Annotated in this window: 53 protein-coding genes (2 of these 53 only partly in view); 28 read left to right on the forward strand and 25 right to left on the reverse strand. The window is 58.0% G+C overall.

What is annotated here, in order from left to right:
• From PH5382_RS11330 to PH5382_RS11340, 3 genes are all read right to left on the reverse strand, one after another.
• Nucleotides 1-959, reverse strand: the 5' portion of a protein-coding gene (locus PH5382_RS11330) for a carboxypeptidase M32 (RefSeq protein WP_058334496.1). The gene continues 511 nt to the left of window position 1, outside the view; 959 of the gene's 1,470 nt are visible here — the first part of the coding sequence; the start codon lies at nt 957-959; the stop codon falls past the left edge of the window.
• 3 nt (nt 960-962) lie between these two features.
• Nucleotides 963-2,111 carry a heme A synthase gene (gene ctaA / locus PH5382_RS11335; RefSeq protein WP_058334497.1) on the reverse strand — a complete coding sequence of 383 codons (1,149 nt, stop codon included), beginning with the start codon at nt 2,109-2,111 and terminating at the stop codon, nt 963-965.
• A gap of 110 nt (nt 2,112-2,221) precedes the next feature.
• A complete protein-coding gene (locus tag PH5382_RS11340; protein ID WP_058334498.1) occupies nt 2,222-3,004 on the reverse strand; it encodes an RNA methyltransferase in 783 nt (260 codons plus the stop codon).
• A gap of 188 nt (nt 3,005-3,192) precedes the next feature.
• On the opposite strand from PH5382_RS11340, the gene PH5382_RS11345 reads away from it, so the two are divergent.
• On the forward strand, nt 3,193-3,825 hold the full coding sequence (locus PH5382_RS11345) for a thiamine phosphate synthase (protein ID WP_058334499.1): 633 nt from the start codon (nt 3,193-3,195) through the stop codon (nt 3,823-3,825).
• 158 nt (nt 3,826-3,983) lie between these two features.
• On the opposite strand, the gene PH5382_RS11350 is transcribed toward PH5382_RS11345, so the two are convergent.
• On the reverse strand, nt 3,984-5,090 hold the full coding sequence (locus tag PH5382_RS11350; protein WP_082645642.1) for a HupE/UreJ family protein: 1,107 nt from the start codon (nt 5,088-5,090) through the stop codon (nt 3,984-3,986).
• A 91-nt stretch (nt 5,091-5,181) separates the two neighbouring features.
• On the opposite strand from PH5382_RS11350, the gene PH5382_RS11355 reads away from it, so the two are divergent.
• The 4 genes from PH5382_RS11355 to PH5382_RS11370 all read left to right on the forward strand — a co-directional run bounded on the left by PH5382_RS11355 (nt 5,182) and on the right by PH5382_RS11370 (nt 8,740).
• Entirely contained in the window at nt 5,182-5,997 is an 816-nt protein-coding gene (locus PH5382_RS11355) for a DUF4198 domain-containing protein (RefSeq protein WP_058334501.1), read from the forward strand.
• A 74-nt stretch (nt 5,998-6,071) separates the two neighbouring features.
• On the forward strand, nt 6,072-6,995 hold the full coding sequence (locus PH5382_RS11360; protein WP_058334502.1) for a PfkB family carbohydrate kinase: 924 nt from the start codon (nt 6,072-6,074) through the stop codon (nt 6,993-6,995).
• The gene (locus PH5382_RS11365) at nt 6,992-7,906 is read left to right on the forward strand and encodes a pseudouridine-5'-phosphate glycosidase (RefSeq protein WP_058334503.1); all 915 of its coding nucleotides are present in this window, start codon (nt 6,992-6,994) and stop codon (nt 7,904-7,906) included. Before PH5382_RS11360 ends, PH5382_RS11365 begins: the two co-directional genes overlap by 4 nt.
• A gap of 132 nt (nt 7,907-8,038) precedes the next feature.
• Nucleotides 8,039-8,740, forward strand: coding sequence for a DUF502 domain-containing protein (locus PH5382_RS11370; protein WP_058334504.1), 702 nt, complete (start codon nt 8,039-8,041; stop codon nt 8,738-8,740).
• Nucleotides 8,741-8,859: 119 nt separating this feature from the next.
• Here the strand turns inward: PH5382_RS11370 and PH5382_RS11375 are convergent, their stop codons facing one another.
• Nucleotides 8,860-9,633: a 3-hydroxybutyrate dehydrogenase gene (locus PH5382_RS11375; RefSeq protein WP_058334505.1), complete on the reverse strand. Its 774-nt coding sequence runs from the start codon at nt 9,631-9,633 to the stop codon at nt 8,860-8,862.
• Nucleotides 9,634-10,013: 380 nt separating this feature from the next.
• On the opposite strand from PH5382_RS11375, the gene PH5382_RS11380 reads away from it, so the two are divergent.
• From PH5382_RS11380 to PH5382_RS11400, 5 genes are all read left to right on the forward strand, one after another.
• Complete coding sequence (locus PH5382_RS11380; RefSeq protein ID WP_058334506.1) at nt 10,014-11,837, forward strand: extracellular solute-binding protein; 1,824 nt, start codon at nt 10,014-10,016, stop codon at nt 11,835-11,837.
• Nucleotides 11,838-11,914: 77 nt separating this feature from the next.
• On the forward strand, nt 11,915-12,748 hold the full coding sequence (locus PH5382_RS11385) for an arsenate reductase/protein-tyrosine-phosphatase family protein (RefSeq protein WP_058334507.1): 834 nt from the start codon (nt 11,915-11,917) through the stop codon (nt 12,746-12,748).
• A gap of 107 nt (nt 12,749-12,855) precedes the next feature.
• Nucleotides 12,856-13,329, forward strand: coding sequence for an arsenate reductase ArsC (locus PH5382_RS11390; RefSeq protein ID WP_058334508.1), 474 nt, complete (start codon nt 12,856-12,858; stop codon nt 13,327-13,329).
• Nucleotides 13,326-13,982 carry an aquaporin gene (locus PH5382_RS11395; RefSeq protein WP_058334509.1) on the forward strand — a complete coding sequence of 219 codons (657 nt, stop codon included), beginning with the start codon at nt 13,326-13,328 and terminating at the stop codon, nt 13,980-13,982. The genes PH5382_RS11390 and PH5382_RS11395 overlap by 4 nt, the downstream gene beginning before the upstream one ends.
• A gap of 189 nt (nt 13,983-14,171) precedes the next feature.
• Nucleotides 14,172-14,441, forward strand: coding sequence for a hypothetical protein (locus PH5382_RS11400; RefSeq protein WP_306341246.1), 270 nt, complete (start codon nt 14,172-14,174; stop codon nt 14,439-14,441).
• A gap of 139 nt (nt 14,442-14,580) precedes the next feature.
• Here the strand turns inward: PH5382_RS11400 and PH5382_RS11405 are convergent, their stop codons facing one another.
• Entirely contained in the window at nt 14,581-15,204 is a 624-nt protein-coding gene (locus tag PH5382_RS11405; protein ID WP_058334510.1) for a helix-turn-helix domain-containing protein, read from the reverse strand.
• A gap of 64 nt (nt 15,205-15,268) precedes the next feature.
• Here PH5382_RS11405 and PH5382_RS11410 point away from each other — a divergent pair, with 64 nt between their 5' ends.
• From PH5382_RS11410 to PH5382_RS11430, 5 genes are all read left to right on the forward strand, one after another.
• Nucleotides 15,269-16,777 (forward strand): class I adenylate-forming enzyme family protein, encoded by a 1,509-nt coding sequence (locus PH5382_RS11410; protein WP_058334511.1) that lies wholly within the window; start codon nt 15,269-15,271, stop codon nt 16,775-16,777.
• 4 nt (nt 16,778-16,781) lie between these two features.
• Nucleotides 16,782-17,483 (forward strand): DsbA family oxidoreductase, encoded by a 702-nt coding sequence (locus PH5382_RS11415; RefSeq protein WP_058334512.1) that lies wholly within the window; start codon nt 16,782-16,784, stop codon nt 17,481-17,483.
• Nucleotides 17,480-17,854 carry a potassium channel family protein gene (locus tag PH5382_RS11420; protein WP_058334513.1) on the forward strand — a complete coding sequence of 125 codons (375 nt, stop codon included), beginning with the start codon at nt 17,480-17,482 and terminating at the stop codon, nt 17,852-17,854. Before PH5382_RS11415 ends, PH5382_RS11420 begins: the two co-directional genes overlap by 4 nt.
• A 214-nt stretch (nt 17,855-18,068) precedes the next feature.
• On the forward strand, nt 18,069-19,316 hold the full coding sequence (locus PH5382_RS11425; protein ID WP_231751857.1) for a multidrug effflux MFS transporter: 1,248 nt from the start codon (nt 18,069-18,071) through the stop codon (nt 19,314-19,316).
• A 73-nt stretch (nt 19,317-19,389) separates the two neighbouring features.
• The gene (locus PH5382_RS11430) at nt 19,390-21,087 is read left to right on the forward strand and encodes a tetratricopeptide repeat protein (RefSeq protein WP_058334514.1); all 1,698 of its coding nucleotides are present in this window, start codon (nt 19,390-19,392) and stop codon (nt 21,085-21,087) included.
• 22 nt (nt 21,088-21,109) lie between these two features.
• On the opposite strand, the gene mfd is transcribed toward PH5382_RS11430, so the two are convergent.
• Both mfd and PH5382_RS11440 read right to left on the reverse strand, forming a co-directional pair.
• Nucleotides 21,110-24,571 carry a transcription-repair coupling factor gene (gene mfd, locus PH5382_RS11435; RefSeq protein WP_058334515.1) on the reverse strand — a complete coding sequence of 1,154 codons (3,462 nt, stop codon included), beginning with the start codon at nt 24,569-24,571 and terminating at the stop codon, nt 21,110-21,112.
• A 108-nt stretch (nt 24,572-24,679) separates the two neighbouring features.
• Complete coding sequence (locus PH5382_RS11440) at nt 24,680-25,204, reverse strand: hypothetical protein (protein WP_058334516.1); 525 nt, start codon at nt 25,202-25,204, stop codon at nt 24,680-24,682.
• A gap of 224 nt (nt 25,205-25,428) precedes the next feature.
• On the opposite strand from PH5382_RS11440, the gene hemB reads away from it, so the two are divergent.
• Both hemB and PH5382_RS11450 read left to right on the forward strand, forming a co-directional pair.
• Entirely contained in the window at nt 25,429-26,427 is a 999-nt protein-coding gene (hemB, locus tag PH5382_RS11445; protein ID WP_058334595.1) for a porphobilinogen synthase, read from the forward strand.
• Nucleotides 26,428-26,737: 310 nt separating this feature from the next.
• On the forward strand, nt 26,738-27,313 hold the full coding sequence (locus PH5382_RS11450) for a lipid-binding SYLF domain-containing protein (protein ID WP_058334517.1): 576 nt from the start codon (nt 26,738-26,740) through the stop codon (nt 27,311-27,313).
• A gap of 176 nt (nt 27,314-27,489) precedes the next feature.
• On the opposite strand, the gene PH5382_RS11455 is transcribed toward PH5382_RS11450, so the two are convergent.
• Nucleotides 27,490-28,362: an NAD(P)-dependent oxidoreductase gene (locus tag PH5382_RS11455; protein ID WP_058334518.1), complete on the reverse strand. Its 873-nt coding sequence runs from the start codon at nt 28,360-28,362 to the stop codon at nt 27,490-27,492.
• A 123-nt stretch (nt 28,363-28,485) separates the two neighbouring features.
• Here PH5382_RS11455 and PH5382_RS11460 point away from each other — a divergent pair, with 123 nt between their 5' ends.
• Nucleotides 28,486-30,960: a penicillin acylase family protein gene (locus PH5382_RS11460; protein WP_058334519.1), complete on the forward strand. Its 2,475-nt coding sequence runs from the start codon at nt 28,486-28,488 to the stop codon at nt 30,958-30,960.
• Entirely contained in the window at nt 30,960-32,198 is a 1,239-nt protein-coding gene (locus PH5382_RS11465) for a cation:proton antiporter (RefSeq protein ID WP_058334520.1), read from the forward strand. The genes PH5382_RS11460 and PH5382_RS11465 overlap by 1 nt, the downstream gene beginning before the upstream one ends.
• 69 nt (nt 32,199-32,267) lie before the next feature.
• Here the strand turns inward: PH5382_RS11465 and hflX are convergent, their stop codons facing one another.
• The 4 genes from hflX to trkA all read right to left on the reverse strand — a co-directional run bounded on the left by hflX (nt 32,268) and on the right by trkA (nt 36,825).
• Nucleotides 32,268-33,539, reverse strand: a complete 1,272-nt coding sequence (gene hflX, locus PH5382_RS11470) for a GTPase HflX (RefSeq protein ID WP_058334521.1) — start codon at nt 33,537-33,539, stop codon at nt 32,268-32,270.
• Nucleotides 33,539-33,778 (reverse strand): RNA chaperone Hfq, encoded by a 240-nt coding sequence (gene hfq, locus PH5382_RS11475; protein ID WP_058334522.1) that lies wholly within the window; start codon nt 33,776-33,778, stop codon nt 33,539-33,541. The genes hflX and hfq overlap by 1 nt, the downstream gene beginning before the upstream one ends.
• A 133-nt stretch (nt 33,779-33,911) precedes the next feature.
• A complete protein-coding gene (locus tag PH5382_RS11480; RefSeq protein WP_058334523.1) occupies nt 33,912-35,447 on the reverse strand; it encodes a TrkH family potassium uptake protein in 1,536 nt (511 codons plus the stop codon).
• Nucleotide 35,448: 1 nt separating this feature from the next.
• Complete coding sequence (gene trkA, locus PH5382_RS11485; RefSeq protein WP_058334524.1) at nt 35,449-36,825, reverse strand: Trk system potassium transporter TrkA; 1,377 nt, start codon at nt 36,823-36,825, stop codon at nt 35,449-35,451.
• Between the two features lie 139 nt (nt 36,826-36,964).
• Here trkA and PH5382_RS11490 point away from each other — a divergent pair, with 139 nt between their 5' ends.
• Complete coding sequence (locus PH5382_RS11490; RefSeq protein ID WP_231751858.1) at nt 36,965-37,504, forward strand: hypothetical protein; 540 nt, start codon at nt 36,965-36,967, stop codon at nt 37,502-37,504.
• 254 nt (nt 37,505-37,758) lie between these two features.
• On the opposite strand, the gene PH5382_RS11495 is transcribed toward PH5382_RS11490, so the two are convergent.
• The 5 genes from PH5382_RS11495 to dusB form a co-directional block, all read right to left on the reverse strand.
• A complete protein-coding gene (locus PH5382_RS11495; protein WP_058334525.1) occupies nt 37,759-39,168 on the reverse strand; it encodes a nitrogen assimilation response regulator NtrX in 1,410 nt (469 codons plus the stop codon).
• Nucleotides 39,165-41,447 (reverse strand): sensor histidine kinase NtrY-like, encoded by a 2,283-nt coding sequence (locus PH5382_RS11500; RefSeq protein WP_058334526.1) that lies wholly within the window; start codon nt 41,445-41,447, stop codon nt 39,165-39,167. Before PH5382_RS11500 ends, PH5382_RS11495 begins: the two co-directional genes overlap by 4 nt.
• 99 nt (nt 41,448-41,546) lie before the next feature.
• Nucleotides 41,547-42,914, reverse strand: a complete 1,368-nt coding sequence (locus tag PH5382_RS11505; RefSeq protein ID WP_058334527.1) for a response regulator — start codon at nt 42,912-42,914, stop codon at nt 41,547-41,549.
• A 3-nt stretch (nt 42,915-42,917) separates the two neighbouring features.
• On the reverse strand, nt 42,918-43,997 hold the full coding sequence (locus tag PH5382_RS11510) for a two-component system sensor histidine kinase NtrB (protein WP_058334528.1): 1,080 nt from the start codon (nt 43,995-43,997) through the stop codon (nt 42,918-42,920).
• On the reverse strand, nt 43,994-44,998 hold the full coding sequence (dusB, locus tag PH5382_RS11515) for a tRNA dihydrouridine synthase DusB (protein WP_058334529.1): 1,005 nt from the start codon (nt 44,996-44,998) through the stop codon (nt 43,994-43,996). The genes PH5382_RS11510 and dusB overlap by 4 nt, the downstream gene beginning before the upstream one ends.
• A 178-nt stretch (nt 44,999-45,176) precedes the next feature.
• Here dusB and PH5382_RS11520 point away from each other — a divergent pair, with 178 nt between their 5' ends.
• From PH5382_RS11520 to PH5382_RS11535, 4 genes are all read left to right on the forward strand, one after another.
• Nucleotides 45,177-46,319, forward strand: a complete 1,143-nt coding sequence (locus PH5382_RS11520) for a bifunctional 2-C-methyl-D-erythritol 4-phosphate cytidylyltransferase/2-C-methyl-D-erythritol 2,4-cyclodiphosphate synthase (RefSeq protein WP_058334530.1) — start codon at nt 45,177-45,179, stop codon at nt 46,317-46,319.
• Nucleotides 46,316-46,813, forward strand: a complete 498-nt coding sequence (locus PH5382_RS11525; RefSeq protein WP_058334531.1) for a phosphatidylglycerophosphatase A family protein — start codon at nt 46,316-46,318, stop codon at nt 46,811-46,813. The genes PH5382_RS11520 and PH5382_RS11525 overlap by 4 nt, the downstream gene beginning before the upstream one ends.
• Complete coding sequence (locus tag PH5382_RS11530) at nt 46,810-47,316, forward strand: CinA family protein (RefSeq protein ID WP_058334532.1); 507 nt, start codon at nt 46,810-46,812, stop codon at nt 47,314-47,316. The genes PH5382_RS11525 and PH5382_RS11530 overlap by 4 nt, the downstream gene beginning before the upstream one ends.
• Before the next feature lie 139 nt (nt 47,317-47,455).
• Entirely contained in the window at nt 47,456-48,637 is a 1,182-nt protein-coding gene (locus PH5382_RS11535) for an ammonium transporter (RefSeq protein WP_058334533.1), read from the forward strand.
• A gap of 157 nt (nt 48,638-48,794) precedes the next feature.
• On the opposite strand, the gene PH5382_RS11540 is transcribed toward PH5382_RS11535, so the two are convergent.
• Nucleotides 48,795-50,129, reverse strand: a complete 1,335-nt coding sequence (locus tag PH5382_RS11540) for an MmgE/PrpD family protein (RefSeq protein WP_058334534.1) — start codon at nt 50,127-50,129, stop codon at nt 48,795-48,797.
• Nucleotides 50,130-50,155: 26 nt separating this feature from the next.
• Entirely contained in the window at nt 50,156-50,602 is a 447-nt protein-coding gene (locus PH5382_RS11545) for a type II toxin-antitoxin system RatA family toxin (RefSeq protein ID WP_058334597.1), read from the reverse strand.
• A gap of 76 nt (nt 50,603-50,678) precedes the next feature.
• Here PH5382_RS11545 and hpt point away from each other — a divergent pair, with 76 nt between their 5' ends.
• Together hpt and PH5382_RS11555 are read left to right on the forward strand one after the other, a co-directional pair.
• Nucleotides 50,679-51,224, forward strand: a complete 546-nt coding sequence (gene hpt / locus PH5382_RS11550) for a hypoxanthine phosphoribosyltransferase (protein WP_058334535.1) — start codon at nt 50,679-50,681, stop codon at nt 51,222-51,224.
• 59 nt (nt 51,225-51,283) lie between these two features.
• A complete protein-coding gene (locus tag PH5382_RS11555; RefSeq protein ID WP_082645643.1) occupies nt 51,284-51,751 on the forward strand; it encodes a GFA family protein in 468 nt (155 codons plus the stop codon).
• A 38-nt stretch (nt 51,752-51,789) separates the two neighbouring features.
• Here the strand turns inward: PH5382_RS11555 and PH5382_RS11560 are convergent, their stop codons facing one another.
• Nucleotides 51,790-52,965 carry an amidohydrolase gene (locus PH5382_RS11560; RefSeq protein ID WP_058334536.1) on the reverse strand — a complete coding sequence of 392 codons (1,176 nt, stop codon included), beginning with the start codon at nt 52,963-52,965 and terminating at the stop codon, nt 51,790-51,792.
• Nucleotides 52,962-53,936, reverse strand: a complete 975-nt coding sequence (gene lipA / locus PH5382_RS11565; protein WP_348290271.1) for a lipoyl synthase — start codon at nt 53,934-53,936, stop codon at nt 52,962-52,964. Before lipA ends, PH5382_RS11560 begins: the two co-directional genes overlap by 4 nt.
• A gap of 269 nt (nt 53,937-54,205) precedes the next feature.
• Here lipA and PH5382_RS11570 point away from each other — a divergent pair, with 269 nt between their 5' ends.
• Nucleotides 54,206-54,754 carry a peroxiredoxin gene (locus PH5382_RS11570; protein WP_058334538.1) on the forward strand — a complete coding sequence of 183 codons (549 nt, stop codon included), beginning with the start codon at nt 54,206-54,208 and terminating at the stop codon, nt 54,752-54,754.
• 16 nt (nt 54,755-54,770) lie between these two features.
• Here the strand turns inward: PH5382_RS11570 and PH5382_RS11575 are convergent, their stop codons facing one another.
• Nucleotides 54,771-55,733 carry a hydrogen peroxide-inducible genes activator gene (locus PH5382_RS11575; protein WP_058334539.1) on the reverse strand — a complete coding sequence of 321 codons (963 nt, stop codon included), beginning with the start codon at nt 55,731-55,733 and terminating at the stop codon, nt 54,771-54,773.
• 141 nt (nt 55,734-55,874) lie between these two features.
• A complete protein-coding gene (locus tag PH5382_RS11580) occupies nt 55,875-56,957 on the reverse strand; it encodes a DUF6456 domain-containing protein (RefSeq protein ID WP_058334540.1) in 1,083 nt (360 codons plus the stop codon).
• A 239-nt stretch (nt 56,958-57,196) separates the two neighbouring features.
• Here PH5382_RS11580 and PH5382_RS11585 point away from each other — a divergent pair, with 239 nt between their 5' ends.
• A complete protein-coding gene (locus PH5382_RS11585) occupies nt 57,197-57,559 on the forward strand; it encodes a DUF6477 family protein (protein WP_231751859.1) in 363 nt (120 codons plus the stop codon).
• A 36-nt stretch (nt 57,560-57,595) separates the two neighbouring features.
• On the opposite strand, the gene PH5382_RS11590 is transcribed toward PH5382_RS11585, so the two are convergent.
• Nucleotides 57,596-57,671, reverse strand: the 3' end of a protein-coding gene (locus tag PH5382_RS11590) for a trimethylamine methyltransferase family protein (RefSeq protein WP_058334598.1). Its footprint extends 1,469 nt past the window's final position; the window shows 76 of its 1,545 coding nt (coding positions 1,470-1,545); its start codon lies beyond the right edge, outside the window — the gene reads right to left on this strand; it ends in the stop codon at nt 57,596-57,598.

Consider the following 57,671-nt stretch of genomic DNA (forward strand, 5'->3'; position numbering starts at 1 on the left):
GCATCGGCGATGCCAAAATCACCAAAGGCATCGCGCATCTCAGCAAACAGCCAGCTGGTAAAGGCGGCCCCGCGACCGATCTGGTTTTCATAGATCCGGCTTTGGCTTTCATGCACGCCCATCGACACACCGCGTCCCAGCGGTGTCAGCAGATAGTCGCGATTGATTCCCTGCTCATAGGCGGCGTGGCCAACCTCGTGAATGGTCGAATAAAAGCAATTGAACGGATCATGCTCGCTGGTGCGGGTAGTGATACGCACATCCAAGCCGCTGCCAGAGCTGAAGGGATGCACCGCTTTATCAACACGGCCATGGCTCATGTCATAGCCGAATGCCTTGGCCAGCTTGCGCGTCAGCTTCATTTGCGCGCCTTCGTCAAAGCTGCCTGACAGCCCTTGCGGCGCAGCCTTGTCCAAAACACGGGCCCGCAAGTCTACCAAACCGGGACGCATGGCATCAAAAATCGCGGCGATTTCGGCGGCAGTGGTGCCATGTTCGTAGTCCTCGACCATGGCGTCATAGAGATCACCACCGGCGGCAAGCGCCTGACCTTCTTCGCGCTTCAGCGCCACCACTTCCTGAAGGACGGGGAGAAAAGCGGCGACATCTTCGTCGGCGCGCGCCACGGCCCATTTTCCCTGCGCTTGCGACGTCACCTTGGCAATCTGTTTTGCCAGATCCGCAGGCACTTTGACGGTGCGATCATAGCTGCGCTTGATCTCGCGCAATTGTGCTTGGCCCGCAGCATCCGGTGCCTCTGCCTCTGCCAGCCATTCAACCAGACGCGGGTCGATACGACGCGCGTGCAACACAGCTTCGATCGCTGCCATTTCCTCGGCACGTTGAGGCGCAGCCTCTCGTGGCATCATGGTTTCCTGGTCCCAACCAAGGCGACCTGCGACCTGCCCCAGCGCCTGTGTGTCGCGCTCAAAGGCCATCAAAGTATCAAATAGGCTCATGGATCAGTGGTCCTTAATCGAAGTTGAAATGGGATAGGCGGCCAGAAAGCGGGCTCGCAAAATCAAAACCCACAGGGCAACAGCAACCAGTTGGTGCAAGATGGCTGCCTGCCACGGGGCAGCATAGAGAACTGTCATCACACCCAGCAGGATCTGCAGCGACAAAACCGCAAAAACAGCATTAAAGGCGGAGCGCGTAGCCGCATGGGCAGAAGCCCGGCCCCGAAGCCAGGTAACAACCCCGAAGGCAAACAAAAGATAGCCACAGACCCGGTGAATGAACTGAACAAGGCCCGGGTTTTCAAAGAAATTTTTCCACAACGGCTCAATCATCAATGGGTTTGGCGGCAAGATCTGACCGCCCATCAGCGGCCAATCCGTATAAGAGCGCCCGGCGTCAATGCCGGCAACAAGCGCACCCAGCAGGATCTGCAAAAACGCAAAATGCAAAAGCCCGGTGGAAAGGCCAAAAATCTTGGCTTCTTTGGCGCGCCGCGCCTGCATAAGATCCCGCTCTGAGCGGCCCAGTTGCAGAACGTACCAAGCGATAAAGCCAAGGATTACAAAAGCCAGACCTAGGTGGGTTGCCAGGCGATAAGAGGCCACGGCCGTCATGCCCTCGCCCTGGGTGACGCCCGACGAGACCATCCACCAGCCAATTCCACCCTGAACCCCACCTAGAATACCGGGTAGCGCCAGTCGCGCGGTCCAGCCAGTCGGGATATTTCGGGTAATGAGAAATCCAAAGAACCCCAGTGCCCAGATCAGGCCCATGACCCGGCCCAGCTGGCGGTGGCCCCATTCCCACCAGTAAATCGATTTGAAATCGGCGAGTTCCATCCACTGGTTCTCGATGCGCCACTGGTCGATCTGTTTGTATTTATCGAATTCCGCCGTCCAATCGGCCTCGGACAGTGGCGGCATGGCCCCCGTCACGGGGCGCCATTCGGTGATCGACAACCCAGAATCGGTAAGCCGCGTCAGCCCGCCAACCACGATCATTGCCACCACCAGCGCAAAAAGAACCATCAGCCAGGCGCGAATGGCACCACGTGCCCCACGTCGGCCGCGATCAATCATACCGGGGTTCACAACCGGGGCTTCAGACTTGCTGCCCTCGACCTCTTCGAAAATGCTGCGCTTGCTGCTCATGCTTGCCTCTGTTTGATCTGGGTTTGATCTGGCGCCAAGCTAGGCGTGACCGTTCGAAACGTCCAGTGTGACCCAAAGGATGGCGCTCAAAGAAATCGCCTTTCTGCGCTTCAATCCTGCGGTCTGTCTGCTGCCTGTTGGGCTGACGCATCAGGACTGTTCTTCCAACGCACCATCTGCCGCATCACACCATGCAGCATCTGCACATCGGCCCGGGTCAATCGCATGCGGCTAAACATATTGCGAAAGACCACTTTCATGCCTGCAGATTTGGCCTGCGGAAAGAAATAGCCCGCCTCTTCGAGCCGGTCTTCATAATGCGTGACCAGCGCTTCGACATCCTTGCCGGTGGCCCAGTCGGTTTTGCCCAGTTCCGTCACCTCATCCGCGACCTCCGAAACCTGACGTTGCCATTCATAGGCGGTCAAAAGCACGCATTGGCCGAGGTTCAGCGAGGCAAATTCCGGGTTCACAGGCACCGAGATTATGGCATTGGCCCGGGCAATATCATCGTTTTCCAACCCGGCACGTTCGGGGCCAAAGAGGACCGCAACCTTCTCACCCTGAAGGATTTTCTGGCGTGCGAGCTTCATTGCCGCCTCGGGGCTATAGACCGGTTTGATTAGCTCTCGAGGGCGGGCGGTGGTGGCAAACACAAAGGAACAGTCTTGCAGGGCGTCCGGCAGGTCCGGCGACAGTTGCGCCTCATCCAGCAAGCGGCCCGCACCAGAGGCCATGGCCACAGATTTGGGGTTCGGCCAGCCATCACGAGGCGCAACGATGCGCATCCGATCCAGACCAAAATTCCACATGGCGCGTGCCGCGGCACCGATGTTTTCGCCCATCTGCGGGCGGACCAGGACAAAAGCAGGCTGTTGCGTGTCGCTCGGCATCTCTCTCTCCGCAAAAATACCGCCCTGCTGTAATCGCCGCATCGACAATGAGCAAGACCGGCAAGAGGATTGTCGCCATATAAGGCCGGATTTCAGGTCGAATTCACCAGGGTGGTGCTGTGCAAAACCTTGCGTTCGGCCACAAAACCGCTAAATACCGTTCTTCAAAGAGAACAGGAGTGACCTGCATGGACAGCGCCGCTGAAGCCCCCGAAGCCCCCCAGATCTACCTGATCTCCCCGCCGAGTTTTGAGCTTGGCCGGTTCCCTGACATTTTGGCTCAGGTGCTCGACAGCACTGAAATTTCCTGCCTGCGCCTGAATATGGCCAGTCGCGATGAAGACACGCTGAGCCGGGCGGGTGACGCCCTGCGCGAGGTCTGCCACGCCCGCGAGGTCGCCATTGTGATTTCTGATCATCAGATCCTTGCAGAACGGCTGGGTCTGGATGGGGTGCATCTGAATGATGCGTCAAAATCCGTGCGTACCGCTCGCAAGGCGCTGGGGCCTGACGCGATTGTCGGAAGCTTTTGCGGTGCATCCCGACATGATGGGATCAGCGCGGCTGAAGCTGGTGCCGACTATGTCAGCTTTGGCCCCGTCGGCACCTCCGGTCTGGGGGATGGAGCCGTCGCCGAAACTCAACTCTTTGAGTGGTGGTCTCAGATGATCGAGGTGCCTGTGGTAGCCGAAGGCGGTTTGACCGAAGACCTGATCCGAACCGTCGCCCCTTTAACCGATTTCTTTGGTCTTGGCGAAGAAATCTGGAGCACCGAAGACCCGGCCGCGGCCCTCAAACGGTTCATGGCGGCAATGCGCTGAGCTAGAACGAGAGTTCACCCTCCACTAGATCAAGGCACCGGAGTATTTTCGGTGCCTTTCTTCATCGTGCCACGGCCAATAGATTGTCGTGGCACATCCCGTGAACTGTTTCGGTCTGGTCAAGTTCACACTGGCCAAGGTCACACGGGCCAACACCACTAAAGAAAAACCCGTTCTACCACCCAGTACGACCCTATCAGGGCGATGGTCAATGATGCAGGAATGGCCACCCGCCCGCGATATTTTGGATGCTTGCCAAACCAATAGCCCAGCGCACCATAGGCCAGGGCAATCACCGTCAGTTGACCGAGCTCCACACCGACATTGAACCCCAGAAGAGCGGGCACCATTTGGTCTTGCGGCAGGCCAAATTCCCCCAGAACCGTGGCAAAACCCAGCCCATGCAACAGACCAAAGCCGAAAATCAGCGCCATACGCCAGCTGTGCAGGCGGCGAGCAAAGATGTTTTCCACCGCGACAAACACGATCGAGGCTGCAATGAGCGGCTCAACAATTGCGGGATCTATCTGCACCAGCCCAAATGCGCCCAGCGCCAGGGTGATGCTATGCGCAACGGTAAAGCAGGTGATCTGCCACAGAAGCGGCCGCATCCGAACGCTCAGAAAATAGAGCCCCAGCACAAATAAGATGTGGTCCAGCCCCTTTGGCAAAATATGGTCAAAGCCTACCGGCACATAATCCGTAAACACCTCCAGCGGGGTTTGTACCGCGCCCCCCTGCAAGGGAATTGCCGGAGAGACGCCGCCGCCGAGGATATAGCCCGTATAGGGATCTTCGACGCCGTTCTGGCGCAGAACAACAGCCCCAGAACGCAAAGGCCAGTGCAGCTGCAAAAAGGCTGCCCCCTCGTTCAGCTCCCCTGAGAGCGTCAGAGAGGACAGGCGCGGCAAGGTCGGATCGCCAATCTCAGGGATTTGCACCTTTGTCAGACGCAGAAGAACCCCTCCGTTTGCGTCCAAACTCAAAGCTTGCAGCCAGTCCTCAACAAAGAGCGTCACCATCGGTGTCAGCTCATCACCACTCATGCCGCGCAACAGATCGTAGTCAGTCGACTGGTCACTGGTGTCAGTATCTACCTGCCCATCCAGGTCAATCCCGGCCAGAAAGGCTTCGACGTTCATCGCCAGTGTCAGAGTGATGTCACCCTCGGCGACCGAAAAATCGGCAATTGTGGGCGTAACCTCATGCGCCTGTGTCCGTTTGGGCAAACTCAGCAACGGGCTTGACAGTAACACGAGGATCATCACCCTAACGAAGACCTGATGCAAAGATTTCAAAATGCCCGTCCTTCTGTTTCGCCCCATAAAAACTCTACGCCCTTTCCGACTTTCTCTGATGATCTGTTACAGTGCAATCTACTGTGCCATCTTTGGTCTCGCCATCTGTTTCAGCGGGCCAGCGCATTCTCATGAGTTTTGGATCGAGCCGGAAAAATATCAAGTCTTTTCCGACACCTCATTGATAGCGGATCTGCGGAACGGACAAATGTTCACTGGGGCTCGCCTGCCCTATCTGGATCACAACATTGCGCGTTTTGACATTGTTCAACACGACAAGATTACTCCCTATGCGGGGCGCATGGGAGATTTGCCTGCCCTGCGTCTGCCAAATATTCAATCCGGCCTTCTGATAGCCCTGCATGAAACCACACCTGATGATATCACGTATGACAGTTTCGAAGAGTTCGAAGCCTTTGCCCGCGACAAAGGACTGGGTGAGCTACGCGACCCGCACTTGGCACGCGGCCTGCCGCTTGCTGGGTTCGTCGAGCACTACAGCAGACACACAAAGCTGCTTGTGGCGGTTGGGGATGGTGCGGGCACTGACAGGGCCTTTGGGCTGGAGGGCGAGTTTGTGGTGCAGGCAAATCCCTATACCAGCACCCTTTCCTCTCTTCCTGTCCGCCTACTGTACCAAAACAAACCCAGACAAGAGGTTCAGGTAGAGGTTTTTGAAAAGCACTCAGATGGCACGGTGAACAAATTTCTGGCTCTGACAGACAAAGACGGTCTGGTCGAAGTTCCTGTCATCAAAGGCTGTCGCTATCTGTTGAATGCCGTAGTCCTGCGCCCAAGCCCTGCCGAAACCGGAGCAGTCTGGCAGACCATCTGGGCCTCTTTGGTTTTTGCGATACCCGGCGCTGCGCAATAAGCAGCCTTTCCCTTGGTCACCGCTGGGCTTCTTGCCGCTTGCGAGGCGCGACAAAAGGTTGCAATAGGGATGCCATGACACAGGTTTCCTCTTCCACGCTAGCGCCCAGACCACAGGTTCTTTGTATTGGTTCCGTGCTTTGGGATGTTATTGGCCGCAGCCCTGCAGAAATGCGGCGCGGCTCCGACATGCCCGGGCGCATCAGCCGCCTGCCCGGTGGTGTGGCGATGAACATCGCCATGACTCTGGCGCGCTTTGGTCTTTCCCCTTCACTGCTCAGCGCGGTCGGCCGCGACGCCGAAGGCGATGAGCTTATTGCCGCCTGCGCCCATCTTGGCTGTCTGACAGATCATGTCTACCGCTCTGAGGATCTGCCAACAGATCGCTATATGGCAGTTGAGGGGGGCAATGGCCTGATTGCCGCCATTGCCGATGCGCATTCGCTGGAGGCCGCAGGCGACAAGATCCTGCGCCCACTTACCGACGGGACGCTGGGCTCTGCCGTGGCACCGTATGAAGGCCCGATCGCACTGGATGGCAATCTGACCCTTTCTTTGCTGGGCCAAATCGCCGCAGACCCGGCCTTTGCAAAGGCCGATCTGCGCGTTGCCCCGGCCTCTCCTGGCAAGGCCGAACGGCTGCGCCCCTTTCTGACCCAAACCCATGGCACGCTCTATGTGAACCTCGAAGAGGCCGGCATCCTGTGCCAGGAAGCGTTTACCGATAGCGAAACCGCCGCGCTAGCCCTGCTGGACCGCGGTGCCGCCCGGGTTCTGGTGACCGATGGCGGCTCCTCTGCCAGCGAAGCCAGTATCCAAACCCGCGATGCCATCACGCTTGTGCCGCCGCGCGTCACTGTTGCCCGGGTCACCGGAGCCGGAGACACCTTCATGGCAGCCCATATTGTTGCCGAGACCCGTGGCGATGACCGCAAGAGCGCTTTGGCCGCCGCTCTGCAGGCCGCCGCTACCTATGTTTCAGGAGAACCCCCACTGTGATCGAGATCCAGTATTCCGCCGAAGTCGCCGCAGCCCGCGCTGCAGGCACCGCAATTGTTGCTCTGGAGAGCACCATCATCACTCATGGCATGCCCTTCCCACAAAATGTTGAAGTGGCCGCGCAGGTGGAGCAGGATATCCGTGACACCGGAGCCATCCCTGCCACCATGGCCGTCATCAAGGGGGTTTTGCACGTCGGTCTTGAAACAGATCAATTGCAAGCGCTGGGACAGGCGCAGGGCGTCGCCAAGGTGTCGCGCGCCGATATGCCTGTCTGCCTGGCCATGGGCAAAACCGGGGCGACAACTGTCGCCGCAACCATGATTGCTGCCCGCCTTGCCGGTATTGATGTCTTTGCAACCGGCGGTATTGGCGGCGTTCACAAAGGCGCCGAGCATAGCTTTGACATCTCAGCTGACCTGATGGAGCTGGCGCAGACCCCGATGACCGTGGTTGCAGCCGGCGCCAAGGCTATTTTGGACATTCCCAAAACACTGGAAGTCCTTGAAACCCAAGGGGTTCCGGTGATCGCCTACGGTCAGGACAGCATTCCGGCCTTCTGGTCGTCGCAGTCCGACCTGAACGCCCCTTTGCGGATGGATACCGCCCGCGATATCGCTCGCAGCCACGCCATGCGGCAAGCCATGGCACTGCCGGGGGGACAGTTGATTGCCAATCCGATCCCAGCGGATGCGGAAATTGCCGCCGAGGTTCTGGCACCTGTGATTGCGCAGGCACAGGCCGAAGCCGATGCGCAGGGCGTCACAGGCAAGGCGGTCACGCCGTTTCTGCTGCAACGGATCTTTGAGCTCACAGAGGGACGGTCGCTCACGGCCAATATCGCCCTCGTGCGCAACAATGCCCGCCTGGCCGCCGAAATTGCCAAAGAACTGGTCAAGCTGAAGGCATAATCCCCTTTCCTGCGCCATTGCCATTGCTCTGGCGCAGATCAGTACCTAGGTTCTGCCAGAAGAAACTCGTTCCATGATGTCAGCCTGTGACGCCAGTCTGTCTCCACCATTTTGTTCCAATGATTGCGCCTGATGACCACACCCTTTGACAACGACCCCATCCGCCATCGCCCCGGTCTGTTTGCCCGGCTGCGCTCGTCGTTTTTTACCGGCATCGTGGTTATTGCCCCCGTTGGGCTGACCATCTGGCTGCTCTGGACCGTGATGGGCTGGATCGACGGTGTTATTCTGCCTCTGGTGCCGCATACAATCCTGCCTGAGCAATATATCGGCATCAATCTGCGTGGCATCGGGCTGATTATCTTTTTGTTCTTCACCATCGTGGTTGGCTGGATCGCAAAGGGGATCATCGGTCGCTCATTGATTGGCTTTGCCGAGAACCTCGTCAACCGCATGCCAGTGGTGCGCACGATCTATTCCGGCATCAAGCAGATATCAGAGACAGTCTTTGCGCAGTCCGAGCGCAGTTTTGAAAAGGCCTGCCTGATCCAATACCCCCGCCGCGGCATCTGGGCCATTGGGTTCATCTCTACCACCGCCAAGGGCGAGGTCTCTGAGCGTGCGGAAACCGGTGGAGAGATGATGAGCATCTTTGTTCCGACCACGCCCAACCCCACTTCTGGGTTTTTGCTGTTCTTTCCAAAAGAGGACGTGATCGAGCTGGATATGAGCGTCGAAGACGCTGCGAAACTGGTGATCTCTGCCGGTCTGGTCTACCCCAACCCCAAGGATCCCAGCCAGCCGCAGCCGGTAGAGCCTCCAAAACCCAGCTAAGCAGAACGAAACACTCGGGACCAATGGGACGGACCCAATTGGACTGATCTGAGAAATAGAAAAGGAGGGCGTAGGGCCCTCCTTTTTGGTTTTATAACAATTGGTAAGACGATTGAGACCTAGAGCGCCGTCCAGCCGCCATCCACGCTCAGAGTGGTGCCGGTGATCTGGGCGGCCGCATCAGAGCAGAAAAAGACCGTTGATCCTCCCAGCTGCTCCACCGTGGCAAATTCGCGCGATGGCTGACGTTCAAGCATCACCTTCTTGATCACATCCTCGCGTGACATGTTGTATTTCGCCATAGTGTCAGGGATCTGTGCCTCTACCAGGGGGGTCAGAACATAGCCTGGGCAGATGGCATTGCAAGTGATCGCCTCTTCTGCCGTTTCCAGCGCGACGGTCTTTGTCAGGCCCACCACGCCATGTTTTGCCGCCACATAGGCGGATTTGAACGGCGAGGCCGTCAGGCCGTGTGCTGAGGCAATATTGACAATCCGCCCCCATCCGGCCGCGCGCATCATCGGCAAGGCCGCCGCTGTGGTATGAAAGGCAGAGCTGAGATTGATGGCAATAATTGCGTTCCAGCTGTCCACCGGGAATTCATCCACCGGGGCAACATGCTGAATCCCTGCATTATTGACCAGGACATCGCAGGCTCCGGCCTGGGCAATCAATCCGCGACAGGCGTCGCCATCAGACATGTCCGCCGCAATATAGCGCGCAGCGACATCAAACTCAGCCGCGATTTGCGCTGCCAGCGCGTGATCTTCTGCCCGGTCGGTAAAGGAGTTCAACACAACATCCGCCCCGGCGCGCGCTAGTTCCCGTGCAATGCCCAGCCCAATACCTGAGTTGGATCCTGTAATAACCGCAGTTTTTCCCTTGAGCGTCATCGTCCTTGCCCTTCCTGTAAACACTATCCTCGCATGTCGCGCATCCTGCCATGCTGCAGGCGCAAAAGAAACGCGTAGGACTACTTAGAAATGGCTGCTAAAGCAGCTCGGAGAGTAAAAGCTGCCGCCGCCAGTTCGGCATCGACAAGAAACACCAGAAGAATGCTCAAGAGAAAGCTACAGTCGCCCAAAAAAAACGCCCGCACGAAGCGGGCGTGAAGTTATTGAGGCAGGTTTCATACAGGCAAGAAACCTATCGAGCAGTGACCCCTTTATAAGCAATTTCGCGCTTCCCTCCAAGCTAAAAGTTTGAAATGACAAAGATGCAGCCAATAGATGTAGAGCCAAGCAAATAAGGGCAGAGCGGGATTGTTGCCAAAGTGAAGCCAGTTTTTTTCCAAATCCTGAAAGTCGTGACGGCGGGAATCGCGCTGTTTGGCGGGGTCCATTTTGCACAGGCAGAATCATCCCATGGCATAGCTATGTATGGAGAGCCCGCCCTACCACCGGATTTTGTGTCTTTACCCTATGCAAACCCCGATGCCCCAAAGGGTGGCAAAGTCGTCTTTGGCAACACGGGCGGCTTTGACACGCTGAACCCATTTGCGCAAAAAGGCACGCCTCCCTGGCAGCTCAGATTTTGGGGATACGAAAGTCTGATGGGCCGCTCCTGGGACGAAGCTTTCACTCTTTACGGGCTGTTGGCCGAATCAGTTGAAGTGCCCGAGGACCGATCTTGGGTCGAATTCACCCTCCGCCCGGAGGCGAAATTCTCCGATGGCAGCCCGGTCACCGTCGCAGATGTGATCTGGTCCTACGAGACTTTGGGCACCCAGGGCCATCTTCGTTATCGCGGTTTCTGGAACAAGATAGCCGAGATCAAGCAGACTGGTCCCGCCAGCCTGCGCATTACCTTCAACACCCCTGATCGAGAGCTCGCCTTGATTGCTGGGCTACGCCCGATTTTGAAAAAGGCACAGTGGCAGGGCAAGGATTTCTCGGCGTCCGGACTGAGCGAGGCCCCGATCGGAACCGGTGCCTATGTGGTGTCGGATTTTGAGGCAGGGCGCTATGTCTCTTTGCGTCGTAACCCCGACTATTGGGGGCAGAACCTGGGCTTTCGCGCTGGCACTCAGAACTTTGATGAAATGCGTATCGATTTCTTCGGTGACCAGACAGTGCTGTTCGAGGCCTTCAAGGCCGGAGAGCTGACCACCTACCGGGAGTTCAACGCAGATAAATGGGCCTCTGCTTATAGCTTTCCAGCAGTGACCAAAGGCGATATCGTAAAGAGTGAGATCCCACATGCCCGGCCCACCGGCATGACCGGGCTGGCCTTCAATACCCGCCGCGCGCCACTGGATGATTGGCGCGTTCGCGAAGCACTTTTGCTTGCCTTCAACTTTGAATACATCAACGACACGGCAACCGGGGGTGCTCAACCGCGGATCACCTCCTATTTTTCCAATTCCGATCTTGGGTTTCTCCCTGGCCCTGCCGCTGGCCAGGTTAACGCCTATCTAAGTCCTTTTGCAGAAGATCTTCCTCCCGACACGCTTGAAGGCTACAGCCTTCCCGAAAGTGACGGCACCAAACGCAATCGTCGAAACCTGCGCCGGGCAGCACAGCTGCTATCTCAGGCCGGATTACAGGTCGAGGACGGCCAGTTGCGCCGCCCCGACGGAAGCCCGCTTGTTTTGAATGTTTTGCTGCGCCAGGGCGACGCCGAGATGAAGAGCATCATCGAAATCTACGCCCGTGCATTGGAGCGTCTGGGCATTACTCTTACCTCGGATCTCGTTGACAACGCACAATATGTTGGCCGCCAAAGCGAATTCGACTTTGATCTGACCCGGGTCAGACGGGAACTTTCCCTGAGCCCGGGAAACGAGCAAAGGCTGTATTGGGGCTCTGACGGCGCCAATCAACCTGGCAGCCGCAATCTGATGGGCGTCCGCTCCGCAGCTGTGGATGCGATGATTACGCGGATGCTGACAGTCGAGGCCCCCGAAGATTTCACCGCCGCCACCCGGGCCTTGGACCGGCTTTTGATGGCAGGTCGCTATGTGATCCCGATATGGTCCTTTGACAAAGGCCGCATAGCCCATGTGAAAGAACTGGCTTTCCCGAAATACCTTCCACTTTATGGGGATCGCACCGGGTTTTTGCCTGATGTCTGGTGGTATCAACAATCTCCTGACTGAGATCCTGGTGAGACCCCCACTGCGGAGTCTGCGCAAATGAATTGACAGTTCTAATTTATTTCCATATTTCGTGAACTATGGAAAAAGAACTCGTCACTCAACTCAATGCTCTGGCACATGCCAATCGGCTCGATCTCTTTCGTCTCCTAGTGCGGCGCTATCCGGCAGGTGTGCCTGCCGGCGAAATCGCCACAGCATTGGACTTCAAACCGAATACTGCCTCTGCCTATCTGGCAACGCTGAAACAGGCCGATCTGATCCGTCAGGAACGCCAGGGCACCTCGCTGATCTATTCCGCCAATCTTGATGGGGTGCGCGGGTTGTTTGGCGGACTGTTGACCGGATGCTGCCAGAACCGTCCTGACATCTGCCACAGCCTTGCATCTGCACCCATTGCGCAACCAACACCGGAACGCCCCCTCAAGGTTCTGTTTCTATGCACCGGAAACTCCGCCCGCTCCATTCTGGCCGAAGCACTGCTTAGACGTGAAGGCGCTGGCAAATTTCAGGTTTTTTCCGCCGGAACACGTCCTGCCAGCAAGCCAAGCCCGGCGGTCCTTCAGCTTTTACAAAGCAAGGGCTACGACACCTCCGAGCTTAACTCCAAACAGCGCGAGGTTTATGCCGGACCTGAGGCGCCGAAGATGGATTTCATTTTCACCGTTTGCGACCATGCCGCCAATGAAGAATGTCCCACCTGGCCGGGACAGCCGATGAGCGCGCATTGGGGGCTACCCGATCCGCTCAAGGCCCAAGGCAGCGAGGCGGAGCGCCATCTCGCCCTGCTTGAAGCCTATGCCACCCTGAAAACCCGGATCAAAAGTTTTGCGGCCCTACCGTTTGAAACACTCGACCGGATTTCCCTGCAACACCAAACCGACGCCATAGGCGGTCAAATCGCCACAAACTGACCTGTACTGACTGACCCGCACCGAACACAGGCCACAGGTTGACGAACGAGTTGATCGACCGTGGCGCCCCTCTCTTGATTAACCACATGCTCAGAAAGCGATTTTTGATGAATATTCTGGTCCTTTGCACCGGTAACTCGGCCCGCTCAATCCTGTTGGAGTCTCTCCTCAACCGGTTGGGTGACGGGCGCATCCATGCCTTTTCCGCCGGGTCAAACCCAACCGGCAAGGTTCATCCGCAATCGCTGACCTTGCTGCGCAAAAAAGGCTACCAGGTTGATCAGGCCCGCTCCAAAAGCTGGGATGAGTTTGCCGCGCCGGACGCACCAAAGATGGATCTGGTTATCACCGTTTGCGCGTCTGCCGCCGGCGAGACCTGCCCGATCTGGCCGGGTGCCCCAGTACGGGCGCATTGGGGTGTCGAAGACCCGGCAGCGGCAGCGGAGGCTGATTGGGAAAGTGCCTTTCTCGCCGCCTACGTGGCGCTGGAACGCAGGGCAAAGGCCTATCTCGACTTGCCTCAGGATTTGGACAAAGACGCGCTTCAGATAGAACTCAAACGCATCGGAGAGATGTCATGATCGCCAAGAAACTCGTCGCCGAAGGCATCGGAACCGGGCTTTTGCTGATTGGCGTGGTTGGGTCCGGCATCATGGCCGAGAGCCTGTCTGGAGGCAATACAGCCTTGGCGCTTTTGGCAAATGCCATCGCTACTGGCTGCATGCTCTATGCGATCATCAACACGCTGGGCCCCCTGTCCGGTGCCCATTTCAACCCGGCTGTCACCCTCGCCTTTGCTCTGCGCGGCGAACATCCATGGGCGCAAGTTCCCCCCTATGTCGCGTTTCAGGTCCTCGGAGGCATTCTTGGCGTCTGGGCCAGCCATCTGATGTTTGATCTGCCGATCCTGCAAACCTCAACCACGATGCATCGAACCGGGCTGGCTCAGTGGTCTTCTGAAATCATTGCCACGTTCGGATTGCTCTTTGTGATTTTTGGCGGGCTGCGGTCGCGGCCCGACACAGTACCGGCCCTCGTGGGCTTGTATATCACCGGAGCCTATTGGTTCACCTCTTCCACCAGCTTTGCCAATCCAGCCGTGACGATTGCCCGCGGTTTCAGCGATACGTTTGCAGGGATCTATCCTGGCCATATCCTCAGTTTCATTCTCGCACAGTTGCTGGCCGTGATGCTTGGGCATTTCACCCTGCGCTGGCTGTTTTCCAAAGACTGAAACACAGCGAAATCGCCCAAGGTCCCGCCGCCCTCTGTCTCTTTTGATTTACGGAACCAGAGGTGCGGCAGGCCTGGCCGCTACAGATCTGCCAATGGTCTGCACAGCATCAAAACAGGGCCAAATCAGCGCCGCTAAAAGCCGTCATTCCATTATTTCCGTTTTTTGCTATAATGCCCTTCGGAGAGAATGATCGTTTCGATAGGGGCAACACTGATGATGACTGCTCAGACATCGCTGGACTGGGTAGCCATCTACCCTCGGGCCAAGCAACGGTTTCCACACCTGCGACGGGCGCAAGCGCCAAATCCAGGATGTGATCGCGAGGCATTTGTCGCCTATCTGGCGCTGACCCATCACCTCACGCTGCGCGAAGCACGAGAGGAGATCGACGACTTCCTGTTCACCGAAAGCCTGCATGCAGAGTTGAACGCCGAATTGGACAAAGAGTTAACCTGAGACGCCCTGCTGTACCGCCATGCAACCGCTCTGGGATCACGTTTGTCATAGATCGCGGCCTGTGCGCTCCCGCGCAGCACACTTCGGGCACAATTTATGTCCATATTAATAATTCAAATCAATACGCTACAGGCCAAAACTAGGCCAATGAGGTGACCCACAGAATGGTCGCATCTTCGGGGCTAGTTGAGATCACGTTGTGCCCCATAGCCGCATCATAATAGGCGCTGTCGCCGCGCCTCATTTCAACAGGTTCGTAAAATTCCGTGTAGAGCTTGATCACACCGGTCAGCACATACAGAAATTCTTCGCCATCATGGCGCACCCAGCCGTCGAATTCATCCATCGTCCGTGCCCGAACGCGGGCACGGTACGGCAGCATCTGTTTGCGCCGCAGACCCTCTGCCAGCAACTCATGCTCATAGGTTGCAGTCGCTTGTTCTGAGCCTTCGTTCATCTTGGTAACGGTCATACGGCCGTTGACCTGATCACGCTGTGGCGGCGTGAATAGCTGCGGCACAGAAATCTGCAAACCCACCGCCAATTTCTTCAACGCCTCGTAGGTCGGCGACATTTGGCCGTTCTCGATTTTCGACAAGGTAGAGCGCGCCAAACCAGCCTGGTTGGCCGCATGTTCCAGGGTCCAGTCACGGGCTTTGCGCAGCTCTCGCACGCGCGCGCCCAGGTCCAGGGGTTCGGCCTCGCTCTCGCCGCCATTGGCGCGGGCGATGGTAATCAGGGATTTTGGATCGCTTCCGGTCATGAAGGTTCTATATGACGCCCTGTGCCTGCTTGCAACGCAGCACTTGCCGGGCTAGCCAAAGGATATGTTGTCCCTCTTTGATCAAGGTGCCTTTGCACCCTGCCCCGCGCCCTTCAACCTGGCGGCCCATGTGCTGCGCCAAGCCAAGGATCTGTCTCAGAAACCTGCTTTGGAGGTGATTGGCGGATCCCAAGCAGAAATCTGGACCTATGCCGAGCTTGAACAGGCGGTGCGCGGCACAGGAACCGGTCTGCTGCAGGCCGGGCTGCAACCGGGGCAGATCCTGTTGATGCGGCTTGGCAATACGGTGGATTTTCCCATTGCCTATCTGGGCGCCATCGCCGCCGGGATGGTGCCGGTGCCAACCTCGTCGCAGCTGACCGAAGCCGAAACCGCAAAAATGATCGCCGATCTGCAACCCGCCGCCATCCTGCGCGACCCGGAAGTGGCCTGCGCCGCCCATCCCGAACAGATCCTGCTATCGGACCTGCAGGCCATGCGGCAACTGCCTGCCTGCGCCTACGCCTTGGGGGCGCCGGATCGACTGGCCTATGCTGTCTATACCTCCGGGACCAGCGGCAATGCCCGTGCCGTCGCCCATGCGCATCGCGCCATCTGGGCGCGGCAGATGATGGTCAAAGGCTGGTATGACCTGAAGCCTGATGACCGCCTGCTGCATGCAGGTGCCTTCAACTGGACGTTTACGCTAGGCACCGGTTTGATGGATCCCTGGGCCATCGGCGCCACTGCCCTGATCCCGGCACCCGGCACGGATCCGATGGCGCTCCCGGCCCTTTTAAAAGAACATAACGCGAGCATTTTCGCAGCCGCACCAGGCGTTTACAGAAAGCTCCTCAAGACTGGTGCGCGCCTGGACTTGCCGGGGCTGCGCCATGGTCTTTGTGCGGGTGAAAAACTATCGAGCCACCTGCACCGGGCCTGGGAGAGCGCCACCGGATCCGAGCTCTATGAAGCCTATGGCATGTCTGAGTGCTCGACCTTCATATCCTCCAGCCCGGCTCATCCGGCACGCGGTGAAGCTCTTGGCCAGCCGCAACCGGGACGCCGGATTGCGATCCTTGGCCCAGACGGGCCGGTGCCGCAGGGCGAGGAAGGCACCATTGCCATCGCCGCTGATGATCCTGGCCTAATGCTTGGCTATCTGAACGCACCGCAAGAGACCGCTGCGCGGATGCAGGACGGCTGGTTTCTGACGGGAGATCAGGGCGCGATGGCTGTCGACGGCCAGATCAGCTATTTGGGACGGGCTGACGACATGATGAACGCCGGCGGCTTTCGCGTCTCCCCGATCGAGGTGGAGACCGCGCTTTCGGCGCATCCGGACATCTTGCAGGTCGGTGTCGCCACGGTCGAGGTCAAGACCGACAGCCATATCATCGTCGCTTTCTACACGGCTCACCAAGAGGTGAACCAAGCTGATCTGGAGGCTTTTGCCTCCGAGCGGTTGGCCCGCTACAAGCAGCCCCGCGCCTATGTCCATCTTGATGCCCTGCCAAGTGGTGCCAACGGAAAACTGCTTCGTCGCGCCCTGCCCGCCTATTTCAAAGGATAAACTGATGTCATTTTCTCAGCCCGCCGCTTCAAACTCTGCCGATCTGCCAACTGTCAAACTCGACATCCTGTCTGATCCGATCTGCCCCTGGTGCTTTATCGGCAAGACCCACCTGGACAAAGCCCTGGCCGAGATCCCGAACCACCCCTTTGTCATCGAATGGCATCCTTTCCAGCTGAACCCGGATATGCCCCGCGAAGGCATGGGGCGGCGTGAATACCTTGAAGCAAAGTTTGGCGGCAAAGACGGCGCGGTTCGCGCCTATGCTCCTGTGGTTGAAAACGCCGAAAAAGCTGGCCTCAGCATTGATTTCGAAGGCATGCAGCGTACCCCCAATACGCTGGACGCGCACCGGCTGATCCACTGGGCCGGCATTGAGGGCAAACAGACGGCGGCAGTAGACGCGCTTTTTGACGCTTATTTTACCAAAGCACGCGACATTGGCGATATCGAAGTTCTGGTTGAGATTGCTGGCGAAATTGGCATGGAGGCCGATGTGGTCCGCAAGCTGCTGAGCGGGGAAAGCGACGTCGAGGATATCCGCAACCGTGATGCGCATTCGCGCAAAATGGGTGTCAGCTCTGTACCGACCTTCATCATCGCCAATCAGCACGCAGTGCCCGGCGCGCAACAACCAGACATGTGGAAACAGGTGATCGAAGATATCATGCAGCAGTTGCAACAGCCTGAACAGGACGAGACTTGAGACAGCTCAGACGCTCTACCATCTTTATCAGTCTCATCGGCATTCTGGCGATGAGCACCGTCTTCTTCCACTACGTCGAAGGCTGGGGCTGGCTTGATTCCTATTTCTTTACCGTCATTACAATTTCCACCGTTGGCTATGGCAAACTTGTACCCGTGACTGCCGCAGGCAAGATCGCGACCACCTTTTTGATCTTTGGTGGGCTAGGCGTTTTTGCCCTGGCGATACGGGAGTTTGCCCAGTACCACATGCAAAAACGCGAAGAACACACAGAATGGCTGGTCGCACATCTTGGCAAACGCCCCAATGAAGAAGACGAAGAGATCGCCAATGAAGACGATCCTCCGCATGAGACGAGCCAACAGCACTGACGGGATTTGAAATGCTCTGGTTTCGTCGCATCTAAGCCTGGGCAACGCGCTTGAAATGGCGATGTGTGAAATACTTCACATAGCAAGCAATAATGCACAGAACTCTGTGCATTTCGCGCCATGGCCTCACACTGACATTCATGATATCGCGGGTTTCAGCAGGCCCGGGAAGGATCCAATTACAGGACCCCCGCAGTCTCGAAAGAGGATCCCAATGACACCGACCCCACAGCATGCCCCGGCGCATGCGCCCTCGCATGGCATGTCAAAACCAGAATTCGTTGCTTTGGTCGCAATGATGTTTGCCACCATTGCCTTTTCAATCGACGCCATGTTGCCGGCCTTGCCGGAAATCGGCGCGCAGCTCAGCCCCGATGATATCAACCGGGCGCAATTGATCCTTACATCCTTTGTGCTCGGGATGGGCGTTGGCACCTTTTTCACCGGACCACTGTCGGATGCCTTTGGCCGCAAACCGGTTATTGTCGCCGGAGCCGCGCTCTATATTGCCTCGGCTGCCGTGGCTTGGGCCTCGTCTTCGCTGGAGCTGGTGCTGATCGCGCGCATCACCATGGGGTTGGGGGCTGCCGGACCCCGTGTGGTGGCACTGGCGATTGTGCGTGACCTGTATTCAGGGCGTGAAATGGCTCGGATGATGTCCATTGCCATGATGATCTTTACCCTGGTGCCCGCCATTGCGCCAATGCTGGGGGCCGGCATCATTGCCATCACCGGCTGGCGCGGAATCTTTGCCGCCTTTGCACTGTTTGCCATCATCGTAGTGGTCTGGATGGGGGTACGCCTGCCGGAACCACTGGCTGTTGAAAACCGTCGCCCCTTTCGCCTGCCACTGCTGATGGGTGCGGTAAAAGAGATGACGCAGCACCCGACAGTACGCCTGTCGATCCTGGTGCAAACCCTGTGCATGGGCATGCTCTTCACCATGCTGACCATGGTGCAGCCGATCTATGATATCATCTTTGGTCGTGGTGAAAGCTTTCCATTCTGGTTTGGCTTTGTCGCTCTGATGTCGGGCAGCGCCAGCCTGCTGAATGCGGCCCTGGTGGTGCGCGTTGGCATGCGCCGCATGGTCACCTGGTCGCTGGCGGCGCAGATCCTCTTCTCGGCTGCGATGTTGGGCATGGAGATGGTCAGCATTTCAAATGCAGCGGGTTTTGGATTGTTTGTCGCATGGCAGACCAGCGTGTTCTTCATGGCCGGGACCACCATGGGCAATCTTAACGCCATAGCTATGGAGCCGATGGGCCATATTGCCGGCATGGCGGCCTCTGTCATCGGGGCGATTGCGACGGTTCTGGCTGCTGCCATTGCCGCCCCGATCGGGCTTTTGTTCGATGGCTCTTTGCTGCCCGTCACTCTTGGTATTTTGATCATGGCCTGTCTCAGCTTTGCCTTGATGCTGCACATGGGGCGCGTTGAGGCGCGCAATGCATCAGAATAGACCACAGCCATAGACCGCTTGCTGGCGCTGTTTGAAACTTCTAACCTCTCCAGATATTTGGAGAGGTTTTTTCATGGATTACCCCTATGATCTAGGCAGCTATTCCTGCCCTATCACCACCGCATCCGCCGTGGCTCAGCGCTGGTTCGATCGGGGTCTGATCTGGACCTATGGCTACAATCATCAAGAAGCCATCGCCTGTTTCAAAACCGCTCTGACCCACGACCCGGCCTGTGCCATGGCCCATTGGGGTCTCTCCTATGCGGCCGGTCCAAACTACAACATGCCTTGGGAGCTGCATGATCAAGCCGGCCGCGCCGAGGCGCTGGCACAGGCCTATGATGCCGCCCAGGCCGCGCTGGACCATTGTGCGGGCTGCACCGAAGTCGAAACACAGCTGATCAAGGCGCTGCAGTCACGTTATCCGCAGCGCGGCCTCAGTGACGACATGCAGGCCTGGGACCACGGGTTTGCCGATGCCATGCGCGCGGCATATGCTGCCTGCCCGGACCATCTGGATCTGCGAACGATCTATGCTGAAAGCCTGCTGAACCTTACACCCTGGAAAATGTGGGATTTGAAAACCGGCCAACCCGCAAAGGGCGCGGCCACCCATGAGGCGCAGACACTACTAGAAGATGCGATGAACCACGCCCCCGGCGCGATGGCGCATCCCGGCCTGCTGCATCTTTATGTGCATCTGATGGAGATGTCGCCTACCCCGGAAAAGGCCCTGAAGGCGGCGGATGTGTTGCGCAGGTTGGTGCCCGATGCCGGCCATCTGGTGCATATGCCCACTCATATTGATGTGCTCTGTGGCAATTACCACGATGTGGTGCTGTGGAACCAAGAAGCAATCACCGCGGATCTGAAGTATTACCAGCGCGAAGGCGCCTTTAACATCTACACGGGCTATCGCCAGCATGACTATCACTTCGTCATCTATGGCGCCCTTTTCCTTGGACAAATTGAACCTGCCCTGCGGGCCAATCAGGGCCTGTGGGACACAACCCCCGAAGAGATGCTCAGGATCGAAAGCCCGCCGATGGCGGACTACTTTGAATCCTATATGGCGATGCACCCGCATATCCTGATCCGCTTTGGCCGCTGGGAGGAGTGTATCGCACTGGAGCTACCAGAAGATCAGGGTCTCTATTGTACGCTCACTGCTACCACCCATTATGCCCGTGCCATAGGCCATGCGGCGACAGGCGCTGTAGAAACCGCTGAAGACGAAGAAAAACTGTTCCTTGCCGCACTGGAACGGGTGCCCGAAAGCCGCCTGATGCACAATAATCGCGTGGTGGATCTGCTTGAAATCGCGCGTGAAATGCTGCGCGGTGAGATCGAGTACCGCGCAGGAAATTATGAGCTAGCCTTTGTGCATCTGCGCCGCTCAGTGATGCTGGACGACAACCTGCCCTATGACGAGCCATGGGGCTGGATGCAGCCGACACGCCATGCGCTCGGGGCGCTACTGTTCGAACAGGGGTACATCGCAGAGGCCGAGGCCTGCTATCGCGCTGATCTTGGTCTTGACGACACCCTGTCACGGGCCTCTGTCCATCCTGATAATGTCTGGAGCCTTAAGGGCTTATACGACTGTCTTGCTGTACGCGGCGAAACCGTCGAGATCCATCACATCAAGCAAAAACTCGATCTGGCACAGGCTCGGTCCGATGGTGTTTTTGCCTCCTGCGGCTGTGCCCAGATGGCAATGAATCAGGCAGCCATGGCCAAAGACACACCGCCAAAGAGCTGTTGCAGCTGAACAGCCCAAAGGGAAGGCCAGGCTATTTTGCCTTGGCCTTCGCCTTCTTCCTTTCGGCAATCAGCCGCTCCGCCAGATCACGTGCGATGGCAAAGGCGCCTTTGATCTTGTCGCTGTCTTTCTTCCAGTCGCGCCTTACAACGATCTTGTTGTCCTTGACCTTGGCCAGACCATTCTGCCCCTGAATGAATTCAACAAGGCCCTGCGGTGACGCGAACTTGTCGTTGTGAAACTGAATTGTCGCGCCCTTTGGCCCAGCGTCGAGCTTGGCAATTCCGGCCCGCTTGCACATCGCCTTGATCCGAACAACCAGCATCAAGGTATTGACCTCTTTGGGCAATTTCCCAAATCGGTCGATCAGCTCGGCAGCAAAGCCTTCGAGTTCCACCTTGGTGGTCAGGGACGAAAGGCGGCGGTAAAGCCCCAGACGCACGTCCAGATCCGGCACATAGGCCTCTGGGATCAGGACCGGCACGCCCAGATTGATCTGCGGTGCCCATTGTTCGTCGGCGTCGCTCAACCCTTCCAGCTCACCAGAGCGGATCTTGGCAATCGCCTCTTCCAGCATGGATTGGTAGAGCTCATAGCCGACATCGCGCATCTGGCCGGACTGTTCTTCGCCCAGCAGGTTGCCGGCACCACGAATGTCCAGATCCTGGCTGGCAAGGGTAAACCCGGCCCCCAGCGTGTCGAGCGAGCCAAGTACCCGTAGACGTTTTTCGGCCGTGGCCGTCAGGCGCTGACGGGGTTTGGTAGTGAGATAGGCATAGGCGCGAGTTTTGGAGCGTCCGACCCGACCCCGGATCTGATAGAGCTGCGACAGGCCAAACATATCGGCGCGGTGCACCACCATTGTATTGGCAGTAGGAATATCCAGACCACTTTCCACAATCGTTGTGGCAAGCAGAACATCATATTTGCCATCGTAAAAGGCATTCATCCGATCATCCAGCTCTCCGGCGGCCATCTGACCATGGGCGACCACATAGGTGAGCTCGGGCAGTTGCGCTTTCAGGAACTCTTCGATTTCCGGCAGATCAGAGATGCGCGGCACCACGTAAAAGCTTTGCCCGCCGCGATAATGTTCGCGCAGTAGCGCTTCGCGGATGGTTACGGCGTCAAACTCGCTGACATAGGTCCGAATGGCCAGGCGATCCACTGGCGGTGTGCCAATGATCGACAGGTCCCGCACCCCGGTCAGGCTTAGTTGCAGCGTGCGCGGAATAGGCGTTGCCGTGAGGGTCAGCACATGGATGTCAGAGCGCATCTGTTTCAGGCGTTCCTTGTGCCCGACGCCAAAGTGCTGTTCTTCGTCGATGATCAACAGGCCAAGGTTGTTGAAGCGGATATTCTTTGCCAGCAAGGCATGGGTGCCAATCACAATATCAACGGTGCCCTTGGCCATGCCTTCACGTGTTTTGGTCGCGTCTTTTGCCGTAACAAAGCGCGACAACTGCCTGACTTCCAACGGAAACCCACGAAACCGTTCAGCAAAGGAGGCCGCGTGTTGGCGCGCCAGCAACGTCGTCGGTGCCACAACAGCAACCTGTACGCCCGACATGGCGGCCACAAAGGCCGCGCGCATAGCCACCTCGGTTTTGCCAAAGCCCACATCGCCGCAGATCAGCCGGTCCATCGGCTGGCCCGAAGTCATGTCTGCCATGACATCTTCGATGGCGCGCAGCTGGTCGTCCGTTTCCTGATAGGGGAACCGGGCTGAAAATTCTTCCCAGGCATGCGGCGGCGGGTCCATTACGGGCGCCTTGCGCAGGGCGCGTTCGGCGGCAATCCGGATGAGCTTATCCGCCATCTCGCGAATACGCTCTTTGAGTTTGGCCTTTTTGGCCTGCCAGGCGCCGCCGCCAAGCCGGTCCAACAGCCCTTCGTCGTGGCCGTATTTCGACAGCAGCTCGATGTTTTCGACCGGCAGATACAGCTTTGATTGTTCGGCGTACTCCAACAACAGGCACTCGTGCGCAGCGCCAGCAGCCGTGACCACCTCCATCCCCTGATAGCGGCCAATACCGTGGTCTACATGCACGACAAGGGCTCCGGGGCTGAGCGACTGCGTTTCGGTCAGGAAATTCTCGGCCTTGCGCCGTTTCTTGGGTGCGCGGATCAACCGGTCCCCCAGAACATCCTGCTCGGAGATGACCGTCATCTGCGGTGTTTGAAACCCATGTTCCAGCGCCCAAACCGCCAGATGTAGCCCGGATTTTCCGATCCGGGTGCCATCCATCACCGGAATCACCTCCGCCAGGCCTTCGTCTTCGATCAAGCCAGTCAAACGCTCACGCGCGCCTTCGGAATATGAGGCAACCACCACCGGCCCCTCGTGTAGGCGGGTCTTGATATGCGCGGCCAGTGCGCCAAACAGGCTGACGCTTTCCTGCTGCCTTTCGGGGGCAAAATTGCGGCCAATACGGCCACCCGCATCCACCACACCCGGCCCAGATGCCTGCGCAAGCGGGTGAAACTGGATCATGCGATGACCGCCAAGCGCGGCCTCCCAAGCGGCATCGTCAAGATAAAGCAGCCCCGGAGGCGTGGGTTTATAGACCGTGTCCAGCCGCCCCTTCTGGCTCATGGCGATCTTGCGGGTCTCGTATTGATCTTCGATGCTGTCCCACCGCGCCAGACGGGCCGGTATTACCTGATCATCCAGCGTCACCGTCGCTTGCGGCAGATAGTCGAACAGGGTTTCAAGCCTGTCATGGAAAAACGGCAGCCAATGTTCGATGCCCTGGTGTTTGCGCCCCGCCGTCACAGCCTCATAGAGCGGATCATCGGTGCCCGCAGCGCCAAATTCGATCCGGTAGTTCTGGCGGAACCGGGTAATGGCGGCCTCGTCCAGGATCACTTCGGAAACAGGCGCGAGCTCAATCAGGTCCAGCTTTTCGGTGGTGCGTTGGGTGGCCGGATCAAAGCGGCGCGCGCCGTCCAGCACATCGCCAAAGAAATCCAGCCGCACTGGCCCGCTTTCACCGGGGGGGAAGATGTCGATGATACCGCCGCGAATGGCATAGTCGCCGGGCTCCATCACCGTGGGACTTTGGATAAACCCCATACGCACAAGGAAATTGCGCAGCGCCTTTTCATCGACCCGTTGATCAACCCGCGCGGTAAAGGCTGCCTCGCGCAGGACAGCGCGTGATGGCACCCGCTGGCTGGCAGCATTCAGCGTGGTGAGAAGAATGTACTGCTTTGGCATTTCATGCACCAAAGCCGCAAGACAGGCCATGCGCGCCGCTGAGACATCCGCATTTGGAGAAACCCGATCATAAGGCAGGCAGTCCCAGCCCGGAAAGATGACAACCGGCATGTCTGGCGCAAAAAACCGCAGCGCCGCCCGGGTGGCCTCCAGCCTTTTGTCGTCACGTGCGATATGCAGAACGGGTTGCCCGGATTTGGCCAACTCATCCAAGATCAGTCGCGCATCATAGCCTTCGGGTGCCCCGCCCATAGTGATTGCTGATTGCACCATTTTGCGTCTCTCTCTTGAACTTTTGGGACAGGGACCAACACTGTCACTACACTTGACGCGCGCACGCCCCGTTTCACCGGTCTTATATTAGATTAGATCAGATTTTGTTTAGCCAAGTGGACCAATATTCAGGTTCTGATACATGCCCCACATCGCCGTGGCGAAGATAAAGACCATTCCGAGCAGTTGAATACAGATGCGACAGGCAGTCATGGCTTTGTAGAGCTCTTCCCCTGTGGGTTCATTCGCTGCAATGTTCTGTGCAAAGTACAGGTTTACCAAACTGACCAGAGCCAGAGGGAACATCAACAAAAACACCGATTGGGCAATCTCAACCTGCAGAACAAAACCCAGTGTCGCGAGCACGGACAATATAAAACAGGTAAACCCCAGCAACCAGACCCCGGCAGAGTGCACGACAAACAAAAGCCGGTTGATGTTGATACGAACCAGATCCGCCAGATCCCGGGCAGATTGCCCCCCATGCTTTCGGGCACGGTGAACCATGTCAAAGGGCACCCCCAAAACACGATGACTCAAAGTGGACCACAAAACGGCCAATGCGATCCAATACCAAAGGTTGGAAAAAGACCGCATATCAATCATTTCGCTAAGAGTTTGGAACACGGTCAAATTCTGGCTGCCTTTTACTCACACGCAATACTTCTATTTCCGCTCCTGCAAAAACCGTCTCTACGGGGACAAAATCCTGCCCGGAACCGACCCTATATCAACTGACTGCTCTTTCCGCACAAGCCCCATAGCCAAGGCATAAAAAAGCGCGGCGATTGTGCCACTTGCCAGCACCCAATATTTCATGCGATTCAAACCGCAAGACAATAATGAATGAGTTTTCCATGAAGCCCACCGTCGCTCCTTTTCCTGCCGCCCGCCTGCGTCGCACCCGGGTCAGCCCGGCAATTCGTGGACTGGTGCGTGAAAACACCCTAACCACCGACGATCTGATCTGGCCGGTTTTTGTCCGCGATGGTGAAGGTATCGAAGAGCCTGTCGCCTCGATGCCGGGTGTTGTGCGCAGGTCAGTGGACAAGATAGCAGAAGCCGCGTTTGAGGCTCAGGCTCTGGGCATCCCGGCAATCTGCCTGTTTCCCTACACCGATGCTTCCCTCAAGACCGAAGACTGTGCCGAAGCCTGGAACCCCGACAACCTGTGCAATCGCGCGATCCGCGCAATCAAGGCCGTAGCGCCGGATATCGCCGTGATGACGGATGTGGCGCTGGATCCCTATAACATCAACGGTCATGACGGCTATGTCGTTGACGGTGAAATCCTCAATGACGAAACCGTCGAGGCCCTGGTCAAGATGACGCTGGCACAGGCCGAAGCAGGCGCGGATATCATCGGCCCTTCGGACATGATGGATGGACGTATCGGAGCAATGCGCACAGCGCTGGAGGCCAAGGGTCATCGCAATGTGTCGATCCTGTCCTATTCGGCCAAATATGCCTCTGGCTACTATGGCCCGTTCCGTGATGCCGTTGGGGCCTCCGGGGCGCTGCAGGGGGACAAGAAGACCTACCAGATGGATCCCGGAAATTCCGATGAGGCCATGCGACTGATCGAGCGCGACCTGCAAGAAGGTGCCGATATGGTCATGATCAAACCGGGTATTGCCTATCTCGATATCTGCTACCGGGTGAAATCCACCTTTGGCGCGCCGACCTTTGCCTATCAGGTTTCCGGGGAATACGCGATGATCCAGGCCGCTGCGCAAAATGGCTGGATCGACGGCGAAAAAGTGATGCTCGAAAGCCTGATGGCGTTCAAACGGGCCGGCTGTGACGGCATCCTGACCTACTTCGCGCCTGAAACTGCCCGCATCCTCAATGGGTAACAGATCTGTCCCTGTTCGCCGATGCTGCCGCTGACCATAGACCTGCATGATGAGCCAGCTTTGCGTTAAGTCAGCGCCTTCGGTTGGGGCTGATTACGAATAATTGAAATGAAGTAAGGCGAGATGCCGCCCATTGCCCCGGCCAATTTCTGCTCAGAGTGATGACAGCGAGAGCTATTGCCCCTATAAATACAGGCAGAGCCGGAAAACCGGCCTTTTCAACGTCACCCGTCTCAAGGCTAGTCAATCGTATTGCAGTATTGCGAAAACGCATTTTTGGCCCCGGACACCAGGACAGGCAACTGGATATATGAGCAGCAGATCTTTTGAGCGCATGTCGCGCCGTGGTTTCACCCTTAGTCTTTTGGCCGGCGCGGGCGTGACCGCCGCCTGCGGTAATGGCGTTGGCAACTCCAACAGCGCGACCATTGACGCGCGCGTTGATGCAACGCTGAACCAGATGTACAGCCAATACCCCAACACCATCACACTGGCCGAAAAATCCACAGGCATGCTGATCATGCCGCTGGTCACAGAAGCAGGCTTTCTTGTTGGTGGCGCCTATGGGCGCGGCGCGCTGCGTATCAACGGCGCGACCGTCGACTATTATTCGACCGTAAAAGGCAATGCCGGTCTGCAGATCGGCGCGCAGCAATATGCCCATGTGTTGTTCTTCATGACACAGGACGCGCTCAGCAGCTTCCGCCGGTCGTCTGGCTGGGCCGCTGGTGCGGATCTTGAATATGTCGTGCGCAACGACGGCAACAACGTGACAGCCGATACCAACACCCTGACATCACCGGTTCTGGCGGCTGTCTTTGGGCAATCTGGCCTGCGCATCGGCGCAACCCTAGAAGGCACAAAATACACCCGTATCATCCCATAGTGGATTGCGTTTCCGGCCTCTGGGAAACGCTCGGAACCAAATTTACCAAATCCGGTAGGACAATAACCAAAAGGCGGCGCAGTGTTCTGCGCCGCCTTCTTTAACTGTTAAGCACAGTTTCTATCGCTTTGCTTGGCACACACCTTGGTTTAAGTCCCTGGCGTCACCCCCTGGCTTCAGTCCAGCGTGCGCAGACGTTTGATCAGCGACGAGGTATCCCAGCGACCGCCACCGATCTTTTGCACCTCCTTGTAGAATTGATCCACCAAGGCCGTGATCGGCAGGCTCGCGCCGGTCTCATTGGCGGCGTCCAGACAAATACCCAGGTCCTTGCGCATCCAATCCACCGCAAAACCATGTTCGAAATGATCGTCGAGCATGGTCTCATAGCGATTGGCCATCTGCCAGCTACCAGCCGCCCCCTGGCTGATCACCTCGACCACGGCGCGCCCGTCCAGATCGGCCTTTTCAGCAAAATGCAGCGCTTCGCTGAGGCCCTGAACCAGGCCGGCAATTGCGATCTGATTGCACATCTTGGTCATCTGCCCTGCACCGCTATCGCCGATCCGACGGCAGATCCGTGCATAGGCATCAATCACTGGCTCGGCCCGATCATAGGCCGCAGTATCCCCGCCACACATCACGGAGAGCACGCCATTTTCCGCCCCGGCCTGACCACCGGAAATCGGCGCATCCACAAATGCAATGCCAAGCTCGGCAGCTGCCGCATAAAGCTCTCGTGTGACTTTGGCCGAGACTGTAGTGTGATCCACAAAAACGCTGCCCGGCTTCATCCCTGCAAAAGCGCCATCCGGCCCCAGACAGACAGAGCGCAAATCGTCATCATTGCCTACGCAGGCAAAGACGAATTCCGCCCCATCAGAAGCTTCTCGCGGCGTGCTTCCAAAGGAGCCGCTATGTTCCTTTGCCCAGGCCTCTGCCTTGGCAGATGTGCGATTGTAAACTGCGACCTCGTGCCCGGCTGTCTTCAGATGCCCTGCCATCGGATAGCCCATGACACCCAATCCCAGAAATGCTGTCTTTGCCATTTGCTTTTCCCCTGTTCTCAACTGGCTTATGTTGGCGCCACCCTAGCACCGGGCTGCCAAGGTGCAATCCGCTGGCGTCAAACAGACGCCCAAGGGCAACAAAATATAGGAAACCGACCCTTTATGGCACGTCTCTTTCGCTGGCTTTTGCGGCTCACGGCTGCACTGATTCTCCTGACATTGCTGGCCAGCTGCCTTGCCTATTTCCTGGCGGCGCAATCGCTGCCCGAATACGACAAGGAAATCACTCTGCCCGGTGCCTCGGCTCCGGTCGAAATCATCCGCGATAATGCCAATGTGCCCCATATATTTGGCAGTTTTGGCGCCAGCGACGAAGATGTCTATTTTGGCCTTGGCTATGCCCATGCACAGGATCGTCTGTGGCAGATGGCGGTGATGAGACGGACGGCACAGGGTCGCTTGTCAGAGATCTTTGGCAACCGGACTGTGGAAACCGATACCTTTATCCGACGCCTTGATATCTATCGGCTGGCCCAGCAATCCCTGAGCGCACAACGCCCCGAAGTGCTGCAGGCGCTCTCCGCCTATTCCGCCGGCGTCAATGCCCGCCTGCTGGAGATCAACGAAGAGGCCCTGGGCCGCGGCGCGCCCGAGATGTTTTTGTTCAATATGCCTATCGCTCCCTGGCAGCCAGCCGACAGCATCGCCCTGCTTAAACTGATGGCACTAAAACTGTCCGGCCACCTGAAAGAAGAAGTCCTGCGCGCCCGTACCTCGCTGATGCTGGATAATCCGGAGCGACTGCGCGATATCTTACCCGACGCACCAGGCAAAGGCATCACAGCCCTGCCGGAGTATGCAGCCCTGTTTCCTGAACTTCCAAGATTTGCGGCCACAGAACCTGCACCGCAGAACGCCCTGTTTCCTGTCGCTCCGCGCGGCCTTGCCGGGGCCTCCAACGCCTGGGCGGCAGCGCGCAACCGCTCGGCGGCGGGTGGCACTCTTCTGGCCAATGATCCGCATCTGGGCCTCACCGCGCCCGGCACTTGGTATCTGGCCCGAATGGAGCTGGCCACAGGTGGCGTCATTGGCGGAACCATTCCCGGCATTCCGGCCATTCTTGCCGGACGTTCGCAGCAGCTCGGTTGGGGCATCACCTCGTCTTATCTGGATGATCAGGATCTTTTCATTGAAAAACTGAACCCGGAAGATCCGCTGGAATATCTTAGCCCGGATGGCTACAAGACATTCACGTCACGCCCCTCGATCATCAAGATCAAGGACGCGCCCCCCGTAACCCTGACCCTGCGCTGGAGCGAAAACGGACCTGTTCTGCCAGGCTCGCTCTTTGGCCTATCAGCGATCACCCCGCCCGGGCATGTCGTCAGTCTGGGTTGGAACGCGCTTGATCCGCAAGACAGCTCCATGAGTGCCGCAATTGCCCTGATGCGCAGCGCCACCGTCGCAGACGCCATTGCTGCAGGTGAGGACTATCTGGCGCCTTCGCAGAATCTGGTGCTGGCGGACCGCGACACCATCGCGCTGAAAACCATCGGAAGCTTTCCGGCGCGTGATGCCCGCCATCAAAGCAAGGGGCGGCTGCCGTCACAGGGCTGGCGACGCGAAAACCGCTGGCAGGGGCGTGCACCCTATGCGGCTAACCCGGAGTTTATAGCACCACGTGGCGGCATTCTGGGCAATACCAACAACAAGATCCTGGAGCGCCCTTTCCCCAATCACGTCTCGTTTGAATGGGGCGACACGCAGCGCATCAACCGCTGGCGGCGCCTGATGCAAAATCGCCAGGTCCATACCCGCGACAGTTTTATCGAGGCGCAACTGGATACGGTCTCCTACACCGCTCGGGCGCTGCTTCCGATCATCGGTGCAGATCTGTGGTTCACCGGCGAGGCGGCAGCTGATGGCAGCCGCGCGCGACAGCGTCAGATCGCGTTGACCCTCCTGTCGGAGTGGAACGGTGAGATGAACGAGCACCTACCAGAGCCGCTGATCTATGCCGCTTGGCTGCGCGCGCTGCAGGTGCGTCTCATTGCAGATGAGCTTGGCCCGCTTGCCGAAGACTTTCCGCATGTGGATCCTTTGTTCATCGAACGGGTCTACCGTGATGTCGATGGCGCCGCCATCTGGTGTGACGTGCGTCAGAGCACGACCCGCGAAACCTGCACTGACATGGCCCGGCTGGCACTGGATGACGCGCTGATCTGGATCGAAGAGCGCTATGGCAGCGCTCTGGAATCGCTGCGCTGGGGCGATGCGCATCAGGCCACGCAGGACCACGAAGTCCTGGGCGAGGTACCGCTATTGCGCTTTTTCGTGAACATTCGCCAATCCACCAGCGGCGGCGACAATACGCTACAGCGCGGGCGCACCTCGGGTCAGGATCCAGACCCGTTCCAGAACGTGCATGCCGCCAGCTTTCGCGGGGTCTATGATTTCGCCGACCCCGACAGCTCACTCTTTATTCTTGCGACGGGCCAATCCGGCCACTTCTTGTCGCGCTACTACGATGATATGGCGCAGCTCTGGCGACGAGGCGAATACATTCCCATGTCGCTGGACGAAGATCTCGCCCGGGCTGCCGCCGTTGGTATCACCAAAATCACGCCGCGAAACTGATGCAGGATCAAGCCCTGACATTGATCGTCCTTGGCCTGTTGTTCTTCACTGGCCTGGCGGCCGACCGTATCGGACGGCGGCTGCGCCTACCGCGTGTCACATTATTGCTGGGCTTTGGCTTGATCGTGGGCCGCCCCGGGTTGGATCTGCTCCCCGCTGCCATCAGCGACCTCTACCCGATCGTGGCGGTGGTCGCGCTCAGCGCGGTTGCGGTTTTGCTGGGCAGCACACTGTCCTCTGCCAATCTGCGCCGCCATGGGCGGATCGTACTGATCGTCTCCGTGGCGGTGGTGCTCGTCACCCAAGGGGTTGTGACACTCGGCTTGTGGGCCACGGGCCTTCCACTGGCGCTGGCGCTCGTGCTTGGTGCGCTGGCGACGGCAACCGATCCGGCAGCCACTTATGATGTGATTGACCAGTCCGGTTACGACAACAGCTTTACCCGGAGGCTCAAAGGAATAGTCGCTGTGGACGATGCCTGGGGGCTACTTGCATTCAGCCTGTCGATGCTGGCGCTCCGCTTGGTCAACGATATTGGTGGAGAGCCGGATCCGCTGACTCTGGCGGTCTATGAGCTCGGCGGATCAGTTGCCCTGGGTGTTGCAATTGGCCTACCTGGGGCCTTTCTTACCGGGCGTTTTTCAGATGGAGAGCCGCTGCGCATCGAAGCCCTGGGGCTGATCTTCTTGACCGCAGGTCTGTCGCTGCTTCTGGATCTGTCCTATCTAATCGCCGGCATGACCACCGGGGCGGTGATCGTCAATGTTGCCCGTCATCATACCCGCACCTTTCATGAAATCCGCAATTTCGAGTGGCCTTTTCTTATTGTCTTCTTTGTGCTGGCCGGGGCTTCACTTGATGCCGAAGCGCTAACCCTCGCCGGCACAACCGGGCTAGCCTATGCGCTGCTACGCATCATCGGTCGTGCCCTTGGTGGTTGGATTGGTGGTACTTTGGCGCGAGCACCTAAACAGGAACGCCGCTACTATGGCGCAGCTATGCTGCCACAGGCCGGTGTCGCCATTGGCATGGCCCTAGCCGCAGCCGAACAACTACCCGAGTATGCCACCCAAATCACCGCACTGGCCATTGGAACCACTGCGGCCTTCGAACTGATTGGCCCTCTTGTGACGGCCCTGTCCCTGTCCCGACAAAAAGCAGGTCAAATTGATCCGGACACTGAATCAGATACTGACCGTCATAGTACAGAACGACATAGTACTGACCGACGTAGCTGATGCAAAAACCGCGCCGTGCATAAGCACGACGCGGCTTCAATTCTTCGGGACACATCCGAAAGCCTTGCCCTACAAGGCCTTGAACTGGGCCTTCTGGCGGTCTGTCCAGCGTACTGTCAGCTGAAAGCCGTCTTCGGTCTGCTCTTCGCTGATCACCAGATCCTGGCTGAATAGCCAAGCACGCTGTTTGCCCTGCGCAAAGCTCAGCGTAAGCTCTTCCAGATGGCGCACGCCTTGCAGCTTGATCGCGATATCATCCAGCAACCCGTCGATGCCTTCGCCGGTCAGGGCCGAGATCGCGTGAATACCCTCTTCGCGCGCAGCCCTCTGACGCCGGGCTTCGGCCACATCCTCGGGCAGCTGATCCAGCTTGTTCCAGACTTCGATTTGGGCGCGATTTTCATCCACGCCGAGCGAGGTCAGAATAGCCTTCACGTCATTGGCCTGGTTCTGGCTTTCATCATGGCTGATATCACGGACATGCAAGATCACATCCGCCGCCAGAACCTCCTCCAGCGTGGCCCGGAAAGCCGCAACCAACTCGGTGGGCAGATCGGAAATGAAACCAACCGTATCGGACAAAATGATTTCCGGCCCATCCGGCAGCTCCACCCGGCGCATGGTCGGGTCCAGTGTAGCGAACAGCATATCCTTGACCATGACCTCGGCGCCAGTCAAACGATTGAAAAGCGTCGATTTTCCGGCGTTAGTATAGCCCACCAAAGCAACAATCGGATAGGGGATCTTGGCCCGTGCAGCCCGATGCAGGGTGCGCGTTTTCACCACCTTTTCGAGTTGGCGACGCAGGCGCACAAGGTGTTCATCAATGGCGCGGCGGTCCGCCTCGATCTGGGTTTCGCCGGGTCCGCCGACAAATCCAAGACCGCCCCGCTGGCGCTCCAGGTGGGTCCAGGCCCGTACCAGACGCGTTCGCTGATAGCTGAGCGCGGCCATTTCAACCTGCAACACGCCTTCACGGGTGCGCGCCCGGTCAGAAAAGATCTCGAGGATCAGGCCGGTCCGGTCGAGTATCTTGACCTTCCAGGCCTTTTCGAGATTGCGCTGTTGAACCGGTGATACGGGACCATCGATCAGGACGAGATCAATTTCTTCTCCCTGAAAGATCGCCTTCAGCTCTTCGATCTTTCCGGAACCAAACAGCATTCCTGCATGCGCCTTTGGCAGGCGCACAACGCTGGAGCCGATCACGTCAAGATCGGGCAAGGCCTCCGCCAGGGCAACACCTTCGGCCAAAGCAGGCTCGGCGGGGCGACGCCCGTGATCTGATTTGATATCCGGATGCAGCACCCAGGCGCGGGTACGGATCCTGTCGTGCTCCATCAAGAGGCGTCTTCACCTTCATAGAGGCTGATCGGCTGGGCCGGCATGATTGTGGAAATCGCATGTTTGTAGACCAGCTGCGACTGGCCATCGCGGCGAAGCAACACGCAGAAGTTATCAAACCAGGTGATGACCCCCTGCAATTTGCCCCCATTGATCAGGAAAATAGTTACTGGAACCTTGGTTTTGCGAACGTGATTCAGGAATGCGTCCTGAAGGTTTTGTCTGTCCGAAGCCATATTAATATCTCTCGCCTTTGTTCTTGCACCGCGCTGCGGACCAGCGCGCCTAATTATTTTTGAGTATGAACGGAGATTCTGGCAGTTTCCAGCCGAAAAACACCTCCGATCCCTTCAGGTTAGTCGGGAATGCTCAGCTGCGCCAGAGATTTGGCGACAAAAGCGCAATGATGGCCAGGGTTTCCAGGCGTCCTAAAACCATCGCAAAACAGAGGATCAGCTTTGCAACCGGCGTCAATGTGGTCAACACAATCGGCGCATTGCCGGCAAGTTCCACCAGCGGCCCGGTGGTGGACAGCGTCGCAATGGCCAAGATCAAGGATTGCTCAAAATCGCTGCCAACCGCCGACAGCGCGATACTGATCAGCGCCAGCGAAAGGGCAAACAGCATGAAGAAGACCCAGGCGACAAAAGCGCCGTTCTTTTGCAGGCGCTTGTTGCCACCGCCCTCGCCACTGATCGACGAGGGGTGAACCAGGCGCTCCATCTCGCGCATACCATTGAGGTAAAGCGCGAAGACCCGCAGCAGCTTAACTCCCCCGGCCGTCGTGGCCACACCGCCACCGATGACCGAAAGCCCCAACAGGATCATGCCCGGCGTCTGCAACCCCGACCATTGGCGCGTTGTATCCCAATCTGCACTTTCAAAACCCGTTGTCGACAGAAAGGACAGGACTGTAAAAAAGGCGCCCCAGAGAGACCGAAGCACCTGCACCGCATCATCCGGACCACTAACCTCAAAGGAAGCCAGCCAGTGACGCAGGAACAAAAGCAATGGCATGGCAACGACAATCAGCAGCCCAGTGCGAAATTCCGGATCCTTGTCCAACCGCCCTGACCCCACAGTCACCGTGTCGTTGGAAAATGTCAGCCGCGACAGAGCAAAGAACATGAACAGGAACATCACCATCTCGCCGCCGATGCCGCTTGTGGCATTCTCAGTGCCACCAACCGCCGATATCCCTGAGGTCGCAAGCACCGACATGGCATGGCTCAGACCAGCCAGTGGCTGTGCCCCGGTCATCATCAGCAGCAGCCACAGCACCAACGTAAGCCCGCCATAAACCGGTGCCAGCGTCCAGGCCACGATCACCAGGCGTCGTTTCGGGTCGGTCTCGGCCATATGCATCGGCATAGCACTGCCACCGCCAGGCTCTCCGCGGGCGGTGACTTCAAAGCCACCTAGCGACAATGGGGCCAGAACCGCTGAGGCAGAGATCCACATCAGCAAGCCGCCCATCCAGGCCACCATGGCCCGCCACAAATGCACGCTGGGCGGCAGACGCCCCGGATCCTGATAGATATCCGCGCCGGTGGTGGTGACTGCGCTCACCATATCGAAATAGGCATTGAGAAAACTGGTGTTGCCAAGCGCATCCTGCACAGGGATTGCCAAAAACAGCGGCAGCACCACAAAAGTGGCCAGCAGCGACAACAGCTGTCCCGGCATGCCATAACGTGGCACCCGGTTCCCAAGAGACAGCCCCATCAGGGCAACAAGGAACAGGCCGAGAATTCCGGTATAGAGAAACGCCTGCGAGGTCGGATGATCATTCAGGATCAGCGCGTGCAGCGCCGGGATCCACATGGCCAGTGAGGCAATGCTCCAGATCAGCAGGAACAAAGGCAGGCGCATAATTCCGCGCGGTCTCTTATTACGGCGCCCCATCCTAGAAATAGTCGATCGACACCTGCATCAGACGTTCCACTTCGGGGACGTCATCCGCCATGGCAAACAGGGCGATCACATCGCCCTCGTCTATCCGCAGGCCACCACTCGGGCGCAGCACCTCGTCTCCCTTGCGCACCGCTCCGACAAGCACCCCTTCGGGAAAGTCGATATCGCGGATCGCCTTGCCGGCCATCGGAGATGTCCCCATGACCTCGGCTTCGATCACCTCGGCTTCGGCATCGCCAATGCTGTAGACCTGCCGTACCCGGCCATAGCGAATATGGCGCAGGATCGAACTGACCGTAGTGGCACGCGGGTTGATAAAGGCGTCGATACCAAGTGGTGCCATCAGCGGCAGCAGGGTCGGATCGTTGATGAGGGCAATCACAAAGGGGCAGCCTTCGGCCTTGGCCCGGACGGCGGCGAGCATATTGGTTTTGTCATCATCGGTCACTGCCAACATGGCATCTGCCCGATCAATCCCCGCCTCGATCATCAGCGAACGGTCTAGACCATCCCCATTGAGAACAATGGTCCGCTCCAGTGCTTCGGCGGCATGTTCTGCACATTTACGGCTTTTTTCGATCATCTTGGCGCGGATGCGGCTAGTGCCGCCTTCCAGTGCCTTGGCGACCTCCAGCCCGACATTGCCGCCGCCAACAATCACCACACGATCCTGACGTTTCTCTGTCTTGCCAAAGACTTCGATAGTGCGGTTCACGTCGTCCACATGGGCAAAAACATAGCAGCTATCGCCCACAAAAAGCTGATCGCCCGGTTCAGGCGCGAACAATGTTCCTTCGCGGCGCACGCCAACGACGATGGCACGCAGGGTGGAAAACAGATCCGTCAGTTGGCGCAGGGGGGTGTTCACGACCGGACAATCCTGGTCGATATGAATACCAAGCAGTTGCGCCCGCCCCTCCATGAAGATTTCCGTATCAAAGGCGGCCGGGGCCGAAAGTCGTTGCATCGCCGCCGCTGCGACCTCCCGTTCCGGGCTGATCACCACATCAATCGGCAAGTGGTCACGACGATATAGATCGCTGTAGATTGCGGTTAGGTAGCTGCGGGCCCTCAGGCGCGCAATTTTCCGCTGGATCGCAAAGACCGAATGCGCCACCTGGCAGGTGACCATGTTGACTTCGTCGGAATGGGTGGCCGCGATGATCATATCCGCATCCCGCGCCCCGGCCCGGTCCAGAACATCCGGATAGGAGGCAAAGCCTGCAACGCCTTGAACATCCAGCGTATCCGTGGCGCGTCGCACCAATTCCGGGTTGCTGTCGACCACCGTCACATCGTTGTGTTCACCTGAAAGATGCCGAGCGATCTGCCAGCCAACCTGGCCTGCGCCACAGATAATAACTTTCATGCCATTGTTCCTTGGCGCTATTCCTTGGCGCGTTCTTGGAGGCGCGTTTTTCCCATTTTGAATGCCAGATGCCGCCGAAAGGGTCAAATCAATTGTACCGCTGCCGAAAAAGCGGCAGCATGACATCATGGAGATGACCATGCGACTCATGATTTTTTCTATTGGCATGTTGGGACTTGCCGCCTGCGGCCCCCTGCCCGTGTATTATCGGGCGGATACAGCTTTTGGCCAGCAACAGACGGATGAGCTTGCCTGCGCGGTCAAAGCCCTGAAAGAAGCGCCAGTCGCCAATGAAATCCGCCAGAGACCGCCGGTTTATTATCCTGGCGGGCAGTATTGTTCAGGCGGAAACTGCTGGACGCGGCCCGGATACTGGGTGGATGGCGGCATTTATACGGTGGATGTAAACGAAGGGCTGCGCAGTCGGCTGGAACAATCCTGCATGGCCCAAAAGGGGTATCAGCGACTGGAGCTGCCCCGCTGCAGCAAAGAAGAGATTGCCGCCTATTCGACACCGGCGGGTCCTGCACCGTCCGGAACAGGACTATCTGGTTCGGTGCGGTCTGGTACGGGGCAGTCTAGTGTCCAGAAATCTGGTCGCAACTCACCGGTGCTGACCCCGCAATCCTGTGTCGTGCGCCTGAAAGACGGCAGCACCCGCATCTTGTCGCCGCTCTAGTCTGCCCATTCCAACCTTTGGCCAGCCTGTGGCACATTCATGCCAGCGTCTTGCCTTTCAGGGTCTTGCTTTCAACCAGGTCTAGCCTCAACCCAGACCCTCTTCGTCAACCCTGGCCTCGTCAACCCTGGCCTTTGTCTTCAGCCCGGTGTCTTCAGCCCGGACTAAAGTCCGGACTTTAGTCCGGATCTTCTGGCATCTGTCGCGTCCAGCTTCGCTCTTCAAGATCTATCCAGGCTTTGGATGCGGTAGGGTCAGACCTCCTCCTCTTCCTTTTCAACATGTGCAACCCGCGCGCCGGTCTTGTTGGAGGTCACCACGCCCAGCGACTTCAGCTTGCGATGCAACGCCGAGCGTTCCATGCCCACAAAAGAGGCCGTTCGGCTGATATTGCCGCCAAAACGATTGATCTGAGTCAGCAGGTACTCGCGTTCAAAGGCTTCGCGCGCTTCGCGCAGCGGCAGTGTGGCCAGCGCACCTGACAGCACAACACGCCCCTCTTCTTCGACTTTTTCTTCCTCGCGCGGCAGGTCTTTGGCTTCGATCGGACCACTGCCATCACCAAGGATCAGCACCCGTTCAACCATGTTCTTGAGTTGGCGCACATTACCCGGCCAGGTCATCGTCTGCATCAGGGCCACGGCTTCTTCTGTCAGCTCACGCAGGGGCAACCCCTGGCTGTCGTTGAACTGGCGAATGAAATACTCTGCAAGCTGCGGGATATCTTCACGCCGGTCCGCCAGCGACGGCACCGCAATCGGCACAACATTGAGCCGGTGATACAGTTCCTGGCGGAAACGATCCCCAGAAATTTCGGCATCAAGATCCTTGTTGGTGGCCGAAATCACTCGCAGATCAACCCGCACCTTGTCGTTGCCGCCGACCCGCTGAAACTGCTGGTCTACCAGCACCCGCAGGATCTTGGATTGGGTGCCCAGTGGCATATCTGCCACCTCGTCAAAGAACACCACGCCACCATGGGCCTGCTCCAGCAGGCCGGGCTCAACACCCCGTTCAGAAGTTTCGCGGCCAAACAAAACCTCTTCCATCCGGTCCGGCTCGATGGCGGCACAGCTTACGGTCACAAAGGGGGCTGACTCGCGACCAGAATTGCTGTGGATATAGCGGGCAGCAATCTCCTTGCCGCTGCCGGCAGGGCCGGTCAACATGACACGGCCGTTGGATTTGGTAACTTTGTCCAACTGGCCGATAAGCCCGCGAAAGGCAGCCGAGGCGCCAATCATATCGGAGCTCCCGGTCTCCTTGCGACGCAGATCGGTGTTTTCCCGTCGCAGCTGCGAGGCCTCCATGGCGCGCCGGATCACCACCATCAGCTGGTCAATATTGAAGGGCTTTTCGATAAAGTCATAGGCCCCCTGCTTGATCGCTGCGACCGCAATTTCGATATTGCCGTGACCGGAAATGATCACCACGGGCACCTCGGGATTGTCTCGTTTAACCGTCTTGAGGATATCGATCCCATCCATCTGACTGTCCTTGAGCCAGATATCCAGGATCAACAGCGCCGGCGGCTCTTGGTTGAGCTCTGCCATGCAGTCTTCGGAATTTCCGGCTTTGCGCGTCGCGTATCCTTCATCCTCAAGGATGTCGGAAATCAGCTCACGGATATCACGTTCATCATCAACAATCAGAATGTCACTCATGTCAGACCTGCTTTCACTGTATTACGCATCGCGTGTGCCGCGCCGGCAGAGGCGGGCAAGCGAATTACTGCCATGGCACCACAATGTTGGTGCCCTTCAAAGATCGGTGCATCCTCAAGCGAGAGCGCACCGCCGTGTTCTTCAATAATTTTTTTCACAATCGGCAGCCCCAGTCCGGTGCCTTCGTTACGGGTGGTGACATAGGGCTCAAACAGCCTGGCCCGATCTTCTGGTAGACCGATGCCATTGTCGGCAATCGTCACCTCATATCCACCTGTTGAAATCTCACGCACTAACACATGGATCTGCGGGTTCAATGGCCCCTCATGCCCCTTGCGTTTGAGGCTTTCAATAGCCTCGCCTGCGTTCTTGATCAGATTGGTCAGGGCCTGCCCAATCATGGTGGCATCCAGATCTGCCCAAAGTGGAGTTTCTGGAAGTTCTGCTGAAATCGTCACATCAGGTTGCCCGGTTTGCTGCAGGATCACCGCATCGCGTACCAGCGTGACCAGATCTTCTTCGCGTCGTTCAGGTTCCGGCATACGCGCGAATTTGGAGAATTCATCGACAATCCGCCGCAAGTCATTGGTTTGGCGAATGATCACATCGGTCATCGACTGCAGCTGATCGCTGTTCTCTTCGCCCAGTTTAGGGGCAAACTTTCGTTTGATCCGCTCTGCACTCAGCTGGATCGGCGTCAGCGGGTTTTTGATTTCATGGGCAATACGACGCGCGACATCCCCCCAGGCGGCCATTCGTTGCGCACTAACTAGATCTGTCACGTCATCAAAGGCCACAACATAGCCTTCGAGCCGCCCATCATCGGCGCGCCGTTGCGACATTCGCACCAGCAAGTTTTCCAGCCGTCCCTGCCGGGTCACCTTTATTTCCTCCTGCTCGGCCTCGACCCCAGTAGCGATCAGGGTTTCAAACAGCGGCCCGAATTCAGGGATAGCCACCGCAAGCGCCAGCGATTGCTGGTCTTCCTGCCAATCCAGCAGCCGTTCAGCTGACCGGTTCACAAAGGTGATCCGACCTTGTTCATCCAAGCCGACCACCCCAGAGGTGACAGAAGACAGCACCGAGTCAAAGAGCCGTCGCCGACGTTCGATTTGATTTGTATTGTCCAACAGGGTCGCCCGCTGCGCCCGCAATTCCCGCGTCATTTGGTTGAAGTAGTGGCCCAACTGGGAAATCTCGTCGCTGCCGTCTTCCTCTGGCACCTGCACGTTCAGGTTTCCTGCCCCAACGCGCTGCGCGGCCACCGTCAAACGCCCGACGGGGCGCGACAGCCGTTCGGCAAACCACATACCCAGCCACATGGCCGCAAGGATCAGGATCAAGGCAAAACCGATATAAAGCAGACCAAATTCGAACAGAACCCGGCCGCGTTCGCTTTCCAGCTGCTGATAGAGCAGCGCCGTTTCCTGCGTCTCGTCCAACAGATTGAGCAGTGCTCCATCCACGTCCCGGCTGATATATAGAAAACGATCGACAAAGGCATTGAGCCGCACCAGCGCGCGAAACTCGTTGTTGTCCCAATCCTGAATGATCGTCATGCCGCTTTTCGAAGCACGCGCGATGTCCGCCTCACTCGGCTGTTCAAAGTCGAACTCGTAGGAGCGCTCGCCACGTGCGCGGATGCGGCCTGCACCGTCGATAACATAAGCCTCGCGCAATCCGCGCTGGATCTGCAGCTGCCCCTGGGTCAGCACCTGACGCAGCTCGGCATCATTCATGAAGAAACTACGGCTTCGACTTTTGTCCAAAAACCGCGACAGGGCTTCAGCGTCCGTGGTGATGTCACGCCGTTGTTCTTCCTGATAGGCTTCGGCCGCAGAGAGCGAGCTGCCAATTACCTGTCTGACACGTTCGGAGAACCAGCCTTCAAGTCCGACATTCACCGTAAGCACGGCAAAAACCGCGACGATCACCGTCGGCCCCAGGGCCAGAAATCCGAAGGCGCCGATCAGTCGCAGATGTAGGCGGGAACCTGCCGATTTTGACCGCCGCGCCGCAAAGAGCCGCACGATCTGCGTCAGAACCAAGGCCGCGATGGCCATGATATAGACCATGTCGGCCAGCAGAATCAGCCGCAGAGGCAAGGACGAGGCCCCATGCCCCAATGGTCCAAAAATCAAAAAGGTCAGCAGCGCCAGAAGCGGGCCAAGCACCACCATGCCAAGGGTGCCGATATTGCGGGCCCGGCGCGTTTTGCGCCATCGGTCCAAGGCCAGAAATGGCCCATACCCCGCCCGTAGTTGTGACTTCTGCGCCACGCGCTGCCCTCATCCTGATGTGTGACCCTAGGGGTCAACCGCCATATCTCGTGGTCGTACCCAGTACAAAAAATCGGGTGCCACAGTTATGTGGCGATATTACATCAGTTTGCGACGGCGTGTCACCTCAATATCCAGATCGGTGATCTTCTTTCGCAGCGTATTCCGGTTGATCCCCAAAAGATCGGCGCATTTTGCCTGATTTCCCCCGGTTGCACTCAAGGCGATTTCGATCAGGGGAGCCTCGACCTCACGCAAGATCCTCGCATAAAGCCCCGGTGGTGGCAGGATATCGCCGTGCAGATCAAAATAGCGCTGCAGATGGCGCGCCACCGCCTCGCTCAAACGTTCATTTGCCGGGCCACCAACACCCGGGCCCGCCTCGCTTTGAGGTCCCAGTGCCGCAGCAACTTCGGACTTGGTTATCTCTTCACTGCGCGCAGTCAGGGCCAGTCGCCGCAACAGGTTTTCCAGCTGGCGCACATTGCCCGGCCAGGCGCAGTGACGCATCATTTCGCGGGCGTCTTCACCGATCCTGCGGTGAGGTGCGCCATCGTTTTCGGCCTTGAGCAGAAAATGTTCTGACAACAGCGCGATGTCTTCGACCCGTTCGCGCAAGGAAGGGACGCGCAGCTCGGTCCCCGACATGCGGTAAAACAGATCCTGCCGTAGAGTTCCGGCCTCCATTGCCGAAGCAGGGCTTTGCTGGCTTGTCGCCATGAAACGCGGTGCGTGGTCACCCGTGCTGTCCATCATCCGCACCAGGCGGGCCTGGGCCTCATCTGGCAGATCCACCAGCTCATCTATCAGCAGGCTGCCGCCCTTGACCTCGGCCAGCAGCCGCGCCGGGCCTTCCAATGCCATCAGGTCTTCCTCGCTGGCGGTCACAAAAGGCAGGGTGCGCCGGTCGGAAAAATCATGCACCGCACGAGCAATCAGTGATTTCCCGGTACCGCTTTCACCGGTGATCATAAGCGGCATGTCGGTGTTCATCACCCTGGCAATCAACCGATAGAGGCTCTGCATCACCTCACTGCGCCCCACCAGCGGCAAATCTTCCGGGCGCTCCGGTTCCGTGCTGGGCACATTGCCAGCAGGCGCACGTCTTTCGGTCAGCGCCTTGGCGGTCCGTTTCATCAGCTCCGGCAAATCAAAGGGCTTGGGCAGATAGTCATACGCCTCGGCCTCGGCGGCCTTGATAGCGGTCATGATGGTGTTTTGGGCCGAGATCACGATCACTGGCAAGCCGGGACGGTCCTGTGCAATTTTGGGCAGCATTTCCAGACCATTGCCATCGGGCATGACCACATCGGAAATCACTACATCGCCCTTGCCTTCGGCAACCCAGCGCATCAGCGTCGTCAGGGATGACGTGGCATGCACCCGGCAGCCCGCCCGGGTCAAAGCCTGGGTCAGAACGGTCCGAATGGTGCGGTCGTCATCAGCAACAAGTACGGTGCCATCCATGGATTAGCTCTCCTGCAGTTCTTGGTTTTTTGGAATACGGGATAGCGACAGGCGGAACACGGTATGTCCCGGCACAGAAGTCACTGAAATCCAGCCATTGTGTTCGGCAATAATCTTGCTCACTAGGGCGAGGCCCAGCCCGGTGCCGTTTTCGCGCCCCGAAACAAAGGGGTCGAAAACATCATCGCGAATGGCCTCGGGCAGCCCTGGTCCGTCGTCAATGATCTCGATCTGTAGCGGCAGCAGCTTGCCGGTGCCATCACTCCGGCGCAGCCGAAAAGAATGCTCATAGTAGCTGCGGATTCGGATGTGCCCCCCTGCGGGCCCTGCCGCCTCAGACGCGTTCTTCAACAGGTTAAGCACCACCTGCAGCAATTGATCTGCATCCCCCCAGGCAAAGGGCAACGAGGGGTCATAATCCTCGGTGATGGTCATATTGGCGCCAAACCCCAGCAATGCCGACCGGCGGGCCCGGTCCAGCACATCGTGCAGGTTGACAGGTTTGAAATCCGGCGCGCTCAGATTTCCGAATTGTTCAACCTGATCCAGCAGTTTTACGATGCGACGGCTTTCGCTGACGATGAGATCGGTCAGCTCCAGATCTTCTCCCGCCAGGTTCATGCTCAGAAGCTGCGCCGCCCCCGTGATCCCCGCGAGCGGGTTCTTGATCTCATGCGCCAGCATTTCAGCCATGCCGATGGCCGATTGTGCTGCCGATTTTGCCGAATGGTTCTGGGTCATGCGCCCGGCCAATTCGCGCGGTGACAGCATGAGCAACATCTGTCCCGGCTGTCCCTGTACCGGCGAGACCTGTATGCCACATTGTAGCGGCGCGCGGCTGCGCGACCCTACATCGATATCGTTCACAAACAGCGGCGTGCCCTGTTCACGGGCGCGCTCGAATGAGGCTTCGATCGGGGCGTCAATGGCGATTTGTTCCCAGACCGGTTGCCCCAAAAGCGCGCGTCGGGAGGTGTTCAAAAACCCTTCGGCGGCAGAATTTGCATCCTGAATCGAATTGTCGGCAGCGATCAGAAAGGCCGGGATCGGCAATGAGGCCCAGAGAGATGCATCCGAAATCATGCCAAAGTCTCCACTGTTTCGCTCTTCGAGTTTGATTCGCTCTGCAAGGCTTCGGGCAGCAGGGCAAGAACAGCTGAAGGGCTTTTGTCTGTCAAAACCGCACGGCGCAATTTCCCTGGGGTTGCAGCCTCATCCATGTACCAACCCAAATGTTTGCGTGCGACACGCAAGCCCAGATCGGTGCCATAAAACGCAAGCATCGCTTCGTAATGTCCCGAAACAAGCGCCACCAGGTCTGCCCCGATGGGCACTTCTGGCTCAGGCGTCTGCCACAGGTCATGGGCAACCTGTGCCAACAGCCAGGGCTTGCCCTGAACGCCACGGCCAATCATCACCCCATCAGCCCCGGACTGCGCCAGCGCCTGACGTGCCGTATCACTCCCCAGAATGTCACCATTGGCGAGCAGCGGCACAGAGAGCGCGTCTTTCACTGGACGGATCGCGGCCCAATCGGCACAGCCTTTGTAGAACTGGCACCGAGTGCGGCCATGGATCGTAACCATCTGCACCCCGGCGTTTTCGGCCCGCGCCGCGACATCCGCCGCGTTGAGGCAGGCATCATCCCAGCCCAGCCGGGTCTTCAGGGTCACCGGAATATCCACGGCTTCCACCACCGCCTCGATCAGGGACAGCGCATGATCCGGCGTCTTGAGCAACGCAGAGCCCGAATAGCCATTTGTGACTTTCTTGGCAGGGCAGCCCATGTTGATATCAATCACCCGCGCCCCACGATCCGCAACCTGGCGCGCGGCTTCGGCCATCCAGCTGGCCTCGCGGCCTGCCAGCTGTACGGCGGTGTTTTCCACATCCGCGCTCAGCTCTGCACGTTCGCGCACGCCTGGCTTGGCCTGAACCATCTCCTGGCTGGCGACCATCTCGCTCACCATCAGGCCGACGCCGAAAGAACGCACCAGATCGCGAAACGGGCGATCCGTGATTCCGGCCATAGGCGCCAGCGCGATGGGAGGTGTCAGTGAGGTGGTTCCGAGGGTGAAGGACAACTGCCTAATCCTTGTGCATGTGGTAGTTTTCTAACCGAACCCCACGCTATTGGACAATGAAACTGCCTATCACAAGCGCTGTTGTGCGACGTAATGCCTATTTTTTGAGCACCTCAACACGGGTGATTGCCACCAGATGCGGCAGAACATAAACAATTCGAAGCTACGGAGGACCTTGATGACAACTGCTGCATTGATTGTCGCAGCCGGGCGCGGCACCCGCGCAGGCGGCGGCCTCGCAAAACAATGGCGCCCCCTGAAGGGGCGGCAGGTCATCGACTGGACACTGGATGTATTTGCAGATGCAGGCATCGACCACATTGCTCTGGTTTTGTCTGCCGAAGACTCCGAGGCCAGGGCGCGTTTTGAGGCCGACTCACGCCTCACGCTCACCGAAGGCGGCGCGGAAAGGTCGCAATCGGTGCTCAATGGTCTTCTGGCCCTGCAGTGTCAGGGCGTCACCAAGGTGCTGATCCATGATGCGGCCCGCCCCTGCACCAGCCAGATCCTGATCAAACGGGTGCTGGAGGCACTGGACAGTGCCCAGGCCGCAGCCCCCGCCCTGGAAGTGACCGATGCGCTCTGGACCGGCTCCAACGGACAGGTCACCGGCACCCGGGATCGCAGCGGGTTGTTCCGAGCACAAACCCCCCAGGGGTTTCACTATGCAACTATTTTGGCGGCCCATCAGGCGCATCCCGGCGGGTCCGCAGATGATGTGGAAGTCGCCCGCGCCGCCGGGCTTGACGTCACCATTGTTCCGGGCGAGCCAGACAATATCAAAATCACCCGGCCCGAGGATTTTGCCCGCGCCGAAAACATACTGAGGACAAAAGCAGATATGGATATCAGGTTGGGCAATGGCTATGACGTGCACCGGTTCGGCCCCGGCAACTTCGTCACCCTCTGTGGCGTCGAAATCCCGCATGAACGCGGTCTGCAAGGCCATTCCGATGCCGATGTCGGCATGCATGCGGTGACCGATGCGATCTATGGAGCACTTGCGCAGGGTGACATCGGTCAGCATTTTCCACCGTCGGATCCACAATGGAAGGGTGCCGCCAGCGAGATCTTTTTGCGCCACGCCGCATCTCTGGCCCGCGAAATGGGCTTTGAGATCTCCAATGTGGACTGCACCCTTGTCTGTGAGTTTCCAAAGATCGGCCCCCATGCCGCCAAGATGCGCAGCGTTATGGCCGATATTCTGGGACTTGAAGCCGCGCGCGTTTCGGTCAAAGCGACCACATCCGAACGGCTGGGCTTTACCGGGCGTAGCGAGGGGATCGCCTCCCTTGCCACCGCAGCCCTGGTGAAATTATGACCCTCGCGACACTAGTAGGGACGGTTTTTGGCGTCGGCTATCTGCGCCCTGCCCCCGGAACCTGGGGATCTCTTGCCGCCCTGCCCCTGGCCTATGGGCTGCATGTTCTGGGCGGCTTTCCCCTGCTGGCCTGTGCAACTGTGCTGGTCACGGTGATAGGCTATTGGGCGACGGCCGCGATGACCCTTGGCCAGGACGATCATGACCCCTCAGAAATCGTGATTGATGAGGTTGCTGGCCAATGGCTGGCGATCTGGGCGATCTCCTACCCCGCATGGTCGCATGACATCGACATCACCGCGCTCTGGCCCGGCTGGATTTCGGCCTTTGTGTTGTTTCGTCTGTTTGACATCCGCAAACCCGGACCTGTTGGCTGGGCGGATCGCAAGCATGGTCCGATGGGGGTGATGCTGGATGATGTCATTGCTGGCGCTCTTGCCGCCATCGGCGTTGCTGCCCTTGCCGGATTTTCGCATGGGGTTCTGGGTCTATGACAGTTGAGCCATCACTGGTTGCCGACCTGATTGCGCGCGCAACGGCGCTTGGCATCACAATCGCCACCGCCGAAAGCTGCACCGGCGGCATGGTCGCAGCCGCGCTCACCGATGTCGCTGGCTCGTCTGCCGTACTCGATTGCGGCTTTGTCACCTATTCCAACGACGCCAAGATGAAAATGCTGGGCGTTTCAGCGACCACGCTGGATGCCTGCGGCGCCGTCAGCGAAGAGGTGGCGAAGGAAATGGCACAGGGGGCCTTGCTTCAGGCCGGAACCGTCCTGGCCGTATCAATAACCGGAATCGCCGGGCCGGGAGGGTCGCAGTTCAAACCCGAAGGGCGCGTCTGCTTTGGTCTGGCGCAAAAAGACCAACCACCCCGTTTTGAGACGGTGGAATTTGGCGCACTAGGCCGAGACAGGGTCCGCGCTGCCAGCCGCGACCACGCACTTAACCTATTGCAACAGGCGGTTTCAAAAATTGAGCGCGAATTGAGCACATGATGCATTTTGCCGCCTAATTTTTAATCAGTTTCGCAAAAGCCCATGTTTTTGGCGCTTTTGCGCCCCGTGATGCTTTTTTCCCCACTCCAGATCGGCTTTGTGGTCGCCACGGTTTTGTGCGGGATGGAAGGACGACGACATGAATGGGGCTGATACAGCTTGGATTATTGTAGCAACGGCACTTGTGCTGTTTATGACTTTGCCGGGGCTCGCCCTGTTCTATGGCGGTCTTGTGCGGGCGCGAAATGTGCTCAGCGTGTTCATGCAGTGCTACGCAATTGCCTGTTTGATGAGCATTCTCTGGCTGGCCTTTGGCTATACCATTGCTTTTGGCCCCGGCGAGAGCGGCTATTGGGGCGGTCTGGACAAGATGTTCCTCACTGGTGTCACGGCTGATAGCCTGTCAGGCACCCTGCCTGAGGTTCTGTTCTTTGCCTTTCAGATGACCTTTGCGATCATCACGCCTGCACTGATCGTCGGCGCCTATGTCGAACGCGTCGGCTTTGCCTTTGTGCTGACTTTCTCTGGCCTGTGGATGCTGCTGTGCTATGCGCCCGTTGTGCACTGGATCTGGGGCGGCGGCATGATGTCCGATGGCGGCATCTTTGGTGAAATCGGCGTGCGTGACTTTGCCGGTGGTATCGTTGTGCATGAAACTGCGGGCCTTGCGGCGCTGATCATTGCTGTCTTCCTAGGGCCACGCAAGAACCGCACCACCCCACCGCATAACCCGGGCTATGTTGTGATTGGTGCGGCCATGCTTTGGGTTGGCTGGTTCGGCTTCAATGGTGGCTCGCAGCTGGCCGCCGACGGAGGTGCCGCCATGGCGCTGACCGTCACGCATCTTTCTGCTGCTGCTGCCTCGCTCACCTGGGCGCTGTGGGAAAAGATCAAATACGGCAAGGCCTCGGTCGTGGGTCTGGTCACCGGCACCATTGCGGGCCTTGCCTCCATCACCCCGGCCAGTGGCTTTGTCGGCCCGATTGAAGCACTGGTCATTGGTGGTGTCGCCGGTATCCTGTGTCAGGAAATGGTCAATCTGGTGCGCAATAAGCTGCAGATTGACGATACGCTGGATGTGTTTGCCGTGCATGGTATCGGTGGCATCTTTGGCACCATCATGATCGCCGTCTTTGGCGAAGGCAGCTGGATCGCGCAGCTTGGCGCACTGGCCGTGGTCGGCATTTTCACCACCGTGGTCACCGTGGCTCTGGTCAAGATCGTTGGAGCCTTCACATCTCTGCGAGTGGATCTTGAGACCGAGACCAATGGCCTCGATATTTCAGTACATGGCGAGCGCGCCTACGACATGAGCAGCTAGAACCATTTGAATTTTGGCAGGCCCCGGTTTCCACAATTCCGGGGCCTGCCCAGAAATGCCACCACTCAGGGCATAGATGCCAATTGCGCATCTCGCGGGCTTTCCACATTATGGGAAGCCCGTTTTTTTCATTCTCCCAGTACGTTGCAAACAAGCGCTAAGCGACAAAGAAATCAGTACAATCCTGACCCAAGAGATCGTTCTGAAGCCGCGACCAGATGGCCGCCGCGCGCGCCGCTCCGATCAAAGCGTCGGCTTTGGCCAAAACACGTGCCTCGCGCTCGGCGTAGTCTTGCGGGGCCTGCAAATTATGCCGGGCCTCAAAACGTTTCCCATCGCGCCGCAGCAGGGCAACATGGGCCTCGGTCTCGGTGATCGTCTCGTCCGGCTCGACCTGGATCAGATTCCGCAGCGCCACCAGTTTTGGATTGGCGCAAACCGCATCACTATAGGATTCCAACCGTGCCGTATCCATACCAAGCGCCTGCATCGCCAAAACGGTCCGATAAGAAAACTTGGCCCCCAGCCCAGTTGCAGGGCTGGGCTGATTGCACACGGTCATCCAACGCGGATGAGTGCGCACAGTCAGCGACGCAATTTCGGGCGCTGCCAGATCCAGCGTCCGGGCCGCTTCAAGGGCGGCATGCAACCCGTGACAGCAGGCGTGGAATTTATGGCTGACGGTTTCAAACCGCCAGACCTCTCCCAGTCCCTTAAGCGCAGCCTCCCCCTGATCTTCGCCATGATGCGTTGCGCCAAATCCAAGCGGGCCATCCAAGGCTGCTGCATTGGCTTCAAACCCGGCAGCGATCAGTTCGGCCACCTCTACGCCTGCTGTTGCGGCCAATCCGGCATTATAAGGCTTACCCATGGTGCCAAACTGCGCCTTGAGGCCCGCGGCCCGTGTCGCAGCCAGCCCAAGGGCCATCGCCATCTGAGCCGCATCCAGCCCCAACAGGCGTCCCGCAGCAGTTGTCGCACCAAAAGCCCCGGCTGTCGCTGTCTGATGAAATCCGGCCTGATAATGACTGCGCCCCAACCAGAGCCCGACCCGGATCGAAAGCTCCATCCCGAAAAGAGCCGCCTGTAAAATTTCCGAAAGAGGTTTCCCGGTCTTTTCCCCGATGGCAAAGGCCGCAGGGAAAACCGCCACAGACGGGTGGCCGATGTGGTCGAAATGGGTGTCGTCGTAGTCCAGCGCATGGGAAATAGTCCCGTTGGCCAGTGCAGCCATGCGCGCTGGGACCTTCGCCGGGGCACATGCCGGACCGCTCTCCAGTCCCTGCTCGCCACCAAACAGGCTGGCCTGTGGCTGTCCCGCTTCTGACAGCGCCTGACTAAGCAGGATCCGCGAGACCGGCTCATCTGTTCCAGCTATTGCGCAGGCCATCCAATCCAGTGCCGACAGGCGGCACAGATTTGTCGCGAGCGCGGATGGTTGCAGATCAACGGTGGCGAAATCAGCAAGGGGCTGCAGAATGGATGTGGTCACAGGGTGGGCCTCCCGATTGGGCGGCCTTAGCCAAATAGCTCTGCCGCGCGACGTTCGAATGCCTTTACAATACGCTGCATTGCCTCGTTGAAGACAACCCCGATGATGCCCTGCAACACCGCGTTCTTGAATTCAAAATCAACAAAGAAAGTCACATCGCAGCCGCCATCGAGACGATCTGCAAAGCTCCAGTTCGACTTCATGTAGCGAAAGGGGCCATCCAGATATTCGGTATCGATCTTCATCTCATCGGCAAACAGCGTCACCCGGCTGCCAAAGCGTTCACGAAACACCTTGAACGAGATCACCAGATCCGCCTCCATCACCTCGGCCGGGCCTTGCTGGCTTCGGCTGCGAATACGCGCCGCAGCGCACCAGGGCAGGAATTTCGGATACTGCGCCACATCCGCAACCAGCCCGTACATTTGCTGCGCGGTATAGGGCATTTGGCGGGTTTCAGAGTGCGTTGGCATGGGCGGCATCAATTTTCTTGCTATGATCGTGTTGCGTCATGTCCTATGAACGCGCGGGAAATTCAAGGGGGCAGCCATGTCACAGCGTCCATATGTCATCGATGTGATGATTTCAGCCAAAACCATTGCAGCGCGGATCGAAGAGCTTTGCGATGAAATCACCGCGGAGTTTAACGACACCGACAAGCTGGTCGTGGTCGGCCTGTTGCGCGGAAGCTTTGTCTTCATTGCCGACCTCGTGCGTGAGCTGGATTTGCCGATCGAAGTGGATTTTCTCGAAGCCTCCTCCTATGGTGACGGGATGGAAAGCAGCCGAGAAGTTCGTATTCTCAAAGACTTGCGCGGCGCCATTGAAGGCCGCGATGTGCTGGTCGTCGAAGATATCGTCGACACTGGTCATACGCTGAACCACGTCACCAAACTGCTGGCCAGCCGCAAACCGGCCCGGTTGAAATCCATTGCCCTGCTGGATAAGCCTTCACGACGCGAGGTGGATTTCCGCTCGGATTGGATCGGGTTTGAAATCCCAGATGAATTTGTCGTCGGCTATGGCATCGACTACGCGCAGCGCAACCGCAACCTTCCCCATATTGGCAAGGTCCGCTTTACGGGCGAGGATTGACGCACAAAAAGGACCGTCGATGCATCTGCTGCTCTAGACAGTTGCGATGGAGGGCTAGGATGGAAAGACAGCAGGAAGAGGTTTCCGGCGGCTGCCTGTGTGGCAGTGTCAGGATCAAGGCCAGCGGTGCGCCCTACCGGGTGGGCCTTTGCCATTGTCTTGATTGCCGCAAACATCACGGCGCAGTTTTCCATGCCTCCGCGGTTTTTCCACAAGAGGCCGTCATCGTTCAGGGGCCGGTCAGCAGTTACGCAGGGCGATTTTTCTGTCCGACCTGCGGATCTTCGATCTTTTCACGCAGCGAAGACGAGGTCGAGGTGCATCTTGGATCACTGGATGCCCCAGATCAGCTAAAACCAACCTATGAGCTATGGACATGCCGTCGTGAGACCTGGCTGACAGAGGTTTCCAACGCCAATCAATATGCGCGCGACCGGATCACTGATGGCCGAGCGGATGGGGACTACAGACAAGAAGAATACAGGCAGGAGGATTTCAGGCAGGAGGGAAACGGGCAGGAGGATTGATCGCCCCCCCCTGCCTCGCATTGTAACTGCCTGAGATATCAGTAATTATGACCTGTACTGTCATTCAGCAGGGTCTCGATCACCGCCGCAAACACCCCTGCGCCTACGGGAATCGCGGCATCCGGAAAATCATAGTCCGGATTGTGCAGCTGCGATTGATCCTCACCAGATCCCAGCCAAAACATCGCCGCTTTTGCCTCTTTACCAAACTGCCCGAAATCCTCGGACCAGCGCTGCGGCTGATCCGAGAGCTGCACCGGATAACCCGCCGTCTTGGCAGCAGAATTCAGCACTGCCGTCGCCTCTGGATGATTGGTGCAAGCGGCAAAGACATCGTCAAATTCGATCTCAAAGTTCAGACCTTCGGCTGCACAAACCTCTGCAATATGATCCTGCGCTGCGGCGATAAGCGAAGCCATACCAGCATCAGTCACAGTGCGCAGTGTCGCCCAGACCTCTCCTTCACCGGGGGCAATGCCAAACGTCGCTTCACCCAGACGGGCATGCGTCAGCGTTACCAGCTTGAAATCCGGCCCCAACGCATCCCCACCGCCGCCGCCACTTCCCAGGGCAACCAGCCCAGGCAAAAGCTGCGCCATCGCCCCGGCAGGTGAAATCCCATCCTGAGGCGCCGCCGCATGCGAGGTCCGCCCGGTCAACCGGATCCGCACCCCGCGCGAAGCGCAATTGGCAGGCCCTGCACAAAGCGCGAGTTTGCCAACTGCCAGCCCGGGCAGATTGTGTAGTGAAAACGCGTAGTCCGGTGCGATCTCTTCGAACCGTGGGTCGGCCAGCACTGCGGCCGCCCCCTTGCCGGTTTCTTCGGCGGGCTGGAAAAGAAGAACCGCACGCCCGTGTTTGGGGCGCAGCACTGAAAGCTCTGCAGCTAGGGCGGCAACCATCACCATATGGCCGTCGTGCCCACATAAGTGGCCGCGCCCGGCGTGGGTCGAGCGATAGTCTGCGTCAGACACTTCTTCGATCGGCAGGCCATCAAGCTCACAACGGATCAGAACCGTTGGTCCCGGTGCCGCACCGTCAAATACTGCCGCGACCCCATGCCCCCCAAGCCCTGTAATCAGGATATCTGGTTCATAGGGGCGCAGATAATCGGCAATGAAAGCCGCGGTTTTAGCTTCGGAACCGGATACTTCGGGGATCTTGTGCAGGTTCTGCCGCAGGGCCGCTAGCGCAGCCAGACGATCAGGCGTCATGCCAAGCCCAGCTTGGCGTTGCGTGCCTCGCGCAGTTGGGCAAAATCATCGCCCGCATGATAAGAGGACCGCGTCAGCGGAGTCGCTGAAACCATATGGAAACCCTTGCCATAGGCGGCCTTTTCATAGGCCTTGAACTCTTCCGGGGTGACGAACCGGTCCACGGCGTGGTGTTTTGGCGTGGGTTGCAGATACTGTCCGATGGTCAGGAAATCGATGTCCGCTGCCCGCATATCGTCCATCACCTGCCGCACCGATTGTTCGTCTTCGCCAAGGCCAACCATGATCCCTGATTTGGTGAACATTGCGGGATCCAGCTCTTTGACCCGCTGCAACAGACGCAGCGAATGGAAATAACGCGCGCCTGGGCGTACTTCGGGATAAAGCCCGGGCACGGTTTCAAGATTGTGGTTGAACACATCCGGGCGCGCCTCGACAACAACCTCCAGTACAGCCGGATCACATTTGATGAAATCAGGCGTCAGGATTTCAATCGTTGTATTCGGACTGCGATGGCGCACCGCGCGAATAGTCTGAGCAAAATGATCTGCACCACCATCGGTGATGTCATCGCGATCCACAGAGGTAATCACCACATGGTTCAGGCCTAGCTTTTGCACCGCATGGGCGACACGGCCAGGCTCAAAGGCATCCAGATCCTCTGGCGGCTTGCCGGTGGCAATATTGCAGAAGGTACAGGCGCGGGTGCAGACCTCGCCCATGATCATCATGGTGGCGTGGCCCTGGCTCCAACATTCACCCACGTTCGGACAGCCGGCTTCTTCGCAGACGGTGACCAGCCCGTTGTCGCGCATGATCTTGCGCGTATCCGCATAGCCCTGACCACCAGGCGCCTTGACCCGGATCCAGCTGGGTTTCTTTGGCTGGGCATTGTCCGGGCGGTTTGCCTTTTCGGGGTGCCGTTGCTCGGGGATTTTTAGATCACGCATGAGGGGTCCGTTTTTGGCCAGAGTTTGGCAGAGGTTTAGCACGTTCGTTCCTTGGCGTCACCGCGACATTGAAAGAGCCGATAAATAGCCGCTTTGTCTGTGACGCATAGCAGCGCACAATGGTCGGACTTCGTTCATATTTCGTTTTAAATCCGGATTTTTTGCTCATGTTTACAGCGACCTCAAAGCCTGCGCACAGATAATAGCTGCACCACGGCGGAATCTGTTGCACCCAATTTAGAACTATTATAATCGGCAGAAAATCAAGCTTATGACCGATGGAGACTCAGATGAAAGCTGGCGTAAAACTGCCCGACGTGACCTTTAAAACCCGTGTGCGCGACGAAAGCATCGAAGGTCCCAACCCTTTCCGCTGGGAAGACAAGACCACAGCAGATTACTTTGCTGGCAAACGCGTTGTTCTCTTCTCGCTGCCCGGTGCATTCACCCCTACATGCTCAACATATCAGCTTCCCGGTTTTGAAAATGGCTTTGGCGATTTTCAGGCCGAAGGCATTGATGCGATCTACTGCATGTCGGTGAACGACAGCTTTGTGATGAACAAATGGGCCGAATCCCAGAACCTGGAAAACGTCGATGTGATCCCCGACGGCTCCGGTGAATTCACCCGTAAGATGGGCATGCTGGTCGCCAAGGACAATCTGGGCTTTGGCAACCGCTCCTGGCGCTATGCCGCCATCGTTGACAATGGCGTGGTCGAAGCCTGGTTCGAAGAGCCCGGCCTGTCGGACAACCACGGCGAAGACCCCTATGGCGTCTCTTCGCCCGAAACCGTGATGAGCCACTTGAAAACGGCCAAGGCAGAAGTCGCCGCCTAAGCCATCTCTTTCAGGGTTAGACCACATCTGCGGGCGCGTCATCGGCGGGCCCGTAATCGTTTTGGCACTGGGGGACGATGCTTTTACCCGTGCTACGTACGACCTGCGCCAGTTCATCAAACCAGCCCTCGCCATTGGTGCTGGCGCGACGCAGCAGACCAATACGGCGAAAAGGTTCCGGCGCACCGAACCTTTGAACACAAAGCCCTTTGGCCGCCATACATTCCGCCGACACTGCCAATTCGGGCATCAAAGTCAGGCCAAACCCTGCCGCAACCAATCGCGACAGAGTTGCCAGAGATCCCGCCCCCATATTGATACCAGAGGCGGAGCGCTGCATGCCGCAGACTTCAAGCGCCTGATCCGTCAGGCAATGACCATCCTCCAGCAGCATAAGCTGTTCGGTCTGCAGATCCTGCGGGCCAACCTGAGAACCGGAGGCATTCAACATCGCCAGTCGTTTTGCCGAGCCCGCCAACAGAAAGCGATCCTTGAACAAGACCTCTTCAATCATGCCTGTGACGCCACTGGGCACCGCCATGATAGCCGCATCCAGCGCGCCCGTCTGCAACGCCTCGAGCAGCCTTTCCGTTCTGGCTTCCCGGATCTGAATGCTCAGCTGCAGATCATGGGCCCGCAGATCCGCAAGCAATCCAGGTAAAAGATAGGGCGCGATCGTGGGGATAACCCCCAGGGACAAGCTGCGCCGACCACTGCTTTGATCCCGCGCCAGACGATCCAATGTCCCCGCCGCCTGCAGAACCGTCTCCGCATGATCCAGCACCTGACGCCCCAATGGCGTCAGGATCACATCACGGGCCCGCCGCTCCACCAGCTCGCCACCCATTATGTCTTCCAGCGCCTTGATCTGAACAGAGAGCGCGGGCTGGGACACATGGCTTGCTTCGGCGGCACGGCCAAAGTTGCGATGGCTGCAAAGAGACTTAAAATAGCCAAGTTGGCGAAGGGTGAATTTCATAGCCACAAGCTATCACAACGCTATGAAACGGCAAGTCGTGACTATCACTCCACACGGTTTTCGCCCCGACGTCCGGACCTACACCATGTGGAGCCCTCTCCCCTGATCCCCTGAAAACAGGCCAGAACCGACAGGGCCACATCAGCCAATCATTTGGCTCTTTCGGCCTTCCCCCGACAAGGTATCCATCTGTTCATAGTGGGATTTCAGTTGCAGCAAGGCAATGCGTAGCACGATCTTGCCTGATCTTGCAGACCAACCCAACTGGCGCTCTGCGGCTTCAAGCCCCTCAAGATAGCAGCAACAGCGCAGCGCAATATCGCTCAACCCGGATCCCATCGCCACCAGCGCCGCAGTCGCGCGGGTTTTCGCGGCTTTTGAAAGCGGGCTGATGTGAACAGAGGCTGAGCGGCCACAGCTTTCACTGACGGAAAAAACGGCCTGACTCTGCGCCAACTGATCTCCGATCTGCGCCAGTTCAAAATCTTCGCGCAGCCGCTTTCCCGCCTGAACCAAGTCTTTTTCCAAAAACGGCGCCCCGCTTTTGTCGACTAAGCGCGCCAAGGTATCCAATGGTGTCTCACCCAGCCCGTACCGCGCGCGACGTTCTTTTGCACCGGGCCGCGACCCGGATCTTGAATGCGGCAAGAAGCTGCTCTGCGTCTCGCCGAATCCCTGCTCCAGCGTCGCTCTGGCTCGGTTTTCGCGTGCCGCCATCATTTTACTAAACACGGCCCGCCCCGTAGGCGTGATGTGGTAGCGCCTCAGACGCCCGGATCTGGTGCAACTGATCCAATCCAGCAGCGCCAGAACGCCAGCCAACCCCTGCTCCACGGCCAGTTTGTTCAGGACATCTTCGCCTTCACGCACCACAACGGCCTTTTCCATGCCCTCAGCAACAGCCAGCACAGCACCGCTGTGACACAATCGGGACAGGACCTCCAGCGCCGCAGAATCCAGGGCCTGCATGTCACCATAGGTTGCATATCTAGTGACTTTCTGGTCCCCGAAATGACCTGCTGCCAGCTCGCACAACGCACAATCGATCAGGGGATCATCCCGCCGGTTTTCCACCCGACGCACCTGACGCAAAATTGTTGACGGGTGGCAGCCAACGTCCCGGGCCAACTGCCGGATAGAGATGCCGCCTTCGGTATGTTCGAGATAGTGCTGTACCTCTCTGGGGATCCATTCTGGAAAATTGCGGGGTGGATTTCTTCGCATATCTGATGATCTCCGGCCACTTGTCAGGCAAATAGCCCCCAATCCGCCCCCAGGGTTACCCACAGACCGGGAGATTTTACCCACCTGATTTTAAACAGAACTTCGAGTTATCCATCATTGTTTCCAAATTTAAATCAATCAACTCACAATAGACCGTTCGCCGAACATGCCCTCCCAGCAACACCCTTTTAGGTTGTGATATAACCCAAGGACTCTCAAGTTCAGAAAGGAGTAATCCCATGTTGGATGTGATGAGTCGCCTGTCAGCCCTTCACCGGCCAAGGCTTTTGGTCCGCACAGCCCGTATCGGTACTTCAACCTATAGCCGAAAACGCGACCTAGGTCGTATCCTTGGCTATGGCACTCTGCCCAGACCAGCGGCCGCGATCCTGCGGCTCATGGACCTTGAACATGATATTAATCAGCATCGGCTCGTTGGTGACGCAGGATACGCCCTGACCCGGCACATCGAAGTTCTCACCGCGCTCATCGCAGAAGCAGACTGTCTAGCGACCCAGTCCGTAGCGACAGAGGTTGCAAAACTCGGTAAAAAAAATGGGGCGGCAGCTCCGACAGCCACCGCCCCAGCGCTTTCGCCTTAAGCGAGAGCATCATCACCTACGGGAAGACCGTAATTTTTACATGAAAGCATCCGGCGACGCAGCTTTCTTTTCGGCGACAAAGGCCTCCAGGGCCTCTTTGATCTCCGGGTCC

Source organism: Phaeobacter sp. CECT 5382 (assembly GCF_001457775.1).
Lineage (GTDB): Bacteria > Pseudomonadota > Alphaproteobacteria > Rhodobacterales > Rhodobacteraceae > Pseudophaeobacter.

Bases quoted from the DNA above. Each gene is read 5' to 3' on its own strand.
- PH5382_RS11350 (WP_082645642.1), bottom strand. From the start codon at position 5,090: ATGATCCTCGTGTTACTGTCAAGCCCGTTGCTGAGTTTGCCCAAACGG.
- PH5382_RS11465 (WP_058334520.1), top strand. From the start codon at position 30,960: ATGCAGGATCAAGCCCTGACATTGATCGTCCTTGGCCTGTTGTTCTTC.
- PH5382_RS11570 (WP_058334538.1), top strand. From the start codon at position 54,206: ATGAAAGCTGGCGTAAAACTGCCCGACGTGACCTTTAAAACCCGTGTG.
- ctaA (WP_058334497.1), bottom strand. From the start codon at position 2,111: ATGAGCAGCAAGCGCAGCATTTTCGAAGAGGTCGAGGGCAGCAAGTCT.
- PH5382_RS11545 (WP_058334597.1), bottom strand. From the start codon at position 50,602: ATGCCAACGCACTCTGAAACCCGCCAAATGCCCTATACCGCGCAGCAA.
- PH5382_RS11450 (WP_058334517.1), top strand. From the start codon at position 26,738: ATGAGCAGCAGATCTTTTGAGCGCATGTCGCGCCGTGGTTTCACCCTT.
- PH5382_RS11525 (WP_058334531.1), top strand. From the start codon at position 46,316: ATGACCCTCGCGACACTAGTAGGGACGGTTTTTGGCGTCGGCTATCTG.
- PH5382_RS11460 (WP_058334519.1), top strand. From the start codon at position 28,486: ATGGCACGTCTCTTTCGCTGGCTTTTGCGGCTCACGGCTGCACTGATT.
- hflX (WP_058334521.1), bottom strand. From the start codon at position 33,539: ATGGAGCACGACAGGATCCGTACCCGCGCCTGGGTGCTGCATCCGGAT.
- PH5382_RS11585 (WP_231751859.1), top strand. From the start codon at position 57,197: ATGTTGGATGTGATGAGTCGCCTGTCAGCCCTTCACCGGCCAAGGCTT.
- PH5382_RS11490 (WP_231751858.1), top strand. From the start codon at position 36,965: ATGCGACTCATGATTTTTTCTATTGGCATGTTGGGACTTGCCGCCTGC.
- PH5382_RS11495 (WP_058334525.1), bottom strand. From the start codon at position 39,168: ATGAGTGACATTCTGATTGTTGATGATGAACGTGATATCCGTGAGCTG.
- PH5382_RS11455 (WP_058334518.1), bottom strand. From the start codon at position 28,362: ATGGCAAAGACAGCATTTCTGGGATTGGGTGTCATGGGCTATCCGATG.
- PH5382_RS11425 (WP_231751857.1), top strand. From the start codon at position 18,069: ATGACACCGACCCCACAGCATGCCCCGGCGCATGCGCCCTCGCATGGC.
- PH5382_RS11400 (WP_306341246.1), top strand. From the start codon at position 14,172: ATGATCGTTTCGATAGGGGCAACACTGATGATGACTGCTCAGACATCG.
- mfd (WP_058334515.1), bottom strand. From the start codon at position 24,571: ATGGTGCAATCAGCAATCACTATGGGCGGGGCACCCGAAGGCTATGAT.
- PH5382_RS11430 (WP_058334514.1), top strand. From the start codon at position 19,390: ATGGATTACCCCTATGATCTAGGCAGCTATTCCTGCCCTATCACCACC.
- PH5382_RS11390 (WP_058334508.1), top strand. From the start codon at position 12,856: ATGAATATTCTGGTCCTTTGCACCGGTAACTCGGCCCGCTCAATCCTG.
- PH5382_RS11560 (WP_058334536.1), bottom strand. From the start codon at position 52,965: ATGACGCCTGATCGTCTGGCTGCGCTAGCGGCCCTGCGGCAGAACCTG.
- PH5382_RS11530 (WP_058334532.1), top strand. From the start codon at position 46,810: ATGACAGTTGAGCCATCACTGGTTGCCGACCTGATTGCGCGCGCAACG.
- hemB (WP_058334595.1), top strand. From the start codon at position 25,429: ATGAAGCCCACCGTCGCTCCTTTTCCTGCCGCCCGCCTGCGTCGCACC.
- PH5382_RS11340 (WP_058334498.1), bottom strand. From the start codon at position 3,004: ATGCCGAGCGACACGCAACAGCCTGCTTTTGTCCTGGTCCGCCCGCAG.
- PH5382_RS11355 (WP_058334501.1), top strand. From the start codon at position 5,182: ATGATCTGTTACAGTGCAATCTACTGTGCCATCTTTGGTCTCGCCATC.
- PH5382_RS11345 (WP_058334499.1), top strand. From the start codon at position 3,193: ATGGACAGCGCCGCTGAAGCCCCCGAAGCCCCCCAGATCTACCTGATC.
- PH5382_RS11510 (WP_058334528.1), bottom strand. From the start codon at position 43,997: ATGATTTCGGATGCATCTCTCTGGGCCTCATTGCCGATCCCGGCCTTT.
- PH5382_RS11520 (WP_058334530.1), top strand. From the start codon at position 45,177: ATGACAACTGCTGCATTGATTGTCGCAGCCGGGCGCGGCACCCGCGCA.
- PH5382_RS11480 (WP_058334523.1), bottom strand. From the start codon at position 35,447: ATGGGGCGCCGTAATAAGAGACCGCGCGGAATTATGCGCCTGCCTTTG.
- PH5382_RS11360 (WP_058334502.1), top strand. From the start codon at position 6,072: ATGACACAGGTTTCCTCTTCCACGCTAGCGCCCAGACCACAGGTTCTT.
- PH5382_RS11535 (WP_058334533.1), top strand. From the start codon at position 47,456: ATGAATGGGGCTGATACAGCTTGGATTATTGTAGCAACGGCACTTGTG.
- PH5382_RS11410 (WP_058334511.1), top strand. From the start codon at position 15,269: ATGTTGTCCCTCTTTGATCAAGGTGCCTTTGCACCCTGCCCCGCGCCC.
- PH5382_RS11555 (WP_082645643.1), top strand. From the start codon at position 51,284: ATGGAAAGACAGCAGGAAGAGGTTTCCGGCGGCTGCCTGTGTGGCAGT.
- PH5382_RS11415 (WP_058334512.1), top strand. From the start codon at position 16,782: ATGTCATTTTCTCAGCCCGCCGCTTCAAACTCTGCCGATCTGCCAACT.
- hfq (WP_058334522.1), bottom strand. From the start codon at position 33,778: ATGGCTTCGGACAGACAAAACCTTCAGGACGCATTCCTGAATCACGTT.
- PH5382_RS11375 (WP_058334505.1), bottom strand. From the start codon at position 9,633: ATGACGCTCAAGGGAAAAACTGCGGTTATTACAGGATCCAACTCAGGT.
- hpt (WP_058334535.1), top strand. From the start codon at position 50,679: ATGTCACAGCGTCCATATGTCATCGATGTGATGATTTCAGCCAAAACC.
- PH5382_RS11575 (WP_058334539.1), bottom strand. From the start codon at position 55,733: ATGAAATTCACCCTTCGCCAACTTGGCTATTTTAAGTCTCTTTGCAGC.
- trkA (WP_058334524.1), bottom strand. From the start codon at position 36,825: ATGAAAGTTATTATCTGTGGCGCAGGCCAGGTTGGCTGGCAGATCGCT.
- PH5382_RS11405 (WP_058334510.1), bottom strand. From the start codon at position 15,204: ATGACCGGAAGCGATCCAAAATCCCTGATTACCATCGCCCGCGCCAAT.
- PH5382_RS11385 (WP_058334507.1), top strand. From the start codon at position 11,915: ATGGAAAAAGAACTCGTCACTCAACTCAATGCTCTGGCACATGCCAAT.
- PH5382_RS11370 (WP_058334504.1), top strand. From the start codon at position 8,039: ATGACCACACCCTTTGACAACGACCCCATCCGCCATCGCCCCGGTCTG.
- PH5382_RS11505 (WP_058334527.1), bottom strand. From the start codon at position 42,914: ATGGATGGCACCGTACTTGTTGCTGATGACGACCGCACCATTCGGACC.
- PH5382_RS11395 (WP_058334509.1), top strand. From the start codon at position 13,326: ATGATCGCCAAGAAACTCGTCGCCGAAGGCATCGGAACCGGGCTTTTG.
- PH5382_RS11580 (WP_058334540.1), bottom strand. From the start codon at position 56,957: ATGCGAAGAAATCCACCCCGCAATTTTCCAGAATGGATCCCCAGAGAG.